The sequence below is a fragment of the Novosphingobium ovatum genome (genome assembly GCF_009909235.1).
Lineage (GTDB): Bacteria > Pseudomonadota > Alphaproteobacteria > Sphingomonadales > Sphingomonadaceae > Novosphingobium > Novosphingobium ovatum.
The window spans coordinates 55,786-110,280 of record NZ_JAAAPO010000007.1; the positions used below are offsets into that span (position 1 = coordinate 55,786).

A 54,495-nucleotide genomic window follows, 5' to 3' on the forward strand; every position below is an offset into this window, starting at 1 on the left:
TTATCGTGCTGTTTGGCGCGTTGTATTTGCTGTTTTTTCTGCTGACGCCGCGCGCCTATCGTGGCAAAGGCCATCCCACTTGGCCCGGCGCCCTGCTGGTGGCGGCATGGTGGGCGCTGGTGTCCACGGTGCTGCCGGTGGCGCTTCGGGTTCTGTTCACATACGACCTGACATACGGCAGTCTGGCCGGCGTGATGATCGCGCTGTTCTTTTTCTGGCTTGTCGGGCTGGGTATGGTTACAGGCGCGGAATTGAATGCTGCACTTGCGATTTCACCCGCAACGGGCCAAAGCGAGCGTGAGCCGGACGTTAGCGTCAACGACGCGACACTGTTTAGGGAAAGTTGAAGAATGACCGGATTGATGCAGGGCAAGCGTGGCCTGATCATGGGGCTTGCCAATGACAAGTCGCTGGCATGGGGCATCGCCAAGAAGCTGCACGAACAGGGGGCCGAGCTGGCCTTTTCGTATCAGGGCGAGGCGCTGGAAAAGCGTGTGCGCCCGCTGGCCGCCTCGCTGGGCAGCGATTTCCTGATCGATTGCGATGTGTCCGACATGGCCGCGCTGGACAATGCGTTTGACACGCTCAAGTCGCGCTGGCCCACGATCGACTTCATCGTCCACGCCATCGGCTTTTCGGACAAGAGCGAGCTGCGCGGCCGTTATTACGACACCAGCCTCGACAACTTCCTGATGACGATGAACATTTCGGCCTATTCGCTGGTCGCCGTGACCAAGCGCGCTCTGCCGATGATGAACGCGGGCGGTTCGATCCTGACGCTGTCCTATTACGGCGCGGAAAAGGTTGTGCCCCATTACAACGTCATGGGCGTGGCCAAGGCGGCGCTGGAAACCAGCGTGAAATATCTGGCCAATGACTGCGGCCCCGAAGGCATCCGCGTCAACGCGATCTCGGCCGGGCCGATCAAGACGCTGGCCGCCAGTGGCATTGGCGACTTCCGCTACATCCTGAAGTGGAACGAGCTGAACGCGCCGCTGCGCCGCAATGTGACGATCGAGGATGTGGGCGGCGCGGGCCTGTATCTGCTGTCCGATCTGGCCAGCGGTGTGACCGGTGAGATCCACCATGTCGACGCGGGCTACAACGTGGTCGGCATGAAGCAGGAAGATGCGCCGGACATCGCCCTTAGCTGATCCTTATTGTAGTCATTGACAACAAAAAGGGCCGACCTTCCGTGATGGAGGGCCGGCCCTTTTGATGTGGCTGTGCCGCCTCAGTTATGCATGCCCGGAGTCGGCGTGGCGGTCGGCGTGGGGGCCGGCGCCGGCTTGCCAGCAGCGGCGCGCTGGGCGGCCTGACGGGCCAGATAGGCGCGCTCGGCATCCTCGACATCGGATTGCTGGGCGGCGGCCTGCGCGTCAATCTTGCCCAAACGCTTGTCCCGCTCAGCCTCGATCAGGCGCGAGAATTGCACGTCCGAGGAGGCGCGGCGTTCGGCATAGGCATTGTCGATCAGCTTTTGCGAACAGCCCGTCCAGCCGCCAGCCCCGACCGGAGAGCAACTGGCCGTGCCGGTCGCACCCACCGTTTCATAGGCCAGAACACGTTGATTCCATGCCTCATTCTGCGGGCCAACGGGTTCGCGGAACATGGCGGGGATGCGGAAACGCTCGCCCTCGTCCTTGCGGGCGCAGACGTTGATCACATCAGCGGTCGACTCGGGGCATTTGTCGTCGCCAAAGACGATGATCATATTGACCTTTTCCTGCCCGGCACCAGCGGCGGCGGCAGGCGGCGGGGCGGGCTGGGCCGGGGCGGCCACCAGGCTTGACGCGCCCAGCGCCAGCGCGGCCACCCCGCCGGCGGCGGCCAGCGCCAACAACGGACGGGCAAGAACAAGGGAAGCATTGCGGCGGGTCATGGGGTCCTGCTCCTTGGGGGTCGGCGCCCCTTGGGTTTGCCCCAAAGGGTGCGGATCTGTCGCCCCGCTATAGGGCGACTGTTCGATGAACCCTAGCTGAAAAGGCGCAAGGCCGGCTTGCGCCAGCGCAAATCAGATCCGTTCGGACAGACGGATCGCCGCGCGACAGCCCAACCGGATCGCCGCTGACAACAGCGGATAGGCAGGCGCGCGCTCGGCTCCGGCCTTCAACGCCTCGTCCAGATGCTCGCGCTCGTCATCGCGGGCCTTGCGGATCAATCCGGCCAATTCAGGCTCTTCCTCGCCCAGCTCTTCCAATTGCTGGGTGTAATGCTGGTCGATCTCGGTCTCGATCGCGGCGGTGCAGGCCATCGCCGCCTCGGGGCTGATCAGGGCGGTCGCCGCGCCCAGCGCAAAGCCTGCCACATGCCACACCGGCTGCAACAGCGTGGGCCGCGCGCCGCGCTCGGCCAGTAAGCGGTCAAACCATTGACGATGCTCAGCTTCCTGAGCCTCCATCTCGCGGATCTTGGCGCCATTGGGGCCACGGTCGCCCATCACCGCCATCTGCCCGGCATAGATCCGCACCGCGCCATATTCGCCCGCCTGATCGACGCGGATCATCCGCTCGATCGCTTTGGGCAAAGGGGCTTTGGGCAAAGGGGGACGGCTGCTCATCTCACGCCTCCTTGCGGCGGGCCAACAGCGCCAGCACCAATGCCGCCGCCACGCCCGAAATCAGGAAGTTATACCCCGCCAGCGAAATGCCGAACAGCTTCCACTGCACCACATCACAGCGCAGGATCGGGGCACTCATGATCGCGTCCAGCGGGTTCTGCCCGGCAAAGTTCACCTCGCTGGTGCAGGCGGTAAAGCCCTTCCACCACTGGTACTCCACCCCCGCGTGATAGGCCCCGATCAGCGCCGAGGCTGCCAGCCCCAGCCCCGCCAGCGCCACCAGCGCCCGCCGCGCCGCGCCATTGGGCGCCAGAAACGCCAGCACCGCAAAACCGATCGCCGCGATATGGCCATAGCGTTGCCACCAGCACATTTCACAGGCCGTCAGCCCGCCGAATTTCTCGAACGCCACCGCCCCGCCCAGCAAAGCCGCCGGAACAATCAGCGCCACCGCGCGGGCCAAATTCAACCGCTTGTCACTCATCCTGCCCTCTGCCCTTAGCGTCGGCGGGTCTGCGGCTGGGGCGCGGGCAAGGCCAAGGGTGCCGCCCCCGTCCGCCGCAGCGTTTCCACCGCATACCACAGCTGAAAGTCCTTGATGCCCTTGGCGGTCAATTCCTCGGGCGTCATCTTGAACCGCGGATCGGGCTGCTGGTCATTCTCCAGCTTCTTGTCGTCCAGGCCCATTTCATTGACCAGATGGCGGCGCAGATCGCTCTCGCGCATCTGGACCTGTGACCGCTTGCGCAGGTCAGGGTCGCTGATCTGCGGCACGCGGATATCCGGCTCGATCCCGCCCTCCTGCACGCTGCGGCCCGAAGGCGTGTAATAGCGCGCCGTGGTCAGCTTGACCGCATGGGCGCGGTCCAGCCGGATCATGCTCTGCACGCTGCCCTTGCCAAAGCTGCGCTCACCCATCAGCAAAGCGCGGCGCTGGTCCTGCAGCGCGCCCGCGACGATCTCGCTGGCGCTGGCCGAACCCGCATCGATCAGCACGACAATCGGCAAGCCCTTGACCGCATCGCCGGGGAACACGGTTTCGGCGCGATAGACGATGTTTTCGCCCGCCAAGCGCCCGCGCTGTGACACCACCGTGCCCGCGCTGACGAACAGGTCGGACAGGGCCACCGCCTCGTCCAGCGAACCGCCCGGGTTCGAGCGCAGATCCAGCACCAGACCCGACAGGCGGTTGGCGGTCTGGCGGCGCATGTCGGCAATCGCCTCGGCGGCCTGACGGCCCACATCGCGGCTGAATTCATTGACGGTGATGACGCCGATATTGCCTTCCAGCTTGTACGTCACGGGGCGCAATTCGATCACCCCGCGCGTCACCACCACGTCAAACGGCCCATCGCGGCCGGGGCGGAACACCGTCAGCTTGATCTGCGTGCCCGCCGGCCCGCGCATCTTGGCCACCGCATCGTCCAGCTCGCCGCCATAGATCAGCTTGCCATCCAGATGGGTGATATAGTCGCCCGCCTTGACCCCGGCCTTTTCGGCCGGACTGCCGCGCATCGGGCTGACCACCTTGACCGCGCCATCGTCCATCACCACCGACAGGCCCAACCCCGCATAAGAGCCGTCGATCATCGTATCCAGCCGCTCCAGACTGGAGCCTTCCAGATAGGTGGAGTGCGGGTCCAAGCTGGCCAGCATGCCGTCAATCGCGCCCTTGACCAGCTTGTCATCGTCGGTGGGATCGACGTAATTGGCCTTGATGATCTCGTACACGGTGTAGAGCCGCGCGAATTGCGGCGCGACGCGCCCGTCCACCGCCGCCAGACCGGATGTCGCCGCCGGCAGCACCGCCACCGCCCCCAGCAACAGGGCAGAACGCATCAGGGCGGCAAATCGTGAACGCATCATGTCTCTTTCCGGTCAATCTTCGGCGCAAAGCCTAGCGCCCTTGGGGGCATTACGCCAGATGGAGGGCGAAATCCTTTGGGGCAAGAGCGTGTTTGGCCGTAAAACGTCAGGGCGTGGAGAGTTGGTCCATGGGATTGACCGGATTGCCATCCTTGCGCAGTTCCAGCGCAAGTGTGGGCCGCCCCGGCCCCGCCACGCCCAGCGGCCCGCCCGCCACCAGCACATCGCCGACCCGCACGTCCAGCCGGGCAAGGCCGGTGATGACGCTGGTATAGCCGCTGGCGTGTTCAACAATGACGATCTGGCCATAGCCGGCATAGGCATCGGCAAAGACCACCCGGCCTCCGGCGGGCGATACCGCCTGTGCCCCCGCGCGGGTGGCGATCACGATGCCGCGCGTGGCATTGCCCCCCCCGCCAAAACCGCTGATCAGCCGCCCGTTCACCGGCAGGACAAATCCGGGCAGGCGGTCAAGGCTGGTGGTGGGTTCGGCGGTGGCGGTGACCTGCGATTCATCGGGGCGCGCCGGGCGCATCACGGGCCCCGGCAATTGCGCCAATTGCGCGCGCAACTGGCCCGCCTCCTCCAACTGGCCCAGCAATTCGGACAGGTCGCGCGCCTTTTCCGCCATGGCCAATGACCGTTCCGCCTCCCGGTCGGCGCTGCCCGAATCGCGGCGGGCGGCCATGCGCTGCTGCACCTCCATCGCGGTTAGCGCCTGACGGCGGCTGGTCAGATCGCGCTGCTGCGTCTTTAGCGTGGTTTCGGCGGCGCGGGCCTGTTGCTCCAGCGCGGCGGCGCGGGCGATCTCGGCGCGCAGGCCGGCGGTGCGGCGCTGTACCTCGGGCAGGATCGCCTCCAGCACGGCGCGGCTGTGGACCGCATCGCGCACCGATCCGGGCCGCATCAGCGACAAGACCGGCGGGCGGCGCGACAGGCTTTGCAAGGCGGCGGTCAGGCGCACCAGCGGCTTTTGCCGCTGCGCCATGCGGGCGCGCAGATCGGCGCGCTGGGCGGCGATCAGGCGGATGTTCTGCTCGCTGATGGCGATCACCGCCTCGGCCTGCTGAATGCGCGCGGCCAATGCGGCCACCTCATGCGCGGTGCGGTCGGCCGCGGCGGCCGATTGGGCGGCCTGCGCCTCCAGCGTGGTGGCGCGCCGCCCGGCGCTATCGGCCTGCGCACGTGCCTCGGCCAGGGCGCGGCGGGTGTCCTGCGGCGTGTCATCGCCCGCCAACGGCACCTGTGCCAAGGCCATCGAAGCCCCGCCCAACAGCGCCACCAACAGGATCACACCCCGCCGCATATCCGCCCCTTTCCGTTAGCCCGACCGATGATAGGGATGGCCCGACAAGATCGCTGTCGCGCGCCACAATTGTTCGGCCAACATGGCACGGGCCAGCAGATGCGGCCATGTCATCGCGCCAAAAGCGATCAGCACATCGGCCTCTGCCCGGCCGGAATCGCCATGACCATCGGCAGCACCGATCAGGAAACGGCACTCCCGCACGCCCTCGTCCCGCCAACGGCCCAGCATGGCGGCGAAATCCTCGGACGACATCTGTTTCCCGCGTTCGTCCAGCGCCACCTGTCGCACAGGCGTCTGCACCGGCGGAATCGTCCCGCCCCTGTCCGGCAATTCGGTGTGACGCCAATTCCACGTCACCCGCTTCATATAGCGATCGAACAGATCGGCCTCGGGCGAGCGGGCGATGCGTCCGCGGGCAACGATATGCAACAGCATCGGTGCGTCAGTCCGCCGTGAATGGAACAGGCGCTGGCCCGGCCATCACAGCCGGGCGCAACAGACAGCGATCAGGCCGCGCGGTCGGCGGGGCCACCGCCAAAGGTCCACATGCGCTCCAGATTGTAGAAGTTGCGCACTTCGGGGCGGAACAGATGCACCACCACGTCGCCCGCATCGATCACCACCCAGTCGGCGGCCGGCAGGCCCTCGATGCGGCAATGGCCAAAACCGCCATGCTTCACACGTTCGGTCAGCTTTTGCGCGATGGCGGCAACCTGGCGGGTCGAACGGCCCGATGCGATCACCATGTGGTCGGCGATCGTGGTCTTGCCCTCCAGCGGGATCGAAACAATTTCCTGCGCCTGATCATCGTCCAGCGATTGCAGGATCAGCGCGTGCAGCGAACCGGCCTCGGCCTCGGGCAGAGGCGGGCGGTTGGGGTCGGTGGCGGCGCCGGTGGCGGGGGTCGCCGGGGCCATGGAAGGCTGTGCCTGGTCCATTGTGGTTTGTGATTACTCCTGCGTCATGGTTGCGCGCCGCCAGTGTCGGCGGGCGGTGAAAAAAGGGCGGGTCCTGTCAGAAGGCGAAACGTCACAGCATCGCGCAGATGAGCCGAAACCGGCCTGTCTGCCCACGCCGGATCGGCCGCCCGCAAAGCGGTGGCTGATCGCGGATCGGGGTTGAAGGCCAGAAGCACCAGTGAAGGCGCGCTCCATCCTGCCCGGTTGCCGTAACGGGCCTGCGGCCGCCGGAACCGCCGCAGCCAGACCATCGCCGGGGCGGCGAAGGCATCGCTATCATACCCCGGACGGGCGATAACCGCAATCGGCATCATCCGGGCGATCTGGCGCCATGCGCGCCAGCGGTGAAACTGGGCCAGATTGTCGGCCCCCATGATCCACACAAACCGCCGTTTGGGCCAGCGCCGGATGATCCGCGCCAGCGTGTCGACGGTATATCGCGTGCCCAGTTCCCGCTCGATCGCGGTGACGGCGATGGGGCTGCGCCGCGCATGATGCCGGGCAGAGGCGAAACGGGCCGGCAATGGCGCCATGCCCGCCTGTGGTTTCAACGGGTTACCCGGCGAAACCAGCCACCACACGGCGTCCAGCCCCAACGCCTTTTGGACGTTCAGGCTGATGTGCCGGTGGCCGCCATGGGCAGGGTTGAAACTGCCGCCCAGCAGGCCAATCGTGACGGGCGCGGGTTTCAGGGCCGGGTCTGCCCCGTGCCGCGCACCTGCCACTTATAGGTCGTCAAACCTTCCAGCGCGACCGGCCCGCGTGCATGCAGGCGGCCCGTGGCAATGCCGATTTCCGCGCCCAGACCAAACTCACCGCCATCGGCAAACTGGGTGCTGGCGTTGACCATCACGATCGCCGAGTCGACTCGGGTCAGGAATTCCTCAGCCACGGCGGGATCGGCCGTCACGATGGCATCCGTATGGTGGCTGGAATGGTGGGCGATATGGGCCAGCGCAGGCTCCAGACCATCGACCACCGCGACCGACAGGATCGCCTCGAGATATTCGGTGTCCCAGTCCGCATCAGTGGCAGGCTGAATGCGCGGGTCCAGCGCAACGGCGCGCGCGTCACCGCGCAGTTCACAGCCCTTGTCCAAAAGCGCGGCGACCACCTGCTGACTGGCGGGAAAGGCCGCATCCAGCAACAGCGTCTCCATCGCGCCGCAAATGCCCGTGCGGCGCATTTTCGCGTTCAGCGCAATGTCGCGCGCCATCACCGGATCGGCGGAGGCATGGACATAGGTGTGGCAGATGCCGTCCAGATGGGCCAGCACCGGCACGCGCGCATCGGCCTGCACCCGCGCCACCAACGACTTGCCCCCACGCGGCACGATCATGTCGATCAGCCCGGCGGCGGTCAGCATCGCGCCCACCGCGTCACGGTCCTGCGTCGGGATCAGCTGGATCGCCTCTGCCGGCACGCCACAGCTGGTCAGGCCGCGCACCATCGCGGCGTGGATCGCCCGGTTGGAATGCACCGCCTCTGACCCGCCGCGCAGCAGCGCCGCATTGCCCGACCCCAGACACAACGCCGCCGCGTCCGCCGTCACATTGGGGCGGCTTTCGTAAATGATGCCGATCAGGCCGATGGGGACGCGCACGCGCGACAATGCCATGCCGTTGGGCCGGCTGGTGGCGTCGATCACTTCACCCACCGGATCGGGCAGAGTTGCCACCTGCGCCACCGCGTCGGCAATTCCGGCCAGACGCTTGTCATCCAGACGCAGACGATCCAGCATTGCACCCGACAACCCGCGCGCCTCACCAGCGGCAACGTCCAGCGCGTTGGCGGCCAGAATTTCGGCCTGCGCGGCGCGCAAGGCATCGGCGGCGGCCAACAGGGCTGCGGATTTGTCGGCCGTGGTCATGCGGGCCAGATGGGCCTGCGCCGCGCGCCCGGCCCGCGCCATCACCGGCACCAGTTCATGCGGCGGCAGGCTGGACAGATCCTGTGCAGCAGGGGCCAAGGGGGCGGAAGAGGTCAAGGTCTGGGTGCTCATGGCGGGGCGCATAGCACTGATCGGCGCAGATGTCAGCTTTTGCCCGAAGGGAGGCGTTTGGGCCGGTTGAACGTTCAAATTTGAACGAATCGCCCGGTTTTTCTAATTCGCCGCGCATGCTGACGTGGCTTTGCCGCCATTTCTCGCTTCATCGCAGCTTTCGCTCTCTTCAGCGCGAAATGCGACTCGGTTCGACAGGTGGATTCGCCTTGTGGGCCGACTCCTGCTAGGGCGCGCGGCGAGCTTAATAAGGGCATTTACGGGGTCTGCGTGGGCAACTGGTCATTCCGCACAGCGCAAGAGCGCTTGGCGGCCATGTTCCCTGATCGTGAATTCTTCATGCGATCAAATGGGCATGTGCGCTTCATTCGCGTATCGTCGCGCCTGCAAAAGCGGGTTGCGGCAGGCGTGGTGCTGTTGGCGCTGGCCTGGGCCGGATCGCTGATGGCGATGGCCGCGTGGCGCGTGTTTGGCGATGTCGACCGCAACGCCCTGTTGCAGCGCGAGGCCCGCGTGGAAAAGGCCGAGAACCGCGTGTCGGCCTATCGCCGCGACATGGAGGGCGTGGCGCAGGACCTGAACCGCCGTCAGGACTTCATCGAAAAGACGCTGAAGGCGCATCTGGGCGATCTGCCCAATGACCGCCGCGCGGGCGAAACCGTGTCCGACAGCCAGACCGAGGCGGCCCGCGCCGTCAACAAGATCAGCGCCCAAATCCCCGAGGCCGCCGGGCTGGCCCGGATGGAAGCGCGCCAACTGGCTTTTGTCGAGGGGTTGACGCGTTACGCCGACCGCCGCGCCGCCGCCACCGCCGCCCAGATCCGCCGTCTGGGGCTGAACCCCGACACGGTGCTGGCCACGCGGCAACGGGACACGGCGATGGGTGGCCCGTTCATCCCCCTGTTCTCGACGCGTGAGGAATCGGCGCTGGACCCGCGTTTCCGCCGTCTGGGCGCCAGCCTTGCGCGGATGAGCGCGCTGGACGAAGGGTTGCGCCACCTGCCACAGGTGCTGCCCGCCAGTCTGGAATTCATCTCCTCTGGCTTTGGCTATCGGTCGGACCCGTTCAACGGGCGGGCGGCGTTCCATGCCGGGCTGGATTTCCGTGGCCCCATCGGCGCGCCAATCTATGCCGCCGCTGCTGGCACCGTCGCGTTTGCCGGGGTGCGTCAGGGCTATGGCAATTGCATCGAGGTCGCGCATGGCAATGGCCTGATAACCCGCTATGCCCATATGTCGCGATTCCGCGCCCGCATGGGCCAGCGCGTTGCGGGCGGCGAAGTGATCGGCGCCATCGGCAGCACCGGGCGATCGACCGGCCCTCACCTGCATTTCGAGGTGCGGATCAACGACCGCCCCGTCAATCCCCGTCCCTTTCTGGAGACCAAAGCCCATGTTCCCGAAAAAGTCGCAACCGACCACGCGGCCGCTGACTGAAACGATGTCCAGCGGCTCGACCTTTTCGGTGTTTGGCGCCGACATCAAGATCAAGGGCAACGTCAGCGCCAGCGCCGATCTGCACATCGACGGCCATATTGAGGGCGACATCAATTGCGCCACATTGGTGCAGGGCGAAGCCAGCGAGATCACCGGCGCCATCACCGCCAGCGGCGCGCGCCTGTCAGGCACGGTGCGCGGGACGGTGCATGCCGGCGATCTGGTGGTGTCGCGCACGGCGCGCATCCATGGCGATATCCATTACGACACGATCACCATCGAACAGGGCGCGCTGGTCGATGGCCGTCTGGCGCAGCGTCAGGCCGCCTCGGTCATCGCGATCGAGGGCGACGCCCGCGTGGTCAAGGGCTGACGCCCACTGATACCACACAGCAAAAGGGCGCTGGCGGGATCTCCACCAGCGCCCTTTTTGTGTCACACGGGGCTGCGCTTATTCGGCGCTGTCCTCCCCGGCACCCGTCTCGCTGCTGTCCGCCTCGGCGCCGGGCTTGGCCTTGCGGCCCTTTGCCTTGCGGTCCAGACGCGGCGGCGCGGGCGTCAGGATAAAGGCCAGTTCCTTCTGGCCATTATCGTTGTCCTTGACCGTCACATGCACTTCGCCGCCATGGGCCAGCTTGCCGAACAACAGCTCCTCGGCCAGCGGTTGCTTGACCTTGTCCTGAATCAGGCGCGCCATCGGACGGGCGCCATACAGCCGGTCATAGCCACGCTCACCCAGCCAGTCGCGCGCATCGCTGTCGAACTGGATATGCACGTTCTGGTCGGCCAGTTGCAGTTCCAGTTGCAGGATGAACTTGTCCACCACCCGGCTGATGACGGCCGTGGGCAGATAGGCAAAGGGCACGATCGCATCCAGACGGTTGCGGAATTCGGGGGTGAACATGGCCTTCACCGCCTCGTCGCCGGCGTCCGCCTTGGACACATCGCCAAAGCCGATGCCGTTGCGCGCCATGTCCGACGCGCCCGCATTGGTGGTCATGATCAGCACGACATTGCGGAAATCCACCGTCTTGCCATGGTGATCGGTCAGGCGGCCATTGTCCATCACCTGCAACAGGATGTTGTAAAGGTCGGAATGGGCCTTCTCGATCTCGTCCAGCAACAGCACGCAATGGGGCTGTTGGTCGATGGCATCGGTCAGCAACCCGCCCTGATCAAACCCGACATAGCCCGGCGGCGCACCGATCAGGCGGCTGACCGAATGGCGTTCCATATATTCGGACATGTCAAAGCGTTGCAGCGGGATGCCCATGATCTCGGACAGGCGCTTGGCCACCTCGGTCTTGCCCACGCCGGTGGGGCCGCTGAACAGGAAACAGCCAATCGGCTTGTCCGGATCGCGCAGGCCCGCCCGGCTCAGCTTCATGGCGCTGGACAGCACCTCGATCGCCTTGTCCTGGCCAAACACCTGACGCTTCAGGTCGCGCTCCAGATGCTCCAGCACCTTTTTGTCGTCGGTGCTGACCGATTTGGGCGGGATGCGGGCCATCGTGGCAATCACCGCCTCGATCTCGCGGCCGGTGATGGTCTTCTTGCGCTTGCTGGGTGGGACCAGCATCTGCATCGCGCCCACCTCGTCGATCACGTCGATCGCCTTGTCCGGCAGCTTGCGGTCGTTGATGTAACGCGCCGACAGCTCCACCGCGGTCTTGATCGCCTCGGGCGTGTACTTGACCTTGTGGTGCTCCTCGAACGCGGTGCGCAGACCTTTCAGGATCTTGATAGTGTCCTCGATCGTCGGCTCGTTGACGTCGATCTTCTGGAACCGGCGCAACAGGGCGCGGTCCTTTTCAAAATGGTTGCGGAATTCCTTGTAAGTGGTCGACCCGATGCAGCGGATCGAGCCACCCGACAGCGCGGGTTTCAACAGGTTCGAGGCATCCATCGCCCCGCCGCTGGTCGCGCCCGCGCCGATGACGGTGTGGATTTCATCAATGAACAGGATGGCGTGCGGCATCTTCTCCAGCTCGGAGACGACCTGCTTCAACCGTTCCTCAAAATCGCCACGATAGCGCGTGCCCGCCAACAGCGAACCCATGTCCAGCGAATAGATCACCGCGTTCGAGAGCACCTCGGGCACCTCGCCCTCGACGATCTTGCGCGCCAGACCCTCGGCGATGGCGGTTTTGCCCACGCCCGGATCGCCCACATACAGCGGGTTGTTCTTGGACCGGCGGCACAGGATCTGGATCGTGCGGTCCACCTCTGGCCCACGGCCGATCAGCGGGTCGACCTTGCCGCCCAGCGCCTTCTCGTTCAGGTTGACCGTGAACTGGTCCAGCGCGGTCTCTTTCTTGTTGCCGCCCGCGTTCTTGGCTTCCTGCTTTTCCTCGGGATGCGGGGCTTCGGTCTCGGCGCCCTTGGGGCTCTTGTCCTCGATCCGCTTGCCGCCCTTGCCGATGCCGTGGCTGATATAGCTGACCGCGTCCAGACGGCTCATGTCCTGTTGCTGCAGGAAATAGACCGCATAGGAATCGCGTTCGGAAAACAGCGCGACCAGCACATTGGCGCCGGTAACGGTATCCTTGCCGCTGGATTGCACATGCAGGATGGCGCGCTGGATCACCCGCTGGAAACCGGCGGTCGGGGCCGGATCGCCCTTTTCCTTGGTCTTCAGCGACTGGTATTCCTGATCCAGATATTGCCGCACCGCATCGCCCAGATCGCCCAGATCCACCCCGCAGGCCGTCATCACCTGCGATGCGTCGGCATCGTCGATCAGCGCCAGCAGCAAATGCTCCAGCGTTGCATATTCATGGCTGCGCTCGGCGGCATGGCCCAGAGCGGCATGCAGGGTTTTCTCGAGACTTTGGGCGAAACTGGGCATCTAGAGCACTTTCGCTGAAAAAAGGTTGGCGCTGAAAAATGGCTGGCGTGAAGTCTCGGCCAAGGGGAGGGAAACCCTGACAGGGGCGCCGGTTGCACCCTGCACGGTTTGTGGTGAATGGACTGTCCGCAGACCCATATGGAGATGCCCGAAGCCATTGCGAGGGGGGCAGCCATATTTGTCCGCGGCGCTCATGAGGATCGTGGCCTGAACAGGGCCTCTGCCGCAAGCCGATGTGCAGCCGATTTGGCCTTGTGCGCGGTAACCCGTTCGATTTCCGTCTGTAATGTGGTGATGCGCGCGTCCAGTTCGTCCAGCGAATAGCTGTCCAGGCTTTCAGCCGAAAGCAGGCTTGCAGCGTCCTTGCGTGCGCCGCCAGAGCCGAGGGGGCGGTCATCGTCATCCATTGCATCGCAGCATCGGACTCGAAGCGCTTGCTGTCAACAGACTCCATCGCTAGGGGTTAACCATCGACTTGTCCGCATAAAGGGTGGGCCAATTGATGGCGGAAGTCCTTCCAGATATGATGCAGGCGATCGTATTCGATACGCCTGGTGATCCAAATGTATTACAATTGCGCAATATTGCCGTGCCAAAGCCGGGCATTGGGCAGGTATTGGTCCGCGTCGAATACGCCGGGGTGAACCGCCCCGACGTGATTCAACGTCAGGGCCATTATCCCCCGCCGCCCGGCCATTCGCCACTGTGCGGGCTGGAAATTGCCGGAACGGTGGTTGCCGTGGGCCAAGGGGTCGAGCCTGAACGGCTGGGCCAGCGGGTCTGCGCGCTGATCAACGGCGGTGGCTATGCCGAATATGCGCTGGCGGTGGCCGATGTGTGCCTGCCGGTGCCTGATGGCATGGACATGGCACAGGCCGCCGCTTTGCCCGAAACGCTGTTTACCGTGTGGCACAATGTGTTCGAACGGGGCTGGGCGTGTGAAGGCGAAACGATTCTGGTCCATGGCGGGACCAGCGGCATCGGCACCATGGCAATCCAACTGGCGCGGCTGTTTGACATGCGCGTGATCGTCACCTGTGGCGGGGCGGACAAATGCGCCCGCGCGCTGGAAATCGGGGCGGATCACGCCATCGACTATCGCGCGCAGGATTTCGTCGCCGAGGTGGCGCGAATCACTGATGGCGCGGGCGTGCATCTGGTGCTGGACATGGTTGCGGGCGACTATGTGGCGCGCAATCTGCAATGTCTGGCCGATGATGGGCGGCATGTGACCATCGCGGTGCAGGGCGGCGCCAAGGCCGAGGTGCCGATGTGGCAGGTCATGGCCCGCCGCCTGACGCTGACCGGATCGACGATGCGGGCGCGCAGCGATGGGTTCAAGGCGCTGGTGGCGCAGGAGATCGCCCAGAACGTGTGGCCCATGGTCGAAAGCGGCGAATTGCGCCCGGTGATGGACCGGGTGTTCCCGCTGGCACAGGCGGCGGACGCCCATGCCCATATGGAATCGGGCGCCCATATCGGCAAGATCGTGCTGAAGGTCGCGGCATGAGTACCCGCTTCACCCTGCACGAGGACCCGATCAGCGCGAATTGCTACAAGATTCGCCTGACCGCGGCGCTGGTGGGGGTGGAGCTGACGCGGGTGGCCTATGACATCCGGCGGGGGCAGACTCGCACGCCCGAATTTCTGGCCAATATCAACGCCAATGGCCGGATTCCGGTGTTGCAGGTGGACGATGCGGCGGGATCACGCTTCCTGCCCGAAAGCAATGCCGCCTGCTGGTATCTGGCGCATGGATCGGCGCTGATCCCGGCGGATCGCTGGGCGCAGGCCGACATGCTGCGCTGGATGTTCTTTGAACAATACAGCCACGAGCCGAATGTGGCGACGCTGCGGTTCTGGCTGGCGTTTGTGGGCGAATCGGCGCTGACCCCGGCGCAAATCGCCCAGATCCCGGCCAAGCGCATCGCGGGCGAGGCCGCGCTGGCGCTGATGGAGCAGCATCTGTCGGCCCATGACTGGTTTGCAGGTAATGGCGTCACGCTGGCTGATATCGCGCTGTTTGCCTATACCCATGTGGCGGATGCGGGCGGGTTTGATCTGGGGGCCTATCCGGCAATCGGGCGGTGGATCACCCGGGTGCGCGCCATCCCCGGCTTTGTCCCGCTGGACTGAGGCACAGCGCACAAGCCCCGGCGAAATGCCCCAAAATGCAAGCAAACCCTTGCTCTGGGGGCAAAGCGGGCTTATGGGGAAAAGGTTCGGCCGCTCCGTCAAGGGGCGGCCCTTTCTTTTCCACCCATCGTTTTGCGCGGTGGCACCCGCATGGGGCCACTGCTTATGCGCCGGAGAGTACCCCGTGACCCAGCCCACCCCGCTGATGCCGCATGCAACGGCTTCGTGGCTTGTCGACAACACCGCGCTGACCTTTGAGCAGATTGCCGATTTCTGCGGCCTGCACATGCTGGAGGTTCAGGCGATGGCCGATGACCTGACCAGCGCCAAATATACCGGCCGCGATCCGCTGCGTTCGGGCGAGCTGACCAGCACCGAGATCGACAAGGGCCAGGCCGACCCGGCCTATCGCCTGAAGATGCAAAAGGCGCCGGTCAACGTCAGCCGCACCAAGGGCCCGCGTTACACCCCGGTGTCCAAGCGTCAGGACAAGCCCGATGGCATCGCCTGGATCCTGCGCAACCACCCCGAGGTGTCGGACGCGCAGATCAGCAAGCTGATCGGCACCACCCGCAACACCATCGCCGCCATCCGTGACCGCAGCCACTGGAACATCAACAACATCACCGCCAAGGATCCGGTGACGTTGGGCCTGTGTTCGCAGCGCGAGCTGGACATGATGGTGGCCAAGGCCGCCAAGGGCATGCCCGACGAGGACAATGTGGACGATACCCGTCTGGGCAACGACCGCGAGGCCTTGATCGAGGAACTGCGCGCCGCGCGTGAGGCACAGGCCCGCGCCGCCAGCGAAGCCGCCCAGGAGGCCGAGGCCGCCGCCTGGTTGCAGGCCCGCCGCGCGGCTGAGGCCGCCGAAGGCAACGACTGATACCTATCCCAAGCGAGGGACAAAAGGCCGGTTTCCCCATGGGGAGGCCGGCCTTTTCAATGAGGGGCATTGTCAACGCGGACAGGCCGATCTGCGCCTTGGGCCAGTTGCGCAAAGGGCGATGTTGACGCCAATCAATCCCCCCGCCCCCAGCCTTTGCTAGCCATCATCGACAAAGCGTCCGCTGACGGGCGCAGATCCGAATCGGGAGATTGACCTTGTCCGACGCCGCCGCCCCCGCTGAAACGGCCACCCAGACCGCGCCCAAACCGATCCCGCCCTTTGTCCGGCTGGGCGGCGCGCCAGTGATCAGCGCGATCGTCGATCAGTTCTATGACCTGATGGAAAATGACCCCGCCTATGCCGAATTGCGCGCGATGCACGCGCCCGATCTGGCCCCGATGCGCACCAGCCTCAAAGGGTTCCTGACCGGCTGGGCCGGCGGCCCGCGCGACTGGTTCGACGCCAATCCCGGCCGCTGCATGATGAGCATGCATTCCGGCTTTACCATTTCCGACCAGACCGCCGGGCAATGGGCACAGGCCATGCGCCGCGCGATCGAATCGGTCGCCACCGCCGATCAGCAAATGGCCAAGGCGATGGCTGGCGTGCTCGAGGAACTGGCGATGGGGATGGCGCGCTAACACGCGATGGCTTGCCTTGGCCCGTGGGCCGGGGCAGCATGGCCGCCATGCACCAGATGGACGGCAAGAGGCAGGCAATGGCGGTAGCGCTGGCGGCGCTGGCCGGTTTCGTCGATGCCAGCGGGTTTATCGCCAATGGTGGCTATTTCCTGTCCTTCATGTCGGGCAACACCACGCGCCTGGCGGTGGATCTGGCGCGCGCGCCGGGAATGGCGCTGGTGCCGCTGGGGTTGATCGCGGGCTTTGTCGGCGGGGTGGCCTTGGGCGCGCTGGTGTCGGGCTGGGCGGGCGCGCGGCGCAAGGCGGCGGTGCTGGGGCTGGTGACGGGGCTGTTGCTGACGGGCGCCTTGGCCGAAATGGCGCAGATCCGGGCCGTAGCGCAAGGCGCGATGGTGCTGGCGATGGGGGCGATGAACGCCACCTTCCTGCGCGATGGGCGGGTCGGCGTCGGGGTCACCTATATGACCGGCGCGCTGGTGCGGATCGGACTGGGGCTGGCGCAACGGCTGCGCGGCGAACGCGATCCGGGCGCGGGTGCGGCATTGCGCCTATGGGCGGGGCTGGCGGTGGGCGGCATCACCGGCGCGGCCTGCTGGATGTGGCTGGGCATGGTGACGCTGTGGCTGGCGGCGGGATGGGCCGGGCTGATGGCGATCATCGCCCATCGCTGGATCGCACCCGACCGCACCCCCATCGCCTGACGCGCTAAACCTCGACCGACAGCAGTTTCTCGCGCGAGGTCGCCCCGCGCAACAGCCGCAAGCGTGAGGCCGCCACGCCCAGCCCCTGCGCCACCAGAGCGATCACGGCCTCGGTCGCCTTGCCATCCTCGGGCTTGGCGCGCACCTTGACCAGCACGCGGGTGCCGTCGATCTCGATCCCCTCGCTGCGCGCGCCGGGGGTGACACGCACCGCCAAACGCCCCTCGGTATCGATCAGCGCGCGGATGGCATCGGCGGGCGGCAGATCAGCCTTGGGCCGCGCCATCGGCCAGTTCCAAATTCGCCTTGTGCGCCTGTCCTGCCCGCACATAGGCGGCCACGCCCGCCTGCATCTCGGCCAATTGGGCATCATTCAACGCGCGGGCCATGGCGGCGGGGCGGCCAATCCACATCTCGCGCATCGGAATCGTCTTGCCCGGCGCCAACAGCGCGCCCGCCGCCAGCATCGCGTCGGACGAGACCGTACAGCCATCCATCACGATCGCCCCCAGCCCGACAAACGACCGATCCTCCAGAACGCAGCCGTGGATCATCGCCATATGCCCGATCAGCACATCATCGCCGATGATCGTGGGAAAACCTTCCGGCCGTTTGGGTTTGGGGCTGTCGCAATGGACCACCGTGCCGTCCTGAATATTGGTGCGCGCGCCGATACGGATGCGGTTGGCGTCCCCCCGGATGACGCAATTGTACCAGATGGACGATTCCGCCCCGATCTCCACATCACCGATGATCCGGCACCCCGGCGCGATAAAGGCGCTGGGGTGAATGCGGGGCCAGATGCCGTTGAACGGGGCGATGGTGATGTCGGTACGGGCGGTCATGGCTGGCTTTCTTCCCATTGCTGTCGCGTCAGGCGATAGGCGATCACATCGGCCAGATCGCCAGTAAAGCGCGTATCGCAAAAATCGAGTTCGGGCGCACGGACCATGCCCAACCGCCGCATCAGCGTTGCGCTGGCCACATTGCCCGTGACGGTGATGGCATGGATGACGGGCGCGGCAAACTGGCCAAAACCGGCGGCCAGCGAGGCCTGCGCCGCCTCCCGCGCATAGCCCTGCCCCCAGGCGTCCTGCCGCAAGCGCCAACCGATCTCGAACGCGCCCATAAAGGTGCAGTCAGGCGCGTTCCCGCGCTTCAGCCCGCAAAAGCCCAGAATGTCGCCATCCGCCTTGCGCTCGACCAGCCAGAAGCAATGGCCATGGGCCGCGGCGCATTCCTGAAAACGGGCCAGCATCATGGCGTAATGGGCATCATCCTGCACCCCGCCCAGCCAGCGCATCACCTCTGGCGTGTTGGTGTGCCGGACAAACGCCGCCAGATCGCCATCGCGCCAATCGCGCAGGATCAGCCGGTCCGTTTCCAGCCGAAAGCTCACGCCCCCATCAGCCGCGCCGCATGCGCCGCGTGATAGGTCAGCACGCCGCTGCAACCGGCGCGCTTGAACGCCAGCAGCGTTTCCAGCACCAGCGCGTCACGCTCGCCACCTCCGGCGGCCACGACCGCCTCGATCATCGCGTATTCGCCCGACACCTGATAGGCATAGACCGGCACGCCAAACTGGTCCTTTACCCGACGGGCAATGTCCAGATAGGGCAGGCCGGGCTTGACCATGACGCTGTCGGCGCCCTCGGCCAGATCGATCGCCACCTCGCGCAGGGCTTCCTCGGCGTTGGCCGGGTCCATCTGATAGGTCTTCTTGTTACCCTTCAGCAGCCCGCGCGAACCGACCGCATCGCGGAACGGGCCATAAAACGCGCTGGCATATTTGGCGGCATAGGACATGATCTGGGCGTTGTGGTGGCCATCGCCCTCCAGCGCGGCGCGGATCAGGGCGATGCGGCCATCCATCATGTCGGACGGCGCGATGATGTCCGCCCCGGCGGCGGCCTGATTGAGCGATTGGCCCACCAGCATCTCGACCGTGGCGTCGTTCAACACATAGCCCGCCTCGTCGATCAGCCCGTCCTGGCCATGGCTGGTATAGGGGTCCAGCGCCACATCGGTCAGCAGGCCGATTGTCTCGCCACAGGCGTCCTTGATCGCGCGGATGGCGCGGCACATCAGATTGTCGGGGTTCAGCGCTTCCCTGGCGTCCTCGCTGCGGCGTTCGGGCTGGGTATTGGGGAACAATGCCAGACAGGGAATTCCCAGCGCCACCGCCTCCTTGGCCCGCGCGACGATGCCATCGACCGACCAGCGCGACACGCCCGGAAGGCTGGCGATGGGCTCCTCCACCCCCTGCCCTTCGGTGATGAACAAAGGCCAGATCAGATCGGCCGGCGTCAGGACGGTTTCGCGGTGCATCGCGCGGCTCCACGCGGTGGCACGGGTGCGGCGCAGGCGAAGCGCCGGGAACGGCGCGGGAATGGTCTGGGTCATGGGGTCAGGGTGTTAGCCCCAAGGGCCACGCCCGAAAAGAGGGCAGATCGCCCCGTTCACGCAGCGGAAGATCAGCGGGGCGCGCCCACCGGGCCAAGGGCCGCGCCGGGGCCAACGCGCAACACCTGCGCCAATGCCGCGCGGAAGGCGGCCAGTTGCGCCTTGTCCACGCCCGCATGGACGGTGAAACGCAGGCTCATGGGATCAATCGAAGCGCCATCGCGGAACACTTCGTAATGCAGGTGCGGGCCGGTCGACAGGCCGGTCGAGCCGACATAGCCGATCACCTGCCCCGCGCGCACGCGCATGCCCCCACCCACGGCAAAGCGGCTGAGATGGCCATAGCCGGTCGCCAGCGCCCCGCCATGCTCCAGCCGGATGTAATTGCCATGTCCGCCATGTGGGCCAACGAAATTCACCACGCCATCAGCCACGGCATAGACCGGCGCCCCCCAGGGCGCGGCCAGATCGGTGCCCGAATGCATCCGCGTATAGCCCAGCACCGGGTGATAGCGCAGTCCGTAATTGCTGGTGATCCGCGCGCCCGCCACCGGCATCACCAGCGCATTGCGGGTGCGTTCCTCGGTCATGTTGGCGGCGTTGAACAATTGCCCGTCCGGGCCAAAACGCAGCAATTGCGCGCGCGGGCGGCCGTCTTCCTCGATCCCGGCATACAGCAGATCGCCCACCTCGGTTTCGCCGCTGGCGGTGCGGCGATAGGCAACGATCAGATCAAAGGTCGCCCCTTGCCGCAGATCGTCCAGCGAGAGATGCGCGTCCACCGCCTGCAAATATTGCTGAATCGCCCGCAAAGGCGCACCCGCCGCCCGCGCCGATTGGTACAGGCTGCCGCCGATCACCCCGCGAATGCGCAAAGGCGTCGCATCCACCGGAATCGGTTGGCGGATCACCTGCCATTGATCGCCATGACGCACCACGGCCAGATTCAGGTCAAACCGCGCGCGAAAACGCGCCGATTCCAGCGCGCGCGGCATCCCCGGCGCGTCATGGCGGCCCAGAGTCAGATCAAACCGCGTGCCCGGCGCGATCGCGTCGGGATTGATTTCGGGCGAGATCAGACGGGCCAATTGCATGGCATCGCCACTCCCCACGCCCGCCCGCTGCAACATGCCGATCAGCGAATCGCCTTCGGACAGGGTGGCCAGCGTCTGGATGCGCGGGCGATCCGGCATGACGGCCAACAGGCGAACGTCCGCCGTCGGCCCCATCCGCGCGCCCACATCTGCGCCATAGGCCAGCGGCAGGATGGTGTTCAGCCGGTATTGCGCCGCCGAATCGGGCAAAGTCACACTGGCCGCTCCAGCCACCATCGGGCGAAAGCTGGGCGTCATGCTGATCGCGGCCAGCGCGCAGGACAGCATCACCCCCAGCCCGCGATACCAGCGCGCCGTACCGATTCCCTCGCTCAGGTCGCGGGCATAGTCGATGGCGTTGAAACGATCGGCCAGACGTTGCGCCACAACGCCCGCCCGCGCGGCCAGCGGCGTGCCGATGCGCCGCGCATGTGCGGTGGCCTGTTGCGTGGCCCGCGCCCGGCGGGTGTTCCACTGGTGCCAGACCGGGGCGGCCCGAACCGCCATATGTGCCTGCACCCGCGTCCACACCGGCATTACCCGGTCATGCAGCGCCACCACCGCCAGCACGGGCAGAGGCAGCGTCCAGCCCTGATATTCGGGCATCGGCGGCAACAGCACCGTTGCCCCGCGCCCAGTGCCCACCGCCCCCGCATGGCCAAACACCGCGCGGATCAGCGCGGGATCGGCCTGTAGCGGCGTGCCTTCGATCTGGCGGTATGCGTACAAGAATCGCCTCTGGGCAAAGGTAAATGTTTCCTCACCCTCCTGAACCGACAAGGTTAACCATTGCCTAAATCCGGTCCGCCACAGGGGTTTTCCGCAGGGTTGCCCATGCGGCCCCTTGTCGACCCGTGGCGGCGATGCCACATGGGTTTGGCGATGGTACGGCCCTCCCCCGATCCCTCCCGCCCGCCGCGTGCCGGCGGCCGACGCCCCCAGCATGACGGCCGGGTAAAGGCGGTGTTGGGCCCCACCAACACCGGCAAAACCCATCTGGCGATCGAACGGCTGTGCGCCCATTCCTCGGGCGCGATCGGCTTTCCGCTGCGCCTGCTGGCGCGCGAGGTGTATGAGAAGGTCTGCGCCATCAAGGGCCGCGACCATGTTGCCCTGATCACCGGCGAGGAGCGGATCGAGCCACCCAATGCCCGCTGGCTGCTGTGCACCGCCGAAGCCATGCCGATCCGGGGCAACGCCAAGAAGGGCGACCGTTTCACCGATCTGGCCTTTGTCGCGCTGGACGAGGCGCAACTGGCCGCCGACCGCGAGCGCGGCCATGTCTTTACCGACCGCCTGCTGCATGCGCGGGGGCGTGAGGAGACGATGATCCTTGGCTCCTCCGTGCTGGAGCCATTGGTCAAGGCGCTGGTCCCCGAAGCCGAGATCGTCAGCCGCCCGCGCTTTTCCACGCTGACCCATGCGGGCGCGAAAAAGCTGAGCCGCGTGCCGCCACGCAGCGCCATCGTCGCCTTCAGCGCCGAGCAGGTGTACGCGGTCGCCGAAATGCTGCGCCGGTTTCGCGGCGGGGCGGCGGTGGTGATGGGGGCGCTCAGCCCCGAAACGCGCAACCGTCAGGTCGAACTCTATCAGAACGGCGAGGTCGACTATCTGGTCGCCACCGACGCCATCGGCATGGGGCTGAATCTGGACATCACCCATGTCGCCTTTGCCGGATTGTCGAAATATGACGGCGTGCGCCAGCGCCGCCTGCTGCCCACCGAAATGGCACAGATCGCCGGGCGCGCCGGGCGACATCAGCGCGATGGCACCTTTGGCACGATGTCGGGCACGGGCGGGCATGACGCGGAATTCTCGGACGAAGAGATCTATGCCATCGAGGAGCACCGCTTTGCCCCGCTGACCCGGCTGTATTGGCGGGAGAGCGATCTGCGGTTTGATTCGATCGCCAGCCTGATCAACGATCTGGAGCGCCCCCCGGCCCACCCCGAACTGATCGCCGCGCCAGAGGCCATCGATCTGGCCGTGCTGAAGCGCCTGTCGGACGAGGCCGGGATTGCCGACACCCTGCGTGGGCCACCCATGGTGCGGCGCTTCTGGGAGGCCTGCTCGCTGCCCGATTTCCGGCAGGTGGGGGTGGACGCCCATGCCCGCTTTGTCGCCCGCCTGTGGGAGGAATTGCGCAGCGGCCCGCTGCACCCCGATCACGCCCCGCGCGCCATCGCCCATCTGGACCATACCGCGGGCGATATCGACACCTTGCAAGGGCGCATTTCGGCCATCCGCAGTTGGTCATACATTACCCAGCGCGCCGATTGGGTGCCGGCTCGCGATGAAATGGCCGCCCGCGCCCGCGCCGTCGAACAACGCCTGTCCGATGCCTTGCACGCCCGCCTGACCGAACGTTTCGTCAACCGCCGCACCGCCGTCCTGATGCGCAAGCTGGGTGGGCAGGACGCGGGACTGCTCTCGGTCCGTCTGTCGGGCGACACGGTGCTGGTCGAGGATGAGGCGATTGGCGAGCTGTCCGGTTTCCGCTTTCGCGTTGATCCGGCAGCGCGCGCGGGGGACACCAAACTGTTGCTGGCCGCCGCGGACAAGCATCTGCCCGAACTGGTGGCGGGCCGCGCGCGCGACCTGATGGCGGCGCTGGCGGGCGGGGATGACGCGGGCCTGTCGCTGGGTGGTGGCGTTGTGCTGTGGCATGGCGAGGCGATCGCCCGCCTGCATCGCGGCAAATCGGCGCTGACGCCGGGGCTGGTGGCAACGCCCTTGCTGGACCGTCTGGCGGCCCCCTTGCGCGCCGAATTGATCGCCGCGCTGGAAGGCTGGCTGGCGCGGCAATTGCGCCCGCTGGCCCCGCTGGCCCGGATCGAGGCGGCCAGTCTGGCGGAACAGAGCGGCCCTGCCCTGCGCGCGCTGCTGATTCGCCTGATCGATGGCGGGGGCATGACGGCGCGTATCGGTTCGGGGCTGGAGGCACTGGACAAGGGCCAGCGCGACACCTTGCGCCGGTTGGGGGTGCGGATCGGCACGCTGGACCTGTTCTGCCCCGCGCTGGTCAAGGCGCGCCCGCTGGCGCTGTGGCGGGAACTGACCGGGGCCGATGGCGCAATCGCCACGCCCATGGCGCCGATCCTGCCGATGGCAGGAACGCAGGAGGCTCCTTTGGCCTATCGCCGGTTGGGCGCGCAGGCGATCCGCATCGACCGCGCCGAAGACCTGTTGCGCGCCGCACATGAGGCCCGCGCCGCCCAACCGGGCCGCGCCTTCCGGCTGGACCCGGCGGCGGCGGTGAAAATGGGGCTTACGACCAAGGCCTATGCCCATTTGTTGCGGATGGGCGGGTTCCGGCCAATCATGCCACGCGCGCTGGACGCTGCCGCCCATGGCCCGCCCGCGCCGCTGGTCTGGCGCTGGCAACCGCCGCGCGACACCGCCCCGCCGCCCCCAGCCCCAAAGGGCAAACCGGGCCGCAACCCCCAACGCGCGCCCGACTCTCCCACGCCATCAGGCCATTTTGCCGCGCTGGCGGCGCTGGTGGCATAGGGATGCGCCCCGGCCCCGGCGCCAAGCCGCCCGCCCCTGCCCCCCGGCCCAGCCTGCGAATCGATAAATTGCTGTGGTTTCTGCGCCTGGCAAAATCCCGCGCGGCCGCGCAGGATTGGGTGGAACAAGGCCATATCCGCCTGAACGGACGGCGCGTAGAGCGCAGTTCTGCGGCCATTTGTGCCGATGATGTGCTGGTCCTGCCGCTGCCTTCGGGGGTGCGGGTAATCCGCATTCTGGCCCTGCCCAACCGGCGCGGACCAGCCCCAGAAGCACAAAGCGTGTATCGGGTGCTTGACGAGACGCGCCTTTCCCCCGTAGCAGCGACCCAGTTTCCATCTGGCTGATAAGGGGATTTGCAGCCATGACCTATGTCGTCACCGACGCCTGTATCCGCTGCAAATACATGGATTGCGTCGAAGTATGCCCTGTGGACTGCTTCTACGAGGGCGAAAACATGCTGGTGATCAACCCCAGCGAATGCATTGACTGTGGCGTGTGCGAGCCGGAATGCCCGGCCGAAGCCATCCTGCCCGACACCGAAAGCGGTATCGAGCAGTGGATGGAGCTGAACGCCAAGTTCTCGGCGGAATGGCCCAACATCACCGCCAAGAAGGAAGCCCCTGCCGACGCCGATGACATGAAGGGCGTCGAAGGCAAGTTCGAGAAGTTCTTCTCGGAAGCGCCGGGCGAAGGCGACTGATCTTCCGGGCGCGGAGGCGGCGCGGCAATCAGCCGCCCGCGCCGCGCCACCGGACATAGGGCGGGCCTGTTCCGCCGCGGCATCGGCCGCATTTCTGTCTGCCAGAGGCGGGAGTCGCACGCGCGATTCTCGCCTCTGGTAATTTTGTTACCGGCGTGTTATATAATGTCCCAGCCGGGCAGCGTCGGGGCCCTCACCCGCCTGCCTGACGTCGCCGTTAACCAGGGCCAATACCGGGTCGAACCCTCAGACCATGAAAGGCAAAGTCGCAAGCCACGGTTGATGCACCCATCACACCGACACAGGGTTTGGCGTCGATTCGCCATGCCCGCCGCCGGTGTCTGCATTGTTCCACGGGCTGTTCTCCTGCGATTTTGGCCGAGCGAAAGGACGATAGATGACCGCCAAGGCTCACGCCTTCGAAGTTGGAGATTACGTCGTTTACCCGAAGCACGGGGTTGGCCGCGTGATGGAACTGCTGGAGCAGGAAATCGCCGGCATGAAGATGGAACTCTATGTGCTGCGGTTCGAAAAGGAACGCATGACCCTGCGCGTCCCCGTGAACAAGGTTGAAGCCATCGGCATGCGCAAGCTGTCGAGCGACAAGACCCTGCGCGAGGCGCTGGACACCCTGAAGGGCAAGCCCAAGGTCAAGCGCACCATGTGGTCGCGCCGCGCGCAGGAATACGAAGCGAAGATCAACTCTGGCGATCTGGTTTCGATCGCCGAGGTGACTCGCGATCTGTTCCGTGCCGACGACCAGCCCGAGCAGTCCTATTCCGAGCGTCAGATCTTTGAAGCCGCCAGCAGCCGTCTGGCGCGCGAACTGGCCGCCATGGAAAAGACCGACGAACTGGCCGCGCTGCAAAAGATCCTGGCGATCCTGAACGAGCACGCGCCGAAATATTACGAGGCTGCCGCCGCCGTTTAAGCGCAGCCTTGGCCCCGCCATCGCGGGACAACGCTTACAGCGAGAAAGGGCCGTCCTGAAAGGGGCGGCCCTTTTTTGCGCGCGCCGTTTGCGCCTGCCGGGCTTGCGCACAGGCGGATGGTGTATTACCATGACAACACACGTCGGGAGGGCCCTATGGATTTTCGCCGCTATCTGTCGCGTCTGGCGCCGGTTCTGGGGGCCGGCCTGCTGCTGTCAGCCTGTGACAAGCACACCGACATCTCGATCAACGGTGACACCGGCAAACCCCTGAGCGAAGTGGACCTGACCACTGCCCCGGCCAAGGCGGTGGTGCTGTTTGGCCCCGACACGGTGCGCATCCATCGCGGCGATCGCCTGACCGTCACGGTCGAGGGCGGCCCGGCACAGGTCGATCTCCTGCGCTTTACCTATCAGGCCGGGACGCTGGGCATCCTGCGCCGCCCGGGAAGCAATGGCGCGCCGCTGACCATTGATGTCACCATGCCCGCCCCCGAAATGCTGACGATGACCGGATCGGGCCAGATCATCGCCGATGCGCTGGCCAGCGACGCCACGGTGGTGATCGGCGGATCGGGCAATATCGACACGCCACAGGTGGCCGCGCAAAAGCTGTCGGTGAATGTCGCGGGCAGCGGCCATTACCGCGCGCATGGCACGGTGGGGCAGCTTTCCATGAACATCGCGGGGACGGGGGGCGCGGATCTGCCAACGCTGCGCGCCGACAAGGCCGAGGTGAACATCATGGGCACCGGCGATGTCGCGCTGGCCTCTGACGGGGTGGTAGAGGGCAATATCATGGGCACAGGCACCCTGCGCGTCATTGGCAAGGCCACGTGCAAACCCAATGTCATGGGCACGGGCAAGGTGGTCTGTCAGCCGTAAATCACGCCGCCGCGCGGTGCAGGCCGTTTACGCCGCCGCGCGGCGTAAGCGGTCATTGATCGCCGCGCCAATCCCGGCATCCGGCACCGGCGCCACCGCCACCCGCGCCCGCCCCGAAGCAGCCGCGGCATGCAGCGCAGCGTACAAATGCGCCGCCGCCTGTGCCAGATCGCCATCAGCCGACAGGCAATAATCCCCCGCCACCGCGCCAAAACCGATGTGGAATTCCTCCGCATCCGCCGTCAGTGCGTTCAGCCGCACCGGCTTTCCCGGGGCATAATGGCTGGTCATCTGGCCGGGCGCCTCGATCCGGTTGGACGAGGGCGCGTCGCCCCCCTGCCCGATCACCGCCGCGATGGCATCGGCCGTGATCGGGCCGGGGCGCAACACCTGCCACCCGCCCTCGGCACGCAGGGCAATGATGGTCGATTCAATCCCGTCCGGGCAATCTCCGCCATCAACGATCAGACCAACCCGCCCCCCCAGCGAGGCCGCCACATGCGCGGCGCAGGTGGGCGACACGCCGCCACTGGCATTGGCCGAAGGCGCGGCCAGCGCCAGCCCCGATTCGCGCAGGATCTGGCGCATCACCCGATGCGCCGGGCAACGGATGGCAATGGTGGGCAGCCCCGCCGTCACCGCTGCCGCCACCATTGCCCCTTCGCGCCGGGGCAGCACCATGGTCAGCGGACCGGGCCAGAACGCATCGGCCAACACCCGCGCCCGCGCGTCCACCAGCGCCAATTGTTCCGCCCCCGCCAGATCGGCCACATGCACGATTAACGGATTGAAATCCGGCCGTCCCTTTGCCCGATAGATCGCCGCGACCGATTCATCCCGATCCGCCCGCGCCGCCAATCCATAGACCGTCTCGGTCGGGACCGCGACCAACGCCCCGGCGCGCAAGGCCGCCACCGCCGCCGCGATGCCTTCACCGTCTGCCGGAACAATTTGCGCGGGAACATTGTCGCTCATGGGGCTTGGCTATAGGCGCGCAGACGATAAAGCCAAGCAAAAGGCGCGCCCGCATTGTCCCGATTAGCCACGGCGCGCGCAGAGGACGACAGACCATGCCCTATACCGCTCCGGTTGCCGATCAGATCCTGGCCATGCGCGTGTGCGCGGGTGTTGACGCGCTGGCCGCGCACGAACGCTTTGCCAGCCTGTCCCCCGATCTGGTCGAGGCCTTGGCCGAGGGAATCGGCGCGCTGGCGAGCGGCGAATGGGCGCCGCTGGACCGGGTGGGCGACCAACAGGGCGCGGTACAGGACGGGCATGAGGTCCACCTGCCCGATGGCTTTGCCGCGGCCTATCGCGCCTATGTCGAGGCCGGGTGGAACTCCATCGCCGGGGCCGAGGAGTTTGGCGGTCAGGGCCTGCCCTTTACACTGGCGGCCTGTGTGCTGGAATCGCTGGGCGGCGCGAATATGGCATTCAGCCTGTTGCCGATGCTGACCGTCGGCGCGATCGAGGCCTTGCACCACCACGGCAGCGACGCGCAAAAGGCGATGTACCTGCCCAAGCTGATCAGCGGCGAATGGTCGGGCACGATGAACCTGACCGAACCGCAGGCGGGCAGCGATGTGGGTGCCCTGCGCGCCACCGCCGCCCCCATCACCGAAGGCCCCCATGCGGGCAAATGGCGCATCACCGGCACCAAGATCTTCATCACCTGGGGTGAGCATGATCTGGTCGAGAACATCATCCATCTGGTGCTGGCCCGCACGCCGGGTGCTCCGGCCGGATCGCGCGGGATTTCGCTGTTTGTCGTGCCCAAATTCCATGTGAACGCCGATGGCACGCCGGGCGCGCGCAATGACGTCAATGTCGTCTCTCTGGAGCACAAGCTGGGCATCCATGCCTCGCCCACCTGCGTCATGGGTTTTGGCGAAAACGGCGAATGCATCGGCGAAATGGTCGGCGCGGAGAATGCCGGGCTGAAGGCGATGTTCACGATGATGAACTCGGCCCGGATCAACGTGGGGTCGCAGGGCGTACAGGTGGCCGAGGCCGCGTGGCAAAAGGCCCGCGATTACGCCCAGACCCGCGTGCAATCCGCCCGCGCCGGCAGCCCCGACAAGACTCCGGTGGCGATCATCGAACACCCCGACATGCGCCGTATGCTGATGCGGATGCGCGCCCTGACCGAAGGCGCGCGGGCGCTGCTCTATACCACGGCGGGCTGTGTGGATCGCGGCGCGCTGGGCGATACGGCGGCGCAGGCGCGGGCCGATGTGCTGGTGCCGATGCTCAAGGCCTGGGGCACCGACATCGGTGAAGAGGTCGCCAGCCTTGGGATTCAGGTCCACGGCGGCATGGGCTTTATGGAGGAAACCGGCGCGGCCCAGCATTACCGCGACATCCGCATCGCCGCCATTTACGAAGGCACAAACGGCATTCAGGCCGCCGATCTGGTCACGCGCAAGCTGGGGCTGGAGGGCGGCGCGGTGCTGCTGACCCTGCTGGCCGAGATCGAGGCTGATTGCGCCGATGCGCCCCAGATCGCCGCGCTGGCCCGTGATTGCGCCGATGTGGCGCGCTGGATGATCGATGGCGCAGCGCTGGACGCGCGTCTGGCGGGCAGTGTGCCTTTCCTGAAGATGTGCGCGGTGGCCGTGGCCGGGTGGCAATTGCAGCGCATGGCGCGGGTGGCCGACACCGCCACCGGCGACATCCCCCGGACCAAGCCCGTTGTCGCCCAATGGTTTGCCGCCAATATCGCGCCAGAGGCGGCCGGGCAAAAGGCGCTTGCCATGGGCGGGGCCGATTTGCTCTACGCGCTGGATGCCGCAACGCTGGCCAGCTAAGGCGGGCCGCATCCACATAGGGTAAATGATGACCGATCAGGGCGAACCTTTGGCCCGTATTGCCGATGCGTTGGAACGGCTGATTCCCGCGCCGGTTCCTGCCGTCGACTGGCTGGCGCACCCCGCCTATGTCTGGGATGGGCGCGCCGCACGGGCGGTGGCGCGGTTTTCCGCCCCCGCGCTGGACCAATTGCGCGGCATTGATCAACAAAAGGCCATGGTGGTGGGCAATGTCGCCCGTCTGGCGGCGGGCCATGCGGCGCATGACATGTTGCTATGGGGATCGCGCGGCATGGGCAAATCGGCGCTGACCCGGGCCGCCATTTGCGCGGCACAGGCCGATGCCCCCGGCTCCATCGCGCTGGTTCAGGTCTCACCCGAAGCGCTCTCCACACTGGCGGGACTGTTCGTCACGCTGGGCGAGATCGACCGCCGCTTTCTGGTGTTCATAGACGATCTGGGGTTTGAGGAAGGCGATTCCTCTGGCCCGCGCGCCCTGCGGTCATGGCTGGAAGGCGGGGTAGAGGCCCGCCCCGCCAATGTCCGCCTAGCCGTCACGTCCAACCGCCGCGCCATCGTCGCGCGCAATCTGTCGGAACAGGACGACCCGATCAACCCGCGCGATGTGGTGGATGACCGTCTGGCGCTGGCCGATCGCTTTGGCCTGTCAATCGGCTTCCACGCCTGCGATCAGGACACCTATCTGGCGATCATTACCGGCTATGCCGATGCGCTGGGCCTGACGTGGGATGCCCATGACGCGCTGGAATGGAGCAAGCGCCGTGGGGGCCGCTCTGGGCGCATTGCGTGGCATTATGTCACCGAACTGGCCGGGCGGGCCGGACGCGCTCTGTAACGCCCGCAAAACGCAAAAGGCGGGGGTTTGCGCCCCCGCCCCTTACATCACACCTGTCCGTCGATCAGTTCTGGCGCATCTGCTGCATCTCGCGCATTTGCAGGCGCAGGCGGCGTTCCGGATCGCTGTTCAGATCGCGCTGTGGCGGGATCGGCGGCGCGACAATCGCCTTGGGCGCGGGCGCGGGCGCGGCGCCCGGCGCAATCACCCGCCAGATGATCCCCGCCGTATCGTCCGACACCAGCAAGGCGCCATCCTGCGCAAAGCTGACCCAGGTCGGCCGGCCATGTGTCTGGCCTTCACCATTCAGGAAACCCGTCAGCACCGGCTGCGGCTTACCCACAGGCGTGCCGTTCGCGTCAAAGCCCACAAACACCACGTCATAGCCCACCGCCGGTTTGCGGTTCCAACTGCCATGGCGGGCGATGAACGCGCCATTGGCATAGGCCGCCCCCAGACGCCCGCCGCCAGTGGCAAAGGTCATGCCCAGCGCCGCCACATGCGGCCCCAGCCCATATTCAGGCTTGCGCACGTAATCGATCAGGAATTCGGGCATCTGGTACTGCGGCGTCTTGTCATAGACGCGGTTGTCCTCGGTCTTGCCCCAATAGAACCAAGGCCAGCCATAATGCGCACCCACCGGCACGTTGGTCAGGTAATCGGGCACCAGATCAGGGCCCAACTGGTCGCGCTCGTTCACCGTCACCCACATTTCGCCGGTGGACGGATTCCAGCCCAGACCATTGGGATTGCGCAGACCCGCGGCATATTGGCGATGGCTGCCGGTGTCGGTATTGATCTCGTAAATCGCGGCGCGGCCCTGCTCTGCCTGCGGGCCGCCCTCACCAATGTTGCTGGCCGAACCAATGGCGACATACAGCTTCTTGCCATCGGGGCTAAGCAGCAGGTTGCGCATCCAGTGGTTGCCGCCAGCGGGCAGGTCCATCAGCTTTTTGGGCGCAGTGGTGATCGCGGTTTGACCGGGCGTAAAGTCATAGGCCAGCACGGCATTGTGGTTGGCGACATACAGCTTGCCATTGCCCACCGCCAGACCCGAGGGCGAATCCAGACCCGCCTGCAACAGGGTAAAGCGCTGGTCGGCCTTGCCGGCGCCCTTGGCATCGCGCAACAGGACGATCTGATTGGCCGACGGTTCACCCGCGCCCACCATGCCCATCACGATCTTGGCCGCCCAGCCCATGAAGCCGCCGCCCGCCGCTTCCTTGGGCGCGCCGGTCAGCGACACCAGCACATCGCCATTGGGCAGCGTCAGCATGGTGCGCGGATGGGCCAACCCTTCGGCAAAGCGGGTGACGGTCAGGCCTTGGGCCGGTTTGGGTGCCTCACCCGCGCCCCAGCCGATCGATTTCACCAGCCCCAGCGAAGGGATCTTTTCCGGCTGGGGATCGACGATCTTGGGGTTGTGGCCTTCGAACAGGGTGATCGGCTGATCCGAAGGGTTGCCATGCAGGACATAGCCGACGGCACCACCGCCAACCAGAACGACGCCGCCAAGGATCAGCAGGCTTTTGCGCGAGAACAGGGTCATGGGCCACGAGATAGGCGCAGACGCCCTATGCGGCAAGCATGCGGCGCGGTAAAAGCGGCCCATGTACGATTTTACCCCCCTGCCCGGCCAGACACGCGCCCAAACCCACGCCGATCTGTGCGATGCCGCCCGCGCCATTACCCATGGCGAGCCTGACGCCATCGCCAATATGGCCAATATCGCCGCGCTGATCTGGCAATTCCTGCCCGATCTGAACTGGGCCGGGTTCTATCGCGCGGTGGGGGACGAATTGGTGCTGGGCCCGTTCATCGGCAAGCCGGCCTGCATCCGCATTCCGTTTGGCCGGGGCGTGTGCGGCGCGGCGGCGGCCAGCGGGCAAACGCAATTGGTGGCCGACGTGCACGCTTTTCCCGGCCATATCGCCTGCGATGCGGCCAGCGCGTCCGAACTGGTGGTGCCGGTGGTGCATGAAGGCCGCCTGATCGCGGTGATCGATCTGGACAGCCCCCTGCCCGGCCGGTTTGACGCCGATGACGCCGCCGGAATCGAGGCATTGGCCGCGGCCATCGCACCGGCCATCGCCTCCGCCTGATTCCGGCTGGAGCGGCGGGCGCGCTTTTGGTATTAACCATGGTTAACGCCGGACCAACCCGTCCCCGCGTCTGGTTGCAAACAGGAGGCCTTTGCATGGCACACCGCCGTTTCCTATTCCTGATGCCGCTGGCGCTGTTGGCAGGCGCCGGTGTGGCACAGGCCCACCAGATCCACCCCGATGGCGCGGCAATGCTGCCCCCGCCCGCCCTTGCCAGCGCCGAGGCCCCCTTGCCCATGGGGCAATGGCTGGCCGAATGCCGCCACCGGTTGATGTCTACCGCTGGCGGCGATCCGGCGATGGCGGGCGAAACCTGCGCGGCATGGTGGAATTATTACACGCGGGGCGGGATGCCTGATCCGCATTACGGCTATGCCATTCCCGTGGTCAGCCACATGCCCGCCGTGGATTGCCCTGAACAGGTGGTGGTGACCACGCGCAAGGTGGTGACGCGCCGCACAATTGTCACCCGGCACCATGCGCGGAGCAAGGAAGTGCGGATTAACAACTGATATATTTGGACAAAAAGGAAAACCCCGCCGGTGATGGCGGGGTTTTCCGGTTTTGCTCCATGGGTGTCAGATGCCGCCGCCACCTGTCAGGCGCGAACTGATCAGATCCAGCTGGTCCAGCGTGGTATAGCGGATCGTCACCGCACCGGAACGCGGGTCAGCATCCGCGTGGATCTTGACCGACAGGCCCAGGCATTCCTCCAACTGTTGCTGCATCATCTGGATGTCCGCCGATTCGGGCGAGCTGGTGTCCTGCCGCGCCTGCCGCCGCACCGGCGCTTCGCGCCCGGCGCTGCGGCGCACCTGCTGCTCGATCTCGCGCACCGACCAGCCCTTGGCCACGGCCTGCGCCGCCAGCGTTTCGGCCGCATCGCAACCGATCAGCGCGCGGGCGTGGCCCATCGACAGCTCGGCCTCCTCCACCATGCGAATCACCGCTTCCGGCAGGCTGAGCAAGCGCTGGATATTGGCGACATGGCTGCGGCTTTTATCGACCATCTTGGCGATATCGGCCTGCGTCATCGATTCGCTTTCGGCCAGACGCTGATAGGCGCGGGCTTCTTCGATCGGATTCAGATCTTCGCGCTGCAAGTTCTCGATCAGCGCCAGCGCCATCACTTCGCGATCGGTCAGATCGCGGATCAGCGCGGGGATTTCGTGCAGTTGGGCCCGCTGTGCCGCGCGCCAGCGGCGTTCGCCCGCCACCAGCATATAGCCCGTGCCCTTGGGCCGGACGATGATCGGCTGAATCACCCCGCGCGCCGCGATCGAGGCGGCCAGTTCATCCAGCGCGGAATCGTCAAAATGCCGACGCGGCTGATCGGGATCGGGCGTGATATCGGCAACCGCCAATTGCGCCATGCCGCCCACACGTGGCGCCACCTCGCTGCGCAGCGGCATCGCCGGCGCGGCTGCAACACCGCCACCGGGCGGAGGCGGCAACACCGGCTCCTCGCGCCGGGTTTCCCCCAGCAACGCCGACAGGCCACGGCCCAATGCGGGCGGCTTGCGACGAGCGGCGGGGCGGGCGGTGGTCTCGTCGCTCATGCGGCTTTCCTGTTTTCGGGCAGACGGGCAATCAGTTCACGCGCCAATGCCAGATAGGCGCGGCTGCCGGTGCAATGCTGGTCATAGATCAGCGCGGGCAAACCATGGCTGGGCGCTTCGGACAGGCGGACGTTGCGCGGGATGGTGGTGTCAAACACCAGCTTGCCCAGGCATGAGCGCACGTCGTCCGACACCTGCTCGGTCAGGCGGTTGCGCTTGTCACACATGGTCAGCGCGATGCCGATGATGCCCAGATCGGGGTTGAAACGCTGCTGCACGCGCTCGACGGTTTGCAGCAATTGGCTCAACCCCTCCAGCGCGAAAAACTCGCTCTGCAACGGGACCATCAGCGTATCGGCGGCACTCAGCGCGTTCAGCGTCAGCAGGCCCAGCGAAGGCGGGCAATCGATGAAGCAGACGTCGAAGGTATCATTGGCCCGCACCAGCGCATCGCGCAGCCGGTGCACGCGGTCCTCGACCGAGACCAGTTCGATCTCGGCGCCGGACAGATCGACCGTGGCGGGGATCAGGCTAAGGCCCGGGACATTGGTGCCCACGGTGCATTCCTCCACCGTGCCCTCACCCATCAACAGATCATAGGTGGAATATTCGCGGTCGGCGGTCATCACCCCCACCCCGGTCGACGCATTACCCTGCGGGTCCAGATCGATCAACAGCGTGCGCCACCCGGCGGCGGCAAAGGCCGTGGCCAGATTGATGGCGGACGTGGTCTTGCCCACCCCGCCCTTTTGATTGGCAATGGCAATCCGGATCATGGTTTCACCTTTGGCCTGAGGGCGTTTTTTTGGGTTTCAGATTCCCGACATGCAACAGATGCCCGGCGATCATACCCGATTCCGCGTCGGTAAGCGATGGTTCCACGTGGAACATATGTTTGATTCCACGCGGCAGCTCCTCCACCTCTTTCGCCGCCATTCGCCCCTTGGGCAACAGCCACAGCGTGTCCTTTGTGGAAAAACGTGCGGATAGAGTCACCAAACGGTCCAATGGCGCAAATGCCCGGGCCGAGATGACCCGCGCGATCCGCGTTTCCACCAATTCCAGCCGCCGTCCCTCGACACTGGCGCGGCGCAGGCCCAGTGCCTCGATCACGCGGTTCAACCATTCGATTCGGCGCGCGCGCGATTCGACCATCACCACGGGCACGTTGGGACACAATGCCGCGATCACCAATCCCGGAAAGCCTGCCCCCGTGCCCAGATCCAGCCATGGCCCCAGATTGGCATTGGCCAATGTTTCACGTGGAACATGGGCTAACAGCTGCGCCGAATCGATGATATGACGCTGCCACACGTGTTCCAGACTGGCGGCGGCCACCAGATTCTGCACCGTGTTTTCCTGCGCCAACATGGCAATCAGAGTCTCGAGACGATCAAACGCTTCGGGTGTGCCTTCGGGTCGGGCGGCCAACCATGCGCGAGCCTGTGCTTCGTCGGTGATCATGCCCCTGCCCTTTTCGCGTGGACCAATAGAGCGGCCAGCGCCGCCGGTGTGATGCCGGGGATGCGCCCCGCCGCCGCCAGAGTCGCGGGCCGCGCCGCGCTCAACCGTTCGACCATTTCGCGCGACAATCCGGCGATCTGGTCATAGGCAAAATCCTCGGCCAAGGTCAGGCGGTCATTGGCGCGCAGGTCCTTCAGCTCCCGGTCCTGCCGCGCCAGATAGGGCGCGTAAAAGGCGTCCTCGGCCACCTCCTCGATCAGCGCGGGATCGCCCGCCAACAGATCGCCCAGCCATGGCGAGAGCGCCGCAATCGTCACCCCGTCAAACCGCAGCCATTCGCGCAGGGTCAGCCGCCCCGCGTCCGCCTTCATCGTCAGACCCACCGTGGCCAGATCGGATGCCGTCACAGACGCCTCCAGAGCCGCCTCCAGAGCCGCCTTGTCTGTTCCACGTGAAACATACCAGGCCGCCCGCTCCGCCCCCACACAGCCCGCATTCAGGCCCAGCGTGGTCAGCCGCGTCGTCGCATTGTTCGCCCGCAGCCGCAGCCGGTATTCGGCCCGTGCCGTCAACATGCGGTAAGGCTCGTTCACCCCATGCAGCGTCAGGTCATCGACCATCACCGCCATATAGGAATTGGCCCGGTCCAGCGCGACCGGATCCCGCCCCAGCACGGCAGCGGCAGCATACATCCCCGCCATCAACCCCTGCGCGGCGGCTTCCTCATATCCGGTGGTGCCATTGATCTGCCCGGCGGTATACAGGCCGGGCATCGCCCGCACCTCCAGACTGGAGCGCAGGGCGCGCGGGTCGATATGGTCGTATTCCACGGCATAGCCGGGCACCACCATCTCCACCTGCTCCAGCCCTTCCATGCTGCGCATCATCGCCAGTTGCACTTCGGCGGGCAGGCTGGTCGACACGCCATTGGGATAGACCAGATGGGTGCTCAGCCCCTCAGGCTCCAGAAAGATCTGATGCGAATCGCGGTCGGCGAAACGGTGGATCTTGTCCTCAATGCTGGGACAGTAACGCGGCCCCCGCGCCCCAATCGCCCCGCTGAACAAAGGCGAGCGATGGAGATTCGCCCGGATCGTGTCATGCGTCACCGGGTTGGTCCGGGTGATCGCACAGAACACCTGCGGCGTCAGACGGCGCGATTCCATCGCCGACATGCACCACGGCTCGGCATCGCTGGGCTGTTCCTCCAACCGGTGCCAGTCAATAGTGCGCCCATCCAGACGCGGCGGCGTGCCGGTCTTCAACCGGGCCATGGGCAGGTCCGCCTCACGCAATTGGGCGGCCAGACGATGCGCGGCCGATTCGCCAATGCGCCCGCCAACAAATTGCTCCTCCCCCCGGAACAGTACCCCGCCCAGGAATGTCCCGGTACACAGTACCACCGCCCGCGCCGTCAGCCGCGCGCCATCAGCCAGATCCACGCCGCGCACCACACCGCCCTCAATCACCAGCGCGGCAGCCTCTCCGGCCAGCTGAGTCAAATTGGGTTGCGCCGCCAACATGCGCTGAATCGCCGCCTTGAACAGGCGCCGGTCGGCCTGCACGCGCGGGCCCTGGACGGCACTGCCCTTGCTGCGATTCAGCATGCGGTAATGGATCGCCGCCGCATCCGCCGCCCGGCCCATCAGCCCGTCCAGCGCGTCGACCTCGCGCACCAGATGGCCTTTGCCCAAACCGCCAATCGCCGGGTTGCAACTCATCGCGCCCACCACTGACAGGTCAAAACTGACCAGCGCGGTGCGCGCACCCATGCGGGCGGCCACGGCGGCCGCCTCTACGCCGGCGTGGCCGCCGCCGATGACGATGACATCAAAATTGTCCATGATGCCCCGCCCTACCCCATGCCGGGGCTGCGGTCAAAAGCACTGTTTCACGTGGAACATGGGCGGCCCTATTTCCCGATGCAGAACCGCCCGAACAATGCGTCCAGCATATCCTCGGTCCCTGCCCCACCCAGCAAGCGGTCAAACGCCAGACGCGCCAGACGCAGATTCTCCGCCGCCAGCAAAGGGTCGGCCATCCGCCCCGCCACCGCCACTGCATCCGCCGCCTCAGCCAGCGCCGCGTGTTGACGCGCGTTCAGCGCCACCGCGCCGGGCTTGGGCATGGACTGGCGCGCATGGTCGATCAGATCCCGGCGCAGGTCCGCCACGCCCTGACCGCTCACCGCCGACAAGCGATGACGCGCCGCGGATTTGGGTACGGCGTCAGCCCGGTCGATCTGCGCGGCGATTTCCCACGCGCCCTGCGGCCCCTGCCCTTCGGCACCCAACCACAGCACCAGATCGGCCTGTGCCAAAGCGGCCTGCGCGCGTTCGATGCCGATGGCTTCCACCACATCGGCGCCTTCATCGCGCAACCCCGCCGTGTCCAGAAACTGAAACGGCACCCCGCCCAGCGCCACCGGCCGCATCAACACATCCCGCGTGGTCCCGGCAATCGGCGCGGTGATCGCGGCATCTTCCTCGACCAGCGCATTGAACAAAGTGCTCTTGCCCGCATTGGGTGGCCCGGCGATCACCACCTTGAACCCCTCACGCAAAGCCTCGGCACGAGGCGCCGCCAGCCAGTCTGAAAGTTCCACGTGGAACATATCCAGCTGCGCGGTGAAATCCGGCGGCAGGGCGGCAACGTCATCCTCATCGGCGAAATCCAGCACCGCCTCGATCAAGGCGGACAGATACAGCACCCGGTCACGCCACCCGCGCACCTGCCGCGACAATCCCCCGCCCGCCATCGTCAAAGCGGATGCGCGCTGCATCTCGGTCTCGGCGGACAACAGATCGCCCAGCCCTTCAGCCTCGGCCAGGTCAATGCGGCCATTGGCAAAAGCGCGGCGGGTAAACTCACCCGGTTCGGCCCGGCGCAGGCCCGGCATCGCGCCCAACGCCCGCTCCACCGCCGCGATCACCGCGCGGCCGCCATGACAATGCAATTCGGCCAGATCCTCACCCGTGGCGGTGTTTGGCCCCGGGAACCACAGCACCAGCGCCGAATCCAGCGCCGCCCTATCGGCATCGCGCAATATCGCCACACTGGCCCGGCGCGCCACCGGCATCCGCCCGCACAACGCGGCCAAAGCCGTCCCTGCCCCCGCACCACTGATTCGGATCACCGCAATCGCGGCCGGCGGCTGCCCGCTGGAGCAGGCGAAAATCGTTTCGGTCATTCGGCCCGTTTACTTCTTGTTGCCCGCCATCGACGCGCCGGCTTCCATGAACTGCTGAAACAGTTTCAGCCCCATCTGCCCCATCGGCGCGATCTGCTTGGCCATCTCGTGCAATTGCTCGACCGAGCCGACGCCCTGCATCGCCTTGGCCACGGCCTCGACATAGGCGTCATTGGCCGCCGTCACATCGGGCAGGCCCAGAAAGCGGCGCGCCTCTTCGGGTGAACAGTCAACTTCGACATGCACTTTCATCGCGGGCGCCTCCTGATCTGTTATCAATGGATCACGCTGACACGCGCGCCGTTAAAAGTCTATCAGTGCCCCCGCCGTTCCGGGCCACATTGGTGCAAAACCGCGCGTATCACGCAAAAGGGGGCGGGAAATCTCTTCCCCGCCCCCTGTGATCTGCGCGTGAACCGGCGTTACTGGTTCATCGTCGAGAAGAAGTCCTCGTTGGTCTTCGAGTCCTTCATCTTGTCCAGCAGGAACTCCATCGCGTCGACGGTGCCCATTTGCATCAGAATGCGGCGCAGAACCCACATCTTGGACAGGTTGGCCTTCTCCACCAACAGCTCTTCCTTGCGGGTGCCGCTCTTGCCCACGTCCAGCGCGGGGAAGATGCGCTTGTCCGCGACCTTGCGGTCCAGAACGATTTCGCTGTTGCCGGTGCCCTTGAACTCTTCAAAGATCACTTCGTCCATGCGGCTGCCGGTGTCGATCAGCGCGGTGGCGATGATCGAGAGCGAGCCGCCCTCCTCGATGTTGCGGGCCGCGCCAAAGAAGCGCTTGGGGCGTTGCAGCGCGTTGGCATCCACACCGCCGGTCAACACCTTGCCCGACGACGGCACGACGGTGTTATACGCACGGCCCAGACGCGTGATCGAGTCGAGCAGGATCACGACATCGCGCTTGTGCTCGACCAGACGCTTGGCCTTTTCGATGACCATTTCGGCCACCTGCACGTGCCGCGCGGCGGGCTCGTCAAAGGTCGAGGAGATCACCTCGCCCTTGACGCTACGCTGCATGTCGGTGACTTCCTCGGGGCGTTCGTCGACCAGCAGCACCAGCAGGAACACCTCGGGGTGGTTGTCGGTGATCGCCTTGGCGATGTTCTGCAACAGCACCGTCTTACCCGTGCGCGGCGGGGCGACGATCAGCGCGCGCTGGCCCTTGCCCTGCGGGCTGATCAGGTCGATCACGCGGGCCGACTTGTCCTTGACCGTCGGGTCCAGCGTGTCCAGCTTCAGACGTTCATTGGGATACAGCGGCGTGAGGTTGTCGAAATTGACGCGGTGACGCACAGCGTCCGGATCGTCAAAGTTCACCTTCACCAGCTTGGTGATGGCAAAATAGCGCTCGCCATCCTTGGGGGCGCGGATCTCGCCCTCGACCGTGTCACCGGTGCGCAGGCCCCATTTGCGGACCTGATTGGGCGAGACGTAAATGTCATCCGGCCCGGCCAGATAATTCGCCTCGGGACTGCGCAGGAAGCCGAAACCATCGGGCAGCACCTCGATCGTGCCCAGACCCATGATCTGCTCACCATCGTCGGCCATCTCTTTCAGGATAGCAAACATCAGGTCCTGACGGCGCAGCGTGCTCGCGCTTTCAACGCCCAGTTCCTCGGCCATTTCGACCAGCTCGGCCGACGTCTTTTTCTTCAATTCTTTCAAATGCATATTCAATTCCATGCGATTGCCCAAACGGGGGGCAAAGGGGATCGGCCGGCGGCTTGTATGGGCTTGGAGAAAGCAAAGCCGGGCAGCGTACAGACGTGAACACACGCGCGCCGCCCCATGCCGGTGGCGCTGCGTTACGCCAAAGCGGTTAACAGGTCAATGAATCAGACGCGGTATCAGGTGCTGGCGCCCGGCCGCACGCCCTTCAACGCCTTACCCAGATCGATCAGCGACTGCCCTTGCGCCGCCGCCTCGGTGCGGCAACGGTCCAGACTGCCCATCAGCTTGCGCCCGGACTGCGGGTCAGAGGCCAATTCGGTAAAGACCACGGTCAGATTGGCATTGGGCAGGCGCGCCCGCACCTTGCCCACAAAATACATGACGATGCCCACCATGCCCGCCCAATCGCGGGTATCGCGCCCCTCTCCCTGCCCGGCCAGGACTGAAAACAGCGCCAGACAGCGCACGTCAGGATCATCAGCCAAACTATCCCCCGCCACGGGCGCTGCGGGGGTCACAGGGGCCGGTTTGGGCATGGGCGCTGGCACGACCACCGGCGGCGGCCCAACGCGCCCAGAGGGGCTGGAAAGCGGGCCTGCGGCCTGCTGCCCCGCCTTGCCCGAATCCAGCGCCGACTGCGTGGCCGATGCCGGACTGGCCAAAACAACCGAGGCCAGAACGCTCCACCCCACAGCCCTGCCGCACCTGCCCGCCATCACGTCACCCCATGAAAGGCTTGGTCACCACCAGAATCACGATCACTGCCGCGGCCAGGCCCGGCACCTCGTTCAACATGCGCAGATGCCGCCCCGACAGCCGCCGCATGCCGCGCGACAATGACCGGGCATAGCCAAACAACCAGACGTGATAAAACGTCAGCCCCAGCACCGCCGTCAATTTCAGATGGAACCACGCTTGCGAAAACGCGCCCAGATAGCGCGCCAGCAACAGCCCCAGCACCCACACCACGACCAGCGAAGGCCACATGATGATTTTCAGCAGCTTTTGCTCACGGTCGATCCAGCGCGCTTCCTCGGCGCTGCCCGGCTCGGCCTCCTGATGATAGACGAAATAGCGCGGCAGCATGAACAATCCCGCCATCCAGAAGATGACGAAGATGATGTGCCCGGCCTTCAGCCATGCGTAGGTCATCGACAAAATCCAGTCCATGCCACCAATATAATCACGGCTTCCAGTTTCGCACCACCTGCAACAGCTGATCGACATGTGCGATCGGCGTGGTCTGGCCAATGCCATGGCCCAGATTGAACACATGCGGCCGATCGGCAAAGGCGTCCAGCACGCGGGTCGCCTGCGTTTCCAGCTCGGCGCCACCGGCCAACAGCAACAGAGGGTCCAGATTGCCCTGTACCGGCATGTTGGCGGGCAATTCGCGCGCGGCCCAGATCGGATCGATGGTTTCATCAATGCCCACCGCGTCCACCCCCGTCTCGCGGGCATAGGCGGCCAGCTTCTCGCCCGAGCCCTTGGGGAAGCCGATGATGGGCGTGTTCGGGTGCAATGCCTTGACCGCCGAAACGATGGCCGCGTTGGGGGCAATCACCCAGCGTTCGAACTCGGACGGGGCCAGCGAACCGGCCCAGCTGTCGAACAGCTGGATCGCCTCGGCCCCGGCCTTGATCTGACCGTCGAGATATTCGACCGTCACCGCCACGATGGCATCGATGATCGCCTGAAACGCCGCCCGGTCGCGATAGGCATAGGCGCGGGTGTCATGCTGATCGCGCGACCCTTCGCCGTTCACCATGTAGGTGGCGATGGTCCAGGGGCTACCCGCAAAGCCCAGCATGGTCTTCTCAGGGCCAAGCGCGGCCTTCACCAGACGGACGGTCTCATAGATGGGCAACAGGCGCTCAGGCACCGCCTGGAGGCCATTGAGGGCATGATCCACAAGGCGGGGCGAGAGGTGCGGCCCCTCGCCCACCAGGAATTGCAGATCCTGACCCATCGCATAGGGGACAATCAGGATGTCGCTGAACAGGATCGCGCCATCGAAATCGAACCGGCGCAAGGGCTGCAACGTGATCTCGGCAGCGGCCGCGCTATCATAGACCAGCGCCAGAAATCCGCCCTTTTCGGCCCGCAAAGCCCGATATTCCGGGAGATAGCGGCCTGCCTGCCGCATGAGCCATACCGGGCGCTGGGGAGCATTTTCACCACGCAGCGTGCGAAGCAGGAGACCGGACATCCGTGCGTTTCCATTCCTAAACAATAAAGAGTCTTAAATAGGATTCTGTAAGATTATGGCCTGTGGATTACGGGCATAGCGCGTGCTTGCCCGATTTATGCCGGGATGAACAGGGCCATCCCGGGCTCGACTCGTCGTTGCGCGGGGTCAAGGAAAGCTTTTCCCCCTTATCCCCAGCCTGTGGATGACTGTTTCCACCTGTCCACAACCCCCGCATGGAATCCCCCTGACCGGGGGTAAAAAGCGCCTCGGAATTTGTCCTTTGGTTCATCCCGTGGTTTATCTACGCATCTATCCACAGGGGGGCGGACATATCCCATGAACAGATTGCACCTGCACCTGCTCTCGGATTCCACGGGTGAAACGCTGGAAATGATCGCCAAGGCGGCATTGGCCCAGTTTGATGACAGCGATGTGGTGCGCCATTTCTGGCCGATGGTGCGCTCACAGGCGCATCTGGACCGGATCATGGCCGATATCGCCGCCAATCCGGGCTTGGTGCTGTTCACTATGGTCAGTCAGGACATCCGCAAGGCGCTGGAAGAACGCTGCCGGGCGATGGGATTGCCTGCGGTCCCGGCGCTGGACGCGGTGATCGACGCGCTGGAGGATTCCCTCGGCCAGCAGGCCAAAGGCCGCCCGGGGCGGCAACATATGCTGGATTCGGCCTATTTCGCGCGGGTGGACGCGATCCATTACACCATCGCCCATGATGACGGCATCGCGTGGGAGGACTGGGAGGAAGCCGATATCGTGCTGGCGGGCGTTTCGCGCACCTCCAAGACGCCCACCAGCATCTATCTGGCCAATCGCGGGTATAAGGTGGCCAATATCCCCGTGGTGGTCGAAAGCCCGCCCCCGCCCTCGCTGTTTGGCCTGCGCCGCCCGCTGGTGGTGGGGCTGACCACCGCGCCCGAACGGCTGGTACAGGTGCGCCGCAACCGCCTGCTGACGCTTAACCAACAGCCCGACACCGCCTATGTCGACAATGACCGCGTTGCGCGCGAATTGCAGTACGCAAGGCGGATGTTTGCCGATAATGGCTGGCCGGTGATCGACGTCACCCGCCGCTCGATCGAGGAAACCGCCGCCGCTGTCATCAACCTGCTGAAGGATCGGCAGGCCCATGGCGGCGACGCGCCCAGTGGACACAAGCCGTTTTGATGAACAATATGCAAACCTGTGAATTGGTGCTGGCCAGCCAGAGTTTCTCGCGCCGCACGATGCTGGGCAATGCCGGGGTTATCCACAAGCCTGTCCCGGCACATATCAACGAGCGCGCGCTTGAGGATAGCCTGGGGAAAACCCCTGCGCCCGATGTCGCGCTGGCGCTGGCCAGCGCCAAGGCGCAGGCCGTCAGCGCCGATCATCCGGGCGCCTTGGTGCTGGGGTCGGACTCGCTGGTGGTGGTCGATGGGCGCCGTTTCGACAAACCCACCGACCGGGACAATGCCGCCGATCACTTGCGTGCCTTTTCCGGTCGGGTGATGGAGCTGCATTCGGCCGCCGCGCTGGTGCGGGACGGGGCGGTGGTCTGGGGCCATGCTGATGTCGCGTACCTGCATGTCCACACGCTGTCGGATGCCTTCATCGCCGCCTATCTGGACGCCGAATGGCCAGAGGTGGCGGGCTGTGTCGGCGTCTTCCGGCTGGAAGCGCTGGGCGTGCGTCTGTTCGAAAAGATTGACGGCGACCATTTCACCGTGTTGGGCATGCCGCTGCTGCCGGTGCTGAACGCGCTGCGTCAGCATGGCGTTCTGATCCCCTGACCCGCATGAGCCTGTCCATGACCACCCCCGATGTCAGCGACACGCTGGCCCAGTCTTCCACCCAGCCCTATGCCGAGGTGATTGGCGATCCCATCGCCCAATCCAAATCGCCCGCGATCCATGGCTATTGGCTGCGCGGGTTGGGCATTGCGGGGGATTATGGCCGCGCCCATGTGCGCGGAGCTGATTTGCAGGCCTATATCGCCACCCGCCGCGCCGATGCCAATTGGCGCGGGTGCAATGTGACCATGCCGCACAAATTGGCGGTGATGCCCTATCTGGACCACATCGACCCGCTGGCGGCCAAGGTGGGGGCGGTCAACACCGTGGTGCGCGGGGCCAATGGGCGGCTGACGGGCTATAACACCGATGTCCCCGGATTCATGGAGCCATTGTTGCCGATGCTGGCCAGCCCCACCCCGCCGCGCCGCGCGCTGGTGCTGGGCGCGGGGGGGGCGGCGCGGGCAGTGGTGCTGGGCCTGATTCAAGCCGGGCTAAAGGTCACGCTGGCCGCGCGCGACGTGGCCAAGGCGCAGGCGATGCTGGACGATCTGGCGCCCGGCGATCCGCTGCTGGCCGCCGACATGGCCCGCTTTGCCCGGCCCGGAGGCGGGGCGTTTGATCTGGTGGTCAATGCCAGCCCGCTGGGCATGGTGGGCAATCCGCCGCTGGCCTTTGACATCAGCCATGTGGCGCCGGGCGGGGTGGTCTATGACATCGTCACCGCCCCGCTGGAGACGCCCCTGTTGCAGGCGGCGCGAGCCTCGGGGCGGGTGGCGATTGATGGTCTCTCGATGCTGATCGGTCAGGCCGATGTGGCCTTTGTCCATTTCTTTGGCGCGCAGCCGCCGCGCGGGGGCGCCGATGACGCCCTGCGCGCGATCCTGACCGGGGCCGCGCCACAATGATGGCCCGCCCTTTCGTTCTGGGCCTGACCGGATCGATCGGCATGGGCAAATCGGCGGTGGCGGCGATGTTTGTCGATTCTGGCGTGCCGGTGTTTGACGCCGATGCGGCGGTGCATGTGTTGCAGGGCTCGGGCGGCGCGTTGTTGCCCGCGATCGAGGCCGCCTTTCCCGGCACCACGGGCGCGCATGGCGTTGACCGCGCGGCGCTGGGCGCGGCAGTGTTTGGCGACTCGGACGCGCTGTCCCGGCTGGAATCGATTGTCCATCCGGCGGTGGCCGACATGCGCCGGGCCTTTCTGGATGCCCATGCGGGGGCGCCCTTGGTGGTGTTCGACATCCCCCTTTTGTATGAAAAGGGAGGCATCGCGCATGTCGATGCGGTGGCGGTGGTCTCGGCCCCGGCCGATGCGCAGCGGGCCCGCGTGTTGGCTCGCCCCGGCATGACCGCCGAAAAATTCGAGAGGATTCTGCGCCTTCAACTGCCCGATGCGGAGAAACGCGCAAGGGCCGATTACATCATCGATACCGGCACCCCCCTAGAGACGACTCGGGCGCAGGTGGCGGCGTTGATCGATCGCCTGTTGGCCCAACGATAAAGCGGAACGGATGGACGAATAATTTCCACCTGCCCCCTTGTCGGATCGCCGGGGCAGGACAATACATATGCCTATGAGAGAGATCATTTTCGACACCGAAACCACCGGTCTCGACCCCAACACTGGGGACCGTCTGGTTGAGATTGGCTGCATCGAGATGGTCAATCGGGTGCTGACCGGCGCCACCTTCCACGCCTATTTCAACCCCGAACGCGATATGCCGCCCGAGGCCGAGCGGGTGCATGGCCTGTCCATCGCCTTTCTGTCGGATAAACCGCTGTTTGCCGCCCGCGCGCAGGAATTGCTGGATTTTATCGGCGATTCCCCGCTGGTGGCGCATAATGCCGGGTTCGACTTTGGCTTTTTGAACGCGGAACTGGCGATGTGCGGCCTGCCCCCGGTGGACCGGGCGCGCATGGTCGACACGGTGGTGATCGCGCGGGCCAAACATCCCGGCGCCAAGAATTCGCTCGATGCGCTGTGCACCCGCTATGGCATCGACCGCAGCCACCGGACCAAGCATGGCGCGTTGCTGGACGCCGAATTGCTGGCGCAGGTCTATGTTGAATTGCTGGGCGGGCGTCAGATCGGTCTGGAACTGGCCGCTGATGCTGCCGCCGTCAGCCTTGCGGCGCAAACCGCCGCGCCCATCGCCGCCCGCACGCGGGCCATCCGTCCACCCCGACCCCATGCGCCAACGGAGGAAGAATTGGCCGCGCATGCAAAGTTTTTGGAATCGCTCAAAGAACCGATTTGGTTGAACGTCTAGAGATCACCTCCATAACAACAAAGGAGTACCCACCATGGACATTCGCGTTTCCGGCCATCAGATGGAAACCGGCGAGGCTCTGCGCGCGCACGTCGAGGATCGACTGACCGCTATGGTGCAGAAGCATTTCGCCCGAGCGTTGTCGTCGGTGGTCACTTTCGGCAAGGCGCCGGGTGGATCATTCCGTTGCGATATCGTCACCCATGTCCGTCAGGGCCTGATCCTCAAGGGCGCGGGCATCACCCATGACGCCCACACCGCGCTGGAGCAGGCCGCCGAAAAGGTGGAAAAGCAGCTGCGCCGCTACAAGCGCCGCCTGAACGACCGGCATGAGGAAGCGGCCTATACCGCCCGCACCGACGAAGCGGCCTATACCATCTTTGTCGAGCCCGACGTCGAGCAGGAGGAAGCCCCCGCCGAAGCCCCGCTGGTGATTGCCGAAATGCGCGTCGACGTGCCCGAGGCCACCGTGTCGGACGCGGTGATGATGCTGGACCTGCGCAACACCACCGCGCTGCTGTTCAAAAACGCTGGCACGGGCAAGCATAATATGGTCTATCGGCGTGGTGACGGCTCGATCGGCTGGGTCGAACCGTCCTGACAGGCAGGTAACGCCTGTCCCTACCATCCGTTGATGACGGTGCCTGATTGATCGTTCGGGCGCACAAGGGCGGGCATGCCCTGCGGCTTTTCCCAGGTTCTGGTGCCAAACCAGAGCTGAAAGGCCGCGGGGCCTACTTGCATATTGGCGCAACATCACAGATAGGCACGCCGCAAGGGACAGGTAGGTCGATGGTGGCCATTGCGGCAGTATCCAGCCCATATTCAGGCGGATCATGGCGCAAGGGGCATCAGACTTTGGTGATCGGTTCCTGATGAAGGCGAAAAGATACCGGCGATGACTGCATTGTTCACGCTCCTGCCCGAAGCCGTACGCACGGCCAAGGTCGACAGCAAGTCGGCCGTACTGGAGCAGGTGACTCTGAATTTCGCCTCTGCCTATCACCTGGACGCCGATACTGTCCGCACCCGCCTGCACGAGCGCGAGGCGTTGGGCAGCACCGGTTTTGGCCGGGGGGTGGCGATTCCCCATGCCCGCATCGCCGATCTGACGCGGCCCGTGGCGGTGTTCTTGCGGCTGGACACGCCGGTCGCGTTCGAGGCGGCCGATGACATGCCGGTCGATCTGGTGTTCGGCCTGCTCTCGCCCGAGGCGGCAGGGGTGGCCCATCTGCACGCGCTGGCCGCGATTTCGCGCCTGATGCGCGATGACCGCATGCATGAGGCGTTGAGCCAGGCGCCCAGCGACGAGGCGCTCTACAGCCTGATTTCCAACGTCATCGACCGCGACGCGGCCTGAGACGCGGGAGATGAGCGCCGATCCGGCCCAATCCGCCGCCCTGCCCCACTGGCGCGCGCTGGAAAGCCTGTATGCTTCGGCGCCAATCAACAGCCTGTTCACCAGCCAGCTGGAAATCCCGGCCGAGGGGCAATCACGCATCACCTATGCGGTGCGGCCCGACAGTTTTCACGCGGCGGGCGCGGTACATGGCACGCTCTATTTCAAGATGCTGGACGATGCCGCGTTCTATGCGGCCAACACGCTGATTACCGATCGGTTTTTGCTGACCACAGCGTTCAACCTGCATTTCAGCCGCCCGATCCGGGGTGGCACGGTCATTGCCGAGGGGCGCTGGGTCAGCGGCCGCCGCCGCGTGCTGGTGGCCGAAGCGCGCTTGATCGACGAAACCGGCGAGGAAGTCGGACGCGGCACCGGCACCTTCATGCGGTCGCACATCGCGCTCTCGGGGCTGGAGGGCTATGCCCGCGCCTTTCGCGCCGGTGATTGAGCCGAAACGGGCATGAGCCGCCTGCCCACCCACATCGAAGTCAACGCGCTGATCCGCCGTGTTCAGGCCGAGGGCGGCTTTGCCATGGTGCTGGCCAAGGGTGAAGTGGACGCCGGTTCAATACTGATCGTGACTTTGGTTAATCAAACCTATGCTTTCGCTTATGAAAAGATGCCCAGTCTGGACGGCGAAAGACATTGGCACCGCGCGCGGTCATTTGATGCCGATCAGCCCGATAGTTTCGAACAATGGCTGAATAAACGGCGCAGTTCAGACCCGGATCTGTGGATCATTGAACTGGACATCGCGGATGCCGAACGTTTCATCGGGTATGACGGCAAATCCTGATTGACTTTGCGAGGGCACGCGGTCATGGGGCAGCCTCCTGATATGCGCAGGCGGTGGAAAGGGCATTTGGCCCGGTCCGCAAGCACGCAGACGGGGGGCAACCGGCAGGTCAATTCGTCGGCATAAGGGGATGTACGGGCAACCGCCCATACCTGCATGCACGCGATCCTGCGTCTGGTGCGTCCACCGCACATGAAAATGGTACAATGGCTAAGATCGTTTCGCGCGCTGGTATGGTGTCTTTCGCCGCCGGCCTCATGATGTTGATTTATAGCGCCGTTGGTTCGGGCGCTGCCGCACAGGACGCACGCTTTCCCGCAGTGCCCGTGATGGCCAATCCGGAACCCGCCCTGAATTTCCAGCCTGGCTTTTCTGACGCCGCCGATGCGCCCCGCGCCGCCGTCACCACTGCCCAGGCCACCCCGTTGGAGCCTGTCGCTCCTGCCGCCACTCTGGCCCAGCTGGTCTCCGTTCACAGCGGCGCGACCAATGTCAGCGAAGACATGCATTGTCTGGCCAGCGCCGTTTATCACGAGGCCCGCTATGGCTCGCTTGATGGTCAGTTGGCGATTGCCCGCGTGATCGTCGCCCGGACCAAGTCGGGGATCTTTCCCAAGACCTATTGCGGCGTGGTGATGCAGCGCAACCAGTTCGATTTCGCCCGTGGCGGTTCGATTCGTGAACCGAACGAGGAATCGGTCCATTGGCGCAAGGCTGTGGCGATTGCCCGCATCGCTGACCGTGGTCAGTGGGACAGCCAGGTCGAAGGCGCGCTGTTCTTCCATTCGGCCCGCATCCATCCGGGCTGGCGCCGCACCCGCGTTGCGGTGCTGGATGGCAATGTGTTCTATCGTTGATCGCGCGATGGCGGGCTGATCGGTCCGCTGTTGCCGCACATGAAAACGGCCCCGCGCGCGATGCGTTGGGGCCGTTTTTATGTGCGTGATGTTTTCACGTGGAACACGCCGGTTTAGGCCGTCGATATTGTCGTCATTGACAACAATTTTGCCGTGCGCGGGTGGCGCGGTGATCAGTCGCGCAATTGCACCCAGATCGGCGCGTGGTCGCTGGCCTTTTCCCGGCCACGATGCGCCTTGTCGACACCACAGGCCACCAGACGATCGGCCAATTCGGGCGAGAGCAGCGCGTGGTCGATGCGGAAACCATGGTCCTTTTGCCAGGCGCCGGCCTGATAGTCCCAATAGGTCCACACGCCGCCGTTGGGGTTGTGGGTGGCGATGGCATCGGTCCAGCCATCGTGCAACAGCCGCAGATAGGCATCGCGCGATTCCGGCTGCATCAGCGCATCGTCTGCCATCGCCTTGGGATTCCAGATGTCGGCATCGGTTGGGATGACGTTGAAATCGCCGGTGACAATCGTGGGGATTTCCAGCGACTTAAGCTCTGCCATGCGGGCGCGCAGCCGCTTCATCCAGCGCAGTTTGTAGTCAAATTTCGGCCCCGGTTGGGGATTGCCATTGGGCAGATAGATCCCCGCGATCCGCACCCCGTTGACCTCGGCCTCCAGATAGCGGCTGTGGTCATCCTCTGGCTCTCCGGCCAGCCCGCGCTGCGTTTCGACCGGGCGCACGCCATCGGCCAGAATGGCCACGCCGTTGAACGATTTCTGCCCGTGCCAGATGGCGTAATAACCAATCTTTTTAAACTCGTCTGCCGGGAAGCCCTCGTCCTGAGTCTTGATTTCCTGCAAACAGGCAACGCTGGGGCGCGTTTCGGCCAGCCATTCCAGCAGGCGCGGCAGACGCGCCTTGATGCCGTTGATGTTGAAGCTGGCGATTTTCATGGGGGCAGATTCCAAAGCAGGCGGGTTACAGCCCCCATGCTTTACACCGCAAAGCTGGACCCGCAACCACAGCCCGCCACCGCATTGGGGTTTTCCACCTTGAACGCGGTGCCGCCCAGATTTTCGACGTAATCCACCACACAGCCCGCCACCAGATCAAGGCTTACGGCATCGACCACCAATTGCACGCCATCGGTTTCGGTCACGGTGTCGTCGGCATTGATCCCCTCGGCCAGACCATAGCGGTACTGGAAGCCCGAACAGCCCCCCCCCTCGACCGAGAGGCGCAAAACCGCGGGTTTGCCCTGTTTCTGGGCAATCCATGCCACGCGGGCGGCGGCGGACGGGCTAAGGGCGATGCTGTTCTGGGGGGCGGTCATGGCCATAAATGTAGGCATCCGCGCGCCTGTGTGCAAGCGCGCGGGCCCAGCCATTCCGGCGCAATCGCCACGGATCAGGCCATCTGGATATATTCGCGCATCGCGTCCGCCTCGCTTTGGATGCGTTCGATGCGGTATTTGACCAGATCCCCGATCGAGATGAACGCCACCATCCGCCCGGCCGAGAGCACCGGCAAATGGCGAATGCGCCGCATCGTCATCAGCGAGAGCGCGTTCAGCACGCTGGTCGCCGGTTCGACCGAGATCACCGGCGAGGTCATCACCCGGCCCACGGTCAGCTCCAGCATTGCCGGGCCATGTTCGGCCAGACGGTACACCATGTCGCGTTCCGAAAAGATCCCGGCGACGTTAAGGCCATCCATCACCGGCAAGGCGCCAATGCGGTGTTGCGCCAAAAGTTGCAGGGCGTCCGATACCAGCGTGCCGATCTGGCAACTGATCATATCCGTCGAACGGTCGGATATCAGGCGGGCAATCGTCATGTTTGACTCTCCCTGTTCTATTTTGTCGGAGAAGTATGACACAAATCCACGCCAAGAAAAGCGTCACTTTTGGGCGATGCCCCGCTGCCCCATTGCCAAGCGGGCGTTAGCGCGCCACAACACGCCGATGTCCAGCCGATCCCCCTTTGATGACCCGGAAAAGGCCGCCTATGTCTGGCGGCGGTTTCGCCGGTTGATGGCGTGGATGATGCTGGTGACGATCACGGTGGTGATCGGCGCGATTTCCGTGCTCTACCGTCAGGAAGGGATGGTCTCGATCCACTTCTACATCGCGGTGGCGATCGGCATTGCCTTTGCCATGTTGTTGATGGCGGGGCTGATGGGATTGGTGTTCCTGTCGAACAATTCGGGCCATGACGATTCCGTCATCGACCCGGTTGACCGACAGGACTGACCTTACACCTTCAACTGAAAATCGGCCACCGGCACGCCGCCGATGATGTGTTCCTGCAGGATGCGTTCCAGCACGTCCTCGGTGCAGGAGTGGTACCAGACGCCATCGGGCCAGACCACCGCCACCGGCCCGGCAAAGCAGACCTTGAGGCAGTCCGCCTTGGACCGGTGAACGCCCGCCTCGGCCAAGCCCAATTGTTTGCAGCGCTTTTTCAAATAGTTCCACGCCTTGGCCCCTGCCTCGGGCGCGCAGCATTCGCCCTTTTGCGGTTCGGCACACAGGAAGATGTGGCGTTGCAGGCCGCCATCGGCCCCTGCCCCCGCCTTGGCCAGCGCGGCCTGCGCCTTGGCGATGTTGTCGGGGGTGGATTGGCGGGGGTCACTCATGCGCGGATCATCCATTTGGGAGCGCCCGCGACAAAATCCTCGGGCAGTGGTTCGGGCCTCTCGTCCGGGACCCAGACGATGGTGGTTTCGGCATAGGTCACCGGCACATCATCCTGCACCGCCAATTGCACCATGGCAAAGCTGCTGCGCCCCACGCGTGTGATCGCCGCATACAGGTCGATGGGCGCGGGATATTGCGCGCTGGCCAGATATTCGATGGCAAAACTGGCGACGATCACCCCGTGGCCATGGCCCTTTTGGTTGAAGGTGCTGTCGGCATGGAACCGGATGCGCGCGTCCTGAATGATCGCGGCCATGGCCACATTGTTGATATGCGCATTGGGGTCCAGATCGCCATAGCGCGTCGGGATCACCACATGGTGCGGGTACAGCGCGGTGTTCAGCCGCGCCGGGTCAGGCTTTGCCAAAATCTCGTCCAATCAGTTCTTCAGCCAACGATCCACCCAGCCTAGCACGGCGGCGTGCCATTGCAGGCTGTTCTTTGGCTTGGTCACCCAGTGGTTTTCATCGGGAAAGACCAGCAATTCGCCCGGCACCCCGCGCCGTTGCAGCGCGGTAAAGGCGGCGATGCCCTGCGTATAGGGAATGCGGAAATCGTTCTGCCCGGTGATCACCAGCATCGGCGTTTTCCATTGGGCGACATGGTGCACCGGGTTCCATTTCTCGAACTCTTCGGGGGCCTGATAATAGGTTTTTCCGCCGTGCTCCCATTCGTCAAACCACAGTTCCTCGGTCTCATAGGCCATGGCGCGGGCGTCAAACACGCCGTCATGTTGCACCAGACATTTGAACCGGTCGGGCCATTGGCCGGCGATCCAGTTCATCATGTAGCCGCCATAAGAGGCGCCTGCCGCACAGGCGCGCGTGCCATCCATCTGTGGGTCGGCGGCGATGGCGGCCTCCAGCCCCTTTTGCAGGTCGATCAGCGGCCACCCGCCCCAATTGCGGTTGATGCTGTCGGTAAAGGCCTGCCCATATCCGGTCGAGCCGTGGAAATCGATGGTGACCACCGCCAGTCCCCGCGCCGCCATGACGCGCGGGTTCCAGCGATACGACCAGTCATCGCCAAACGAGCCCTGCGGCCCGCCATGCACCACCAGCAGCACCGGCAGCCGTCCTGTGACGCCCACAGGCTTGTGCACCATGCCCCACACGGTTTCGCCATTGGCGCCTGTAAAGCTGTAGCGACTGACGCTGACCGGGGCGATGCGGGCCAGATGGGCGGTATTGGCGGCGCTGATCTGGCGGGCGGCGCCCTTTGCGGGGCGCAGGAACAGTTCGGCCGGGCGGGTGGCGGTGTCATGGCTGACCAGCATCGCCCCACCCTTTAGCGGGATGACAGCGGCAATATGGCCCTCACGCTCGCCAGTGGCGTTCAGCGACAGGCGGGTGACCGCGCCGGTTTTGGCGTCAATGCGGAACGCGGGATGGTCCAGCACCTCATCCGCCGTGGCAATCAGCGATTTGCCATCCGCGTTCCATGCCAGCGAGGCGACCGAGCGGTCCCACCCCTGCGTCAGGGCGCGGGTTTGCCCGGTTTTCAGGTTGCGTAGATGCACCACCATCCGGTCCGATTCATAGCCGGGCCGCGCCATTGCCGCCCATGCCAGCCATTGCCCATCGGGCGAGACCACCGGCATCGCATCGGTCGCGCGGTTGGTGGGCGTCAGGTTCACCGGCCCCTGCCCGTCCAGCTTTGACTGCCAGATGTCCAGATTGGTCGATGTCGGCTCATCCCGGTTGGACAGCCGCGCGACAAAGAACACCGAGGCGGAATCGGCGCTCCACGCGATGTCCTCACCCCCGCCAAAGGGTTTGCCCGGCGTGTCACCGGTGATCGCGCCGGTTGCCCCCACCGCGCCGTCCAGCGGAACACCATTGCCGCCGATCCGGCCATCGGCCCCGAACGTATAGGCAAAGGCGCGGTTATATGTCCCGGGCGTGGCCCATGTATCCCAATGCCGGACAAAGCCCACCCCATCGCGGTAATGCCGCCCCGTCCCCGG

General features: G+C 65.3%; 63 protein-coding genes (2 of these 63 cut by a window edge). 29 read left to right on the plus strand and 34 right to left on the minus strand.

Going from position 1 to position 54,495, the window contains the following annotated elements:
* Together GTZ99_RS15345 and fabI are read left to right on the plus strand one after the other, a co-directional pair.
* Window positions 1-347: the end of a YihY/virulence factor BrkB family protein gene (locus tag GTZ99_RS15345; protein ID WP_161720468.1), read on the plus strand. 556 nt of this gene lie to the left of the window's left edge; only the last 347 of its 903 coding nucleotides appear in the window; its start codon lies off the left edge, out of view; it ends in the stop codon at window positions 345-347.
* Between the two features lie 3 nt (window positions 348-350).
* A complete protein-coding gene (fabI, locus tag GTZ99_RS15350; protein WP_161720470.1) occupies window positions 351-1,154 on the plus strand; it encodes an enoyl-ACP reductase FabI in 804 nt (267 codons plus the stop codon).
* A gap of 80 nt (window positions 1,155-1,234) precedes the next feature.
* Here the strand turns inward: fabI and GTZ99_RS15355 are convergent, their stop codons facing one another.
* The 9 genes from GTZ99_RS15355 to GTZ99_RS15395 form a co-directional block, all read right to left on the minus strand.
* Window positions 1,235-1,882 carry a hypothetical protein gene (locus GTZ99_RS15355; RefSeq protein ID WP_227711414.1) on the minus strand — a complete coding sequence of 216 codons (648 nt, stop codon included), beginning with the start codon at window positions 1,880-1,882 and terminating at the stop codon, window positions 1,235-1,237.
* A gap of 132 nt (window positions 1,883-2,014) precedes the next feature.
* Window positions 2,015-2,560, minus strand: a complete 546-nt coding sequence (locus GTZ99_RS15360) for a demethoxyubiquinone hydroxylase family protein (RefSeq protein WP_161720472.1) — start codon at window positions 2,558-2,560, stop codon at window positions 2,015-2,017.
* 1 nt (window position 2,561) lies between these two features.
* Window positions 2,562-3,044 (minus strand): disulfide bond formation protein B, encoded by a 483-nt coding sequence (locus tag GTZ99_RS15365; RefSeq protein ID WP_161720474.1) that lies wholly within the window; start codon window positions 3,042-3,044, stop codon window positions 2,562-2,564.
* Window positions 3,045-3,058: 14 nt separating this feature from the next.
* Window positions 3,059-4,423 carry a S41 family peptidase gene (locus GTZ99_RS15370; RefSeq protein WP_161720597.1) on the minus strand — a complete coding sequence of 455 codons (1,365 nt, stop codon included), beginning with the start codon at window positions 4,421-4,423 and terminating at the stop codon, window positions 3,059-3,061.
* 109 nt (window positions 4,424-4,532) lie between these two features.
* Window positions 4,533-5,732, minus strand: a complete 1,200-nt coding sequence (locus tag GTZ99_RS15375; RefSeq protein WP_227711416.1) for a murein hydrolase activator EnvC family protein — start codon at window positions 5,730-5,732, stop codon at window positions 4,533-4,535.
* A 15-nt stretch (window positions 5,733-5,747) separates the two neighbouring features.
* Window positions 5,748-6,170, minus strand: a complete 423-nt coding sequence (locus GTZ99_RS15380) for a 23S rRNA (pseudouridine(1915)-N(3))-methyltransferase RlmH (protein ID WP_161720476.1) — start codon at window positions 6,168-6,170, stop codon at window positions 5,748-5,750.
* 71 nt (window positions 6,171-6,241) lie between these two features.
* Complete coding sequence (rsfS, locus tag GTZ99_RS15385) at window positions 6,242-6,652, minus strand: ribosome silencing factor (protein ID WP_161720478.1); 411 nt, start codon at window positions 6,650-6,652, stop codon at window positions 6,242-6,244.
* 44 nt (window positions 6,653-6,696) lie between these two features.
* Window positions 6,697-7,419, minus strand: coding sequence for a nicotinate-nucleotide adenylyltransferase (locus GTZ99_RS15390; protein ID WP_320076698.1), 723 nt, complete (start codon window positions 7,417-7,419; stop codon window positions 6,697-6,699).
* Window positions 7,383-8,696 carry a glutamate-5-semialdehyde dehydrogenase gene (locus tag GTZ99_RS15395; RefSeq protein ID WP_161720480.1) on the minus strand — a complete coding sequence of 438 codons (1,314 nt, stop codon included), beginning with the start codon at window positions 8,694-8,696 and terminating at the stop codon, window positions 7,383-7,385. Before GTZ99_RS15395 ends, GTZ99_RS15390 begins: the two co-directional genes overlap by 37 nt.
* A gap of 315 nt (window positions 8,697-9,011) precedes the next feature.
* On the opposite strand from GTZ99_RS15395, the gene GTZ99_RS15400 reads away from it, so the two are divergent.
* On the plus strand, window positions 9,012-10,133 hold the full coding sequence (locus GTZ99_RS15400) for a M23 family metallopeptidase (protein ID WP_227711417.1): 1,122 nt from the start codon (window positions 9,012-9,014) through the stop codon (window positions 10,131-10,133).
* Between the two features lie 4 nt (window positions 10,134-10,137).
* The gene (locus GTZ99_RS15405; protein WP_161720482.1) at window positions 10,138-10,506 is read left to right on the plus strand and encodes a bactofilin family protein; all 369 of its coding nucleotides are present in this window, start codon (window positions 10,138-10,140) and stop codon (window positions 10,504-10,506) included.
* Between the two features lie 78 nt (window positions 10,507-10,584).
* Here the strand turns inward: GTZ99_RS15405 and clpA are convergent, their stop codons facing one another.
* Window positions 10,585-12,981, minus strand: a complete 2,397-nt coding sequence (gene clpA / locus GTZ99_RS15410; protein WP_161720484.1) for an ATP-dependent Clp protease ATP-binding subunit ClpA — start codon at window positions 12,979-12,981, stop codon at window positions 10,585-10,587.
* 191 nt (window positions 12,982-13,172) lie between these two features.
* On the minus strand, window positions 13,173-13,388 hold the full coding sequence (locus GTZ99_RS15415; protein ID WP_161720486.1) for a DUF1192 domain-containing protein: 216 nt from the start codon (window positions 13,386-13,388) through the stop codon (window positions 13,173-13,175).
* Between the two features lie 95 nt (window positions 13,389-13,483).
* Between GTZ99_RS15415 and GTZ99_RS15420 the strand changes: the two genes are divergently transcribed.
* From GTZ99_RS15420 to GTZ99_RS15440, 5 genes are all read left to right on the plus strand, one after another.
* Window positions 13,484-14,491, plus strand: a complete 1,008-nt coding sequence (locus tag GTZ99_RS15420; protein ID WP_161720488.1) for an NAD(P)H-quinone oxidoreductase — start codon at window positions 13,484-13,486, stop codon at window positions 14,489-14,491.
* Window positions 14,488-15,117 carry a glutathione S-transferase family protein gene (locus GTZ99_RS15425; RefSeq protein WP_161720490.1) on the plus strand — a complete coding sequence of 210 codons (630 nt, stop codon included), beginning with the start codon at window positions 14,488-14,490 and terminating at the stop codon, window positions 15,115-15,117. The genes GTZ99_RS15420 and GTZ99_RS15425 overlap by 4 nt, the downstream gene beginning before the upstream one ends.
* 184 nt (window positions 15,118-15,301) lie before the next feature.
* Window positions 15,302-16,003, plus strand: coding sequence for a DUF1013 domain-containing protein (locus GTZ99_RS15430; RefSeq protein WP_161720492.1), 702 nt, complete (start codon window positions 15,302-15,304; stop codon window positions 16,001-16,003).
* Between the two features lie 218 nt (window positions 16,004-16,221).
* The gene (locus GTZ99_RS15435; RefSeq protein WP_227711418.1) at window positions 16,222-16,647 is read left to right on the plus strand and encodes a group II truncated hemoglobin; all 426 of its coding nucleotides are present in this window, start codon (window positions 16,222-16,224) and stop codon (window positions 16,645-16,647) included.
* Between the two features lie 47 nt (window positions 16,648-16,694).
* Window positions 16,695-17,348 (plus strand): YoaK family protein, encoded by a 654-nt coding sequence (locus tag GTZ99_RS15440; protein WP_161720495.1) that lies wholly within the window; start codon window positions 16,695-16,697, stop codon window positions 17,346-17,348.
* 4 nt (window positions 17,349-17,352) lie between these two features.
* Here GTZ99_RS15440 and GTZ99_RS15445 read toward each other — a convergent pair whose 3' ends face one another.
* The 5 genes from GTZ99_RS15445 to GTZ99_RS15465 all read right to left on the minus strand — a co-directional run bounded on the left by GTZ99_RS15445 (window position 17,353) and on the right by GTZ99_RS15465 (window position 21,574).
* Entirely contained in the window at window positions 17,353-17,634 is a 282-nt protein-coding gene (locus GTZ99_RS15445) for a DUF167 domain-containing protein (protein WP_161720497.1), read from the minus strand.
* On the minus strand, window positions 17,615-18,193 hold the full coding sequence (locus tag GTZ99_RS15450) for a gamma carbonic anhydrase family protein (RefSeq protein ID WP_161720499.1): 579 nt from the start codon (window positions 18,191-18,193) through the stop codon (window positions 17,615-17,617). Before GTZ99_RS15450 ends, GTZ99_RS15445 begins: the two co-directional genes overlap by 20 nt.
* A complete protein-coding gene (locus GTZ99_RS15455) occupies window positions 18,190-18,747 on the minus strand; it encodes a GNAT family N-acetyltransferase (RefSeq protein WP_161720501.1) in 558 nt (185 codons plus the stop codon). The genes GTZ99_RS15450 and GTZ99_RS15455 overlap by 4 nt, the downstream gene beginning before the upstream one ends.
* Window positions 18,744-19,751, minus strand: coding sequence for a porphobilinogen synthase (gene hemB, locus GTZ99_RS15460; protein WP_161720503.1), 1,008 nt, complete (start codon window positions 19,749-19,751; stop codon window positions 18,744-18,746). The genes GTZ99_RS15455 and hemB overlap by 4 nt, the downstream gene beginning before the upstream one ends.
* Window positions 19,752-19,822: 71 nt before the next feature.
* Window positions 19,823-21,574 carry a M23 family metallopeptidase gene (locus GTZ99_RS15465; RefSeq protein ID WP_161720505.1) on the minus strand — a complete coding sequence of 584 codons (1,752 nt, stop codon included), beginning with the start codon at window positions 21,572-21,574 and terminating at the stop codon, window positions 19,823-19,825.
* 153 nt (window positions 21,575-21,727) lie between these two features.
* On the opposite strand from GTZ99_RS15465, the gene GTZ99_RS15470 reads away from it, so the two are divergent.
* The 5 genes from GTZ99_RS15470 (at window position 21,728) to GTZ99_RS15490 (ending at window position 26,874) form a co-directional block, all read left to right on the plus strand.
* Complete coding sequence (locus GTZ99_RS15470) at window positions 21,728-24,355, plus strand: helicase-related protein (protein ID WP_161720507.1); 2,628 nt, start codon at window positions 21,728-21,730, stop codon at window positions 24,353-24,355.
* A 2-nt stretch (window positions 24,356-24,357) separates the two neighbouring features.
* On the plus strand, window positions 24,358-24,702 hold the full coding sequence (locus GTZ99_RS15475; RefSeq protein ID WP_161720509.1) for an RNA-binding S4 domain-containing protein: 345 nt from the start codon (window positions 24,358-24,360) through the stop codon (window positions 24,700-24,702).
* Between the two features lie 17 nt (window positions 24,703-24,719).
* Window positions 24,720-25,058: a ferredoxin FdxA gene (gene fdxA, locus GTZ99_RS15480; protein ID WP_161720511.1), complete on the plus strand. Its 339-nt coding sequence runs from the start codon at window positions 24,720-24,722 to the stop codon at window positions 25,056-25,058.
* Between the two features lie 397 nt (window positions 25,059-25,455).
* The gene (locus GTZ99_RS15485) at window positions 25,456-25,989 is read left to right on the plus strand and encodes a CarD family transcriptional regulator (protein ID WP_161720513.1); all 534 of its coding nucleotides are present in this window, start codon (window positions 25,456-25,458) and stop codon (window positions 25,987-25,989) included.
* Between the two features lie 156 nt (window positions 25,990-26,145).
* The gene (locus tag GTZ99_RS15490) at window positions 26,146-26,874 is read left to right on the plus strand and encodes a head GIN domain-containing protein (protein WP_161720515.1); all 729 of its coding nucleotides are present in this window, start codon (window positions 26,146-26,148) and stop codon (window positions 26,872-26,874) included.
* Between the two features lie 27 nt (window positions 26,875-26,901).
* On the opposite strand, the gene GTZ99_RS15495 is transcribed toward GTZ99_RS15490, so the two are convergent.
* A complete protein-coding gene (locus GTZ99_RS15495; RefSeq protein WP_161720517.1) occupies window positions 26,902-27,849 on the minus strand; it encodes an L-threonylcarbamoyladenylate synthase in 948 nt (315 codons plus the stop codon).
* A gap of 95 nt (window positions 27,850-27,944) precedes the next feature.
* Between GTZ99_RS15495 and GTZ99_RS15500 the strand changes: the two genes are divergently transcribed.
* Together GTZ99_RS15500 and GTZ99_RS15505 are read left to right on the plus strand one after the other, a co-directional pair.
* The gene (locus GTZ99_RS15500) at window positions 27,945-29,681 is read left to right on the plus strand and encodes an acyl-CoA dehydrogenase (RefSeq protein WP_161720519.1); all 1,737 of its coding nucleotides are present in this window, start codon (window positions 27,945-27,947) and stop codon (window positions 29,679-29,681) included.
* A gap of 28 nt (window positions 29,682-29,709) precedes the next feature.
* A complete protein-coding gene (locus GTZ99_RS15505) occupies window positions 29,710-30,537 on the plus strand; it encodes an ATP-binding protein (protein ID WP_161720605.1) in 828 nt (275 codons plus the stop codon).
* Between the two features lie 64 nt (window positions 30,538-30,601).
* Here the strand turns inward: GTZ99_RS15505 and GTZ99_RS15510 are convergent, their stop codons facing one another.
* Window positions 30,602-32,086: a PQQ-dependent sugar dehydrogenase gene (locus GTZ99_RS15510; RefSeq protein WP_161720521.1), complete on the minus strand. Its 1,485-nt coding sequence runs from the start codon at window positions 32,084-32,086 to the stop codon at window positions 30,602-30,604.
* Between the two features lie 61 nt (window positions 32,087-32,147).
* On the opposite strand from GTZ99_RS15510, the gene GTZ99_RS15515 reads away from it, so the two are divergent.
* Window positions 32,148-32,639, plus strand: a complete 492-nt coding sequence (locus GTZ99_RS15515) for a GAF domain-containing protein (RefSeq protein ID WP_161720523.1) — start codon at window positions 32,148-32,150, stop codon at window positions 32,637-32,639.
* Window positions 32,640-32,734: 95 nt separating this feature from the next.
* Window positions 32,735-33,151, plus strand: coding sequence for a hypothetical protein (locus GTZ99_RS15520; RefSeq protein WP_161720525.1), 417 nt, complete (start codon window positions 32,735-32,737; stop codon window positions 33,149-33,151).
* Between the two features lie 66 nt (window positions 33,152-33,217).
* Here the strand turns inward: GTZ99_RS15520 and GTZ99_RS15525 are convergent, their stop codons facing one another.
* From GTZ99_RS15525 to hemE, 10 genes are all read right to left on the minus strand, one after another.
* Complete coding sequence (locus GTZ99_RS15525; RefSeq protein WP_161720527.1) at window positions 33,218-34,198, minus strand: ParB/RepB/Spo0J family partition protein; 981 nt, start codon at window positions 34,196-34,198, stop codon at window positions 33,218-33,220.
* Window positions 34,195-34,974: a ParA family protein gene (locus GTZ99_RS15530; protein ID WP_161720529.1), complete on the minus strand. Its 780-nt coding sequence runs from the start codon at window positions 34,972-34,974 to the stop codon at window positions 34,195-34,197. The genes GTZ99_RS15525 and GTZ99_RS15530 overlap by 4 nt, the downstream gene beginning before the upstream one ends.
* 4 nt (window positions 34,975-34,978) lie before the next feature.
* On the minus strand, window positions 34,979-35,662 hold the full coding sequence (gene rsmG / locus GTZ99_RS15535; RefSeq protein ID WP_161720531.1) for a 16S rRNA (guanine(527)-N(7))-methyltransferase RsmG: 684 nt from the start codon (window positions 35,660-35,662) through the stop codon (window positions 34,979-34,981).
* Window positions 35,659-37,506 (minus strand): tRNA uridine-5-carboxymethylaminomethyl(34) synthesis enzyme MnmG, encoded by a 1,848-nt coding sequence (mnmG, locus tag GTZ99_RS15540; protein WP_161720533.1) that lies wholly within the window; start codon window positions 37,504-37,506, stop codon window positions 35,659-35,661. Before mnmG ends, rsmG begins: the two co-directional genes overlap by 4 nt.
* 68 nt (window positions 37,507-37,574) lie before the next feature.
* Window positions 37,575-38,852, minus strand: a complete 1,278-nt coding sequence (gene mnmE, locus GTZ99_RS15545) for a tRNA uridine-5-carboxymethylaminomethyl(34) synthesis GTPase MnmE (protein ID WP_161720535.1) — start codon at window positions 38,850-38,852, stop codon at window positions 37,575-37,577.
* 9 nt (window positions 38,853-38,861) lie between these two features.
* Window positions 38,862-39,104, minus strand: coding sequence for a DUF6489 family protein (locus tag GTZ99_RS15550; RefSeq protein WP_161720537.1), 243 nt, complete (start codon window positions 39,102-39,104; stop codon window positions 38,862-38,864).
* A 170-nt stretch (window positions 39,105-39,274) separates the two neighbouring features.
* Complete coding sequence (gene rho / locus GTZ99_RS15555; protein WP_161720539.1) at window positions 39,275-40,531, minus strand: transcription termination factor Rho; 1,257 nt, start codon at window positions 40,529-40,531, stop codon at window positions 39,275-39,277.
* Window positions 40,532-40,707: 176 nt separating this feature from the next.
* Window positions 40,708-41,247, minus strand: a complete 540-nt coding sequence (locus GTZ99_RS15560) for a hypothetical protein (protein WP_161720541.1) — start codon at window positions 41,245-41,247, stop codon at window positions 40,708-40,710.
* A 4-nt stretch (window positions 41,248-41,251) separates the two neighbouring features.
* Complete coding sequence (locus GTZ99_RS15565; protein ID WP_406818604.1) at window positions 41,252-41,683, minus strand: CopD family protein; 432 nt, start codon at window positions 41,681-41,683, stop codon at window positions 41,252-41,254.
* Window positions 41,684-41,714: 31 nt separating this feature from the next.
* Window positions 41,715-42,740: a uroporphyrinogen decarboxylase gene (hemE, locus tag GTZ99_RS15570; protein WP_161720545.1), complete on the minus strand. Its 1,026-nt coding sequence runs from the start codon at window positions 42,738-42,740 to the stop codon at window positions 41,715-41,717.
* 318 nt (window positions 42,741-43,058) lie between these two features.
* Between hemE and GTZ99_RS15575 the strand changes: the two genes are divergently transcribed.
* From GTZ99_RS15575 to GTZ99_RS15620, 10 genes are all read left to right on the plus strand, one after another.
* Window positions 43,059-43,904 (plus strand): pyruvate, water dikinase regulatory protein, encoded by an 846-nt coding sequence (locus tag GTZ99_RS15575; RefSeq protein ID WP_161720547.1) that lies wholly within the window; start codon window positions 43,059-43,061, stop codon window positions 43,902-43,904.
* A gap of 8 nt (window positions 43,905-43,912) precedes the next feature.
* Window positions 43,913-44,509, plus strand: a complete 597-nt coding sequence (locus GTZ99_RS15580; protein WP_161720607.1) for a Maf family protein — start codon at window positions 43,913-43,915, stop codon at window positions 44,507-44,509.
* Window positions 44,510-44,526: 17 nt separating this feature from the next.
* Window positions 44,527-45,417 (plus strand): shikimate dehydrogenase, encoded by an 891-nt coding sequence (aroE, locus tag GTZ99_RS15585; protein ID WP_161720549.1) that lies wholly within the window; start codon window positions 44,527-44,529, stop codon window positions 45,415-45,417.
* Window positions 45,417-46,013 carry a dephospho-CoA kinase gene (coaE, locus tag GTZ99_RS15590; protein WP_161720551.1) on the plus strand — a complete coding sequence of 199 codons (597 nt, stop codon included), beginning with the start codon at window positions 45,417-45,419 and terminating at the stop codon, window positions 46,011-46,013. The genes aroE and coaE overlap by 1 nt, the downstream gene beginning before the upstream one ends.
* 73 nt (window positions 46,014-46,086) lie before the next feature.
* The gene (gene dnaQ / locus GTZ99_RS15595; protein WP_161720553.1) at window positions 46,087-46,782 is read left to right on the plus strand and encodes a DNA polymerase III subunit epsilon; all 696 of its coding nucleotides are present in this window, start codon (window positions 46,087-46,089) and stop codon (window positions 46,780-46,782) included.
* Between the two features lie 34 nt (window positions 46,783-46,816).
* On the plus strand, window positions 46,817-47,383 hold the full coding sequence (gene hpf, locus GTZ99_RS15600; RefSeq protein ID WP_161720555.1) for a ribosome hibernation-promoting factor, HPF/YfiA family: 567 nt from the start codon (window positions 46,817-46,819) through the stop codon (window positions 47,381-47,383).
* A gap of 297 nt (window positions 47,384-47,680) precedes the next feature.
* Window positions 47,681-48,142, plus strand: a complete 462-nt coding sequence (locus tag GTZ99_RS15605; RefSeq protein ID WP_161720556.1) for a PTS sugar transporter subunit IIA — start codon at window positions 47,681-47,683, stop codon at window positions 48,140-48,142.
* 10 nt (window positions 48,143-48,152) lie between these two features.
* Window positions 48,153-48,632, plus strand: a complete 480-nt coding sequence (locus GTZ99_RS15610) for a PaaI family thioesterase (protein ID WP_161720558.1) — start codon at window positions 48,153-48,155, stop codon at window positions 48,630-48,632.
* Between the two features lie 12 nt (window positions 48,633-48,644).
* A complete protein-coding gene (locus GTZ99_RS15615) occupies window positions 48,645-48,980 on the plus strand; it encodes a DUF1491 family protein (protein WP_161720560.1) in 336 nt (111 codons plus the stop codon).
* Window positions 48,981-49,237: 257 nt separating this feature from the next.
* Window positions 49,238-49,837 (plus strand): cell wall hydrolase, encoded by a 600-nt coding sequence (locus GTZ99_RS15620; RefSeq protein ID WP_201742571.1) that lies wholly within the window; start codon window positions 49,238-49,240, stop codon window positions 49,835-49,837.
* A 173-nt stretch (window positions 49,838-50,010) separates the two neighbouring features.
* On the opposite strand, the gene xth is transcribed toward GTZ99_RS15620, so the two are convergent.
* From xth to GTZ99_RS15635, 3 genes are all read right to left on the minus strand, one after another.
* Window positions 50,011-50,784, minus strand: coding sequence for an exodeoxyribonuclease III (gene xth, locus GTZ99_RS15625; protein WP_161720562.1), 774 nt, complete (start codon window positions 50,782-50,784; stop codon window positions 50,011-50,013).
* Between the two features lie 41 nt (window positions 50,785-50,825).
* On the minus strand, window positions 50,826-51,170 hold the full coding sequence (gene erpA / locus GTZ99_RS15630; protein WP_406818605.1) for an iron-sulfur cluster insertion protein ErpA: 345 nt from the start codon (window positions 51,168-51,170) through the stop codon (window positions 50,826-50,828).
* A gap of 68 nt (window positions 51,171-51,238) precedes the next feature.
* Window positions 51,239-51,667: a CBS domain-containing protein gene (locus GTZ99_RS15635; RefSeq protein WP_161720566.1), complete on the minus strand. Its 429-nt coding sequence runs from the start codon at window positions 51,665-51,667 to the stop codon at window positions 51,239-51,241.
* Window positions 51,668-51,794: 127 nt separating this feature from the next.
* Here GTZ99_RS15635 and GTZ99_RS15640 point away from each other — a divergent pair, with 127 nt between their 5' ends.
* The gene (locus GTZ99_RS15640; RefSeq protein ID WP_161720568.1) at window positions 51,795-52,082 is read left to right on the plus strand and encodes a hypothetical protein; all 288 of its coding nucleotides are present in this window, start codon (window positions 51,795-51,797) and stop codon (window positions 52,080-52,082) included.
* Window positions 52,083-52,084: 2 nt separating this feature from the next.
* On the opposite strand, the gene GTZ99_RS15645 is transcribed toward GTZ99_RS15640, so the two are convergent.
* The 3 genes in view from GTZ99_RS15645 to GTZ99_RS15655 are tightly spaced (each overlapping or abutting the next) and all read right to left on the minus strand, a layout consistent with a single transcriptional unit that may run on beyond the window.
* On the minus strand, window positions 52,085-52,468 hold the full coding sequence (locus GTZ99_RS15645) for a (2Fe-2S) ferredoxin domain-containing protein (protein ID WP_161720570.1): 384 nt from the start codon (window positions 52,466-52,468) through the stop codon (window positions 52,085-52,087).
* Window positions 52,465-52,908, minus strand: coding sequence for an acyl-CoA thioesterase (locus tag GTZ99_RS15650; RefSeq protein WP_161720572.1), 444 nt, complete (start codon window positions 52,906-52,908; stop codon window positions 52,465-52,467). The genes GTZ99_RS15645 and GTZ99_RS15650 overlap by 4 nt, the downstream gene beginning before the upstream one ends.
* Window positions 52,909-54,495: the 3' portion of a dipeptidyl-peptidase 5 gene (locus GTZ99_RS15655; protein WP_161720574.1), read on the minus strand. It continues 549 nt past the right edge of the window; the window shows 1,587 of its 2,136 coding nt (coding positions 550-2,136); the start codon falls outside the window, past its right edge; its stop codon occupies window positions 52,909-52,911.

Coding starts and splice junctions, on each gene's coding strand:
- GTZ99_RS15370 (WP_161720597.1), bottom strand. CDS start 4,423: ATGCGTTCACGATTTGCCGCCCTGATGCGTTCTGCCCTGTTGCTGGGG.
- GTZ99_RS15620 (WP_201742571.1), top strand. CDS start 49,238: ATGATGTTGATTTATAGCGCCGTTGGTTCGGGCGCTGCCGCACAGGAC.
- GTZ99_RS15525 (WP_161720527.1), bottom strand. CDS start 34,198: ATGAGCGACGAGACCACCGCCCGCCCCGCCGCTCGTCGCAAGCCGCCC.
- GTZ99_RS15505 (WP_161720605.1), top strand. CDS start 29,710: ATGACCGATCAGGGCGAACCTTTGGCCCGTATTGCCGATGCGTTGGAA.
- GTZ99_RS15575 (WP_161720547.1), top strand. CDS start 43,059: ATGAACAGATTGCACCTGCACCTGCTCTCGGATTCCACGGGTGAAACG.
- rho (WP_161720539.1), bottom strand. CDS start 40,531: ATGCATTTGAAAGAATTGAAGAAAAAGACGTCGGCCGAGCTGGTCGAA.
- GTZ99_RS15495 (WP_161720517.1), bottom strand. CDS start 27,849: ATGAGCGACAATGTTCCCGCGCAAATTGTTCCGGCAGACGGTGAAGGC.
- GTZ99_RS15640 (WP_161720568.1), top strand. CDS start 51,795: ATGTCCAGCCGATCCCCCTTTGATGACCCGGAAAAGGCCGCCTATGTC.
- GTZ99_RS15425 (WP_161720490.1), top strand. CDS start 14,488: ATGAGTACCCGCTTCACCCTGCACGAGGACCCGATCAGCGCGAATTGC.
- GTZ99_RS15450 (WP_161720499.1), bottom strand. CDS start 18,193: ATGACCGCCCGTACCGACATCACCATCGCCCCGTTCAACGGCATCTGG.
- GTZ99_RS15400 (WP_227711417.1), top strand. CDS start 9,012: ATGTTCCCTGATCGTGAATTCTTCATGCGATCAAATGGGCATGTGCGC.
- hemB (WP_161720503.1), bottom strand. CDS start 19,751: ATGACCCAGACCATTCCCGCGCCGTTCCCGGCGCTTCGCCTGCGCCGC.
- GTZ99_RS15415 (WP_161720486.1), bottom strand. CDS start 13,388: ATGGATGACGATGACCGCCCCCTCGGCTCTGGCGGCGCACGCAAGGAC.
- mnmG (WP_161720533.1), bottom strand. CDS start 37,506: ATGGACAATTTTGATGTCATCGTCATCGGCGGCGGCCACGCCGGCGTA.
- GTZ99_RS15560 (WP_161720541.1), bottom strand. CDS start 41,247: ATGGCGGGCAGGTGCGGCAGGGCTGTGGGGTGGAGCGTTCTGGCCTCG.
- GTZ99_RS15490 (WP_161720515.1), top strand. CDS start 26,146: ATGGATTTTCGCCGCTATCTGTCGCGTCTGGCGCCGGTTCTGGGGGCC.
- GTZ99_RS15515 (WP_161720523.1), top strand. CDS start 32,148: ATGTACGATTTTACCCCCCTGCCCGGCCAGACACGCGCCCAAACCCAC.
- clpA (WP_161720484.1), bottom strand. CDS start 12,981: ATGCCCAGTTTCGCCCAAAGTCTCGAGAAAACCCTGCATGCCGCTCTG.
- GTZ99_RS15500 (WP_161720519.1), top strand. CDS start 27,945: ATGCCCTATACCGCTCCGGTTGCCGATCAGATCCTGGCCATGCGCGTG.
- GTZ99_RS15355 (WP_227711414.1), bottom strand. CDS start 1,882: ATGACCCGCCGCAATGCTTCCCTTGTTCTTGCCCGTCCGTTGTTGGCG.
- GTZ99_RS15605 (WP_161720556.1), top strand. CDS start 47,681: ATGACTGCATTGTTCACGCTCCTGCCCGAAGCCGTACGCACGGCCAAG.
- GTZ99_RS15510 (WP_161720521.1), bottom strand. CDS start 32,086: ATGACCCTGTTCTCGCGCAAAAGCCTGCTGATCCTTGGCGGCGTCGTT.
- xth (WP_161720562.1), bottom strand. CDS start 50,784: ATGAAAATCGCCAGCTTCAACATCAACGGCATCAAGGCGCGTCTGCCG.
- fdxA (WP_161720511.1), top strand. CDS start 24,720: ATGACCTATGTCGTCACCGACGCCTGTATCCGCTGCAAATACATGGAT.
- GTZ99_RS15645 (WP_161720570.1), bottom strand. CDS start 52,468: ATGAGTGACCCCCGCCAATCCACCCCCGACAACATCGCCAAGGCGCAG.
- GTZ99_RS15530 (WP_161720529.1), bottom strand. CDS start 34,974: ATGATCCGGATTGCCATTGCCAATCAAAAGGGCGGGGTGGGCAAGACC.
- mnmE (WP_161720535.1), bottom strand. CDS start 38,852: ATGACCGAAACGATTTTCGCCTGCTCCAGCGGGCAGCCGCCGGCCGCG.
- GTZ99_RS15380 (WP_161720476.1), bottom strand. CDS start 6,170: ATGCTGTTGCATATCGTTGCCCGCGGACGCATCGCCCGCTCGCCCGAG.
- hpf (WP_161720555.1), top strand. CDS start 46,817: ATGGACATTCGCGTTTCCGGCCATCAGATGGAAACCGGCGAGGCTCTG.
- GTZ99_RS15565 (WP_406818604.1), bottom strand. CDS start 41,683: ATGACCTACGCATGGCTGAAGGCCGGGCACATCATCTTCGTCATCTTC.
- dnaQ (WP_161720553.1), top strand. CDS start 46,087: ATGAGAGAGATCATTTTCGACACCGAAACCACCGGTCTCGACCCCAAC.
- GTZ99_RS15395 (WP_161720480.1), bottom strand. CDS start 8,696: ATGAGCACCCAGACCTTGACCTCTTCCGCCCCCTTGGCCCCTGCTGCA.
- coaE (WP_161720551.1), top strand. CDS start 45,417: ATGGCCCGCCCTTTCGTTCTGGGCCTGACCGGATCGATCGGCATGGGC.
- GTZ99_RS15470 (WP_161720507.1), top strand. CDS start 21,728: ATGGTACGGCCCTCCCCCGATCCCTCCCGCCCGCCGCGTGCCGGCGGC.
- hemE (WP_161720545.1), bottom strand. CDS start 42,740: ATGTCCGGTCTCCTGCTTCGCACGCTGCGTGGTGAAAATGCTCCCCAG.
- GTZ99_RS15475 (WP_161720509.1), top strand. CDS start 24,358: ATGCGCCCCGGCCCCGGCGCCAAGCCGCCCGCCCCTGCCCCCCGGCCC.
- GTZ99_RS15550 (WP_161720537.1), bottom strand. CDS start 39,104: ATGAAAGTGCATGTCGAAGTTGACTGTTCACCCGAAGAGGCGCGCCGC.
- GTZ99_RS15405 (WP_161720482.1), top strand. CDS start 10,138: ATGTCCAGCGGCTCGACCTTTTCGGTGTTTGGCGCCGACATCAAGATC.
- GTZ99_RS15485 (WP_161720513.1), top strand. CDS start 25,456: ATGACCGCCAAGGCTCACGCCTTCGAAGTTGGAGATTACGTCGTTTAC.
- GTZ99_RS15420 (WP_161720488.1), top strand. CDS start 13,484: ATGGCGGAAGTCCTTCCAGATATGATGCAGGCGATCGTATTCGATACG.
- GTZ99_RS15445 (WP_161720497.1), bottom strand. CDS start 17,634: ATGGCGCGGCCCAAGGCTGATCTGCCGCCCGCCGATGCCATCCGCGCG.
- GTZ99_RS15615 (WP_161720560.1), top strand. CDS start 48,645: ATGAGCCGCCTGCCCACCCACATCGAAGTCAACGCGCTGATCCGCCGT.
- GTZ99_RS15580 (WP_161720607.1), top strand. CDS start 43,913: ATGCAAACCTGTGAATTGGTGCTGGCCAGCCAGAGTTTCTCGCGCCGC.
- fabI (WP_161720470.1), top strand. CDS start 351: ATGACCGGATTGATGCAGGGCAAGCGTGGCCTGATCATGGGGCTTGCC.
- GTZ99_RS15365 (WP_161720474.1), bottom strand. CDS start 3,044: ATGAGTGACAAGCGGTTGAATTTGGCCCGCGCGGTGGCGCTGATTGTT.
- erpA (WP_406818605.1), bottom strand. CDS start 51,170: ATGGCCATGACCGCCCCCCAGAACAGCATCGCCCTTAGCCCGTCCGCC.
- GTZ99_RS15360 (WP_161720472.1), bottom strand. CDS start 2,560: ATGAGCAGCCGTCCCCCTTTGCCCAAAGCCCCTTTGCCCAAAGCGATC.
- GTZ99_RS15610 (WP_161720558.1), top strand. CDS start 48,153: ATGAGCGCCGATCCGGCCCAATCCGCCGCCCTGCCCCACTGGCGCGCG.
- aroE (WP_161720549.1), top strand. CDS start 44,527: ATGACCACCCCCGATGTCAGCGACACGCTGGCCCAGTCTTCCACCCAG.
- rsfS (WP_161720478.1), bottom strand. CDS start 6,652: ATGGCCCCGGCGACCCCCGCCACCGGCGCCGCCACCGACCCCAACCGC.
- GTZ99_RS15635 (WP_161720566.1), bottom strand. CDS start 51,667: ATGACGATTGCCCGCCTGATATCCGACCGTTCGACGGATATGATCAGT.
- GTZ99_RS15375 (WP_227711416.1), bottom strand. CDS start 5,732: ATGCGGCGGGGTGTGATCCTGTTGGTGGCGCTGTTGGGCGGGGCTTCG.
- GTZ99_RS15440 (WP_161720495.1), top strand. CDS start 16,695: ATGCACCAGATGGACGGCAAGAGGCAGGCAATGGCGGTAGCGCTGGCG.
- rsmG (WP_161720531.1), bottom strand. CDS start 35,662: ATGATCACCGACGAAGCACAGGCTCGCGCATGGTTGGCCGCCCGACCC.
- GTZ99_RS15520 (WP_161720525.1), top strand. CDS start 32,735: ATGGCACACCGCCGTTTCCTATTCCTGATGCCGCTGGCGCTGTTGGCA.